This window comes from Erythrobacter sp., assembly GCF_024305245.1.
Lineage (GTDB): Bacteria > Pseudomonadota > Alphaproteobacteria > Sphingomonadales > Sphingomonadaceae > Erythrobacter.
This window is the reverse complement of the sequence record NZ_JAMWYX010000004.1, coordinates 109434-164993: the sequence shown is the minus strand read 5'-3', so window position 1 is coordinate 164993 and position 55560 is coordinate 109434. Positions and strand designations below refer to the sequence as shown.

Annotated in this window: 53 protein-coding genes (2 of these 53 running past the window's edge); 25 read left to right on the top strand and 28 right to left on the bottom strand. The window is 64.5% G+C overall.

The features are described 5' to 3' along the window. Positions 1-716, top strand: the 3' portion of a protein-coding gene (locus Q0L48_RS07575) for a Crp/Fnr family transcriptional regulator (RefSeq protein ID WP_296719187.1). Its footprint begins 22 nt before the window's first position; 716 of the gene's 738 nt are visible here — the last part of the coding sequence; the start codon falls outside the window, past its left edge; it ends in the stop codon at positions 714-716. Between the two features lie 6 nt (positions 717-722). Here Q0L48_RS07575 and ligD read toward each other — a convergent pair whose 3' ends face one another. The 3 genes from ligD to Q0L48_RS07560 are packed head-to-tail and all read right to left on the bottom strand — an operon-like array spanning position 723 to position 4577. Next, the gene (gene ligD / locus Q0L48_RS07570; RefSeq protein WP_296719184.1) at positions 723-3242 is read right to left on the bottom strand and encodes a DNA ligase D; all 2520 of its coding nucleotides are present in this window, start codon (positions 3240-3242) and stop codon (positions 723-725) included. After that, on the bottom strand, positions 3226-3714 hold the full coding sequence (locus Q0L48_RS07565; protein WP_296719181.1) for an MgtC/SapB family protein: 489 nt from the start codon (positions 3712-3714) through the stop codon (positions 3226-3228). Before Q0L48_RS07565 ends, ligD begins: the two co-directional genes overlap by 17 nt. Beyond that, positions 3714-4577 carry a Ku protein gene (locus Q0L48_RS07560; RefSeq protein ID WP_296719179.1) on the bottom strand — a complete coding sequence of 288 codons (864 nt, stop codon included), beginning with the start codon at positions 4575-4577 and terminating at the stop codon, positions 3714-3716. The genes Q0L48_RS07565 and Q0L48_RS07560 overlap by 1 nt, the downstream gene beginning before the upstream one ends. Positions 4578-4770: 193 nt before the next feature. Here Q0L48_RS07560 and Q0L48_RS07555 point away from each other — a divergent pair, with 193 nt between their 5' ends. Both Q0L48_RS07555 and Q0L48_RS07550 read left to right on the top strand, forming a co-directional pair. Beyond that, positions 4771-5277, top strand: a complete 507-nt coding sequence (locus Q0L48_RS07555) for a hemerythrin domain-containing protein (protein WP_296719177.1) — start codon at positions 4771-4773, stop codon at positions 5275-5277. Between the two features lie 12 nt (positions 5278-5289). Further along, the gene (locus tag Q0L48_RS07550) at positions 5290-5835 is read left to right on the top strand and encodes a CinA family protein (RefSeq protein WP_296719173.1); all 546 of its coding nucleotides are present in this window, start codon (positions 5290-5292) and stop codon (positions 5833-5835) included. On the opposite strand, the gene Q0L48_RS07545 is transcribed toward Q0L48_RS07550, so the two are convergent. Then, entirely contained in the window at positions 5832-7268 is a 1437-nt protein-coding gene (locus tag Q0L48_RS07545) for a hypothetical protein (RefSeq protein WP_296719170.1), read from the bottom strand. The two genes, Q0L48_RS07550 and Q0L48_RS07545, sit on opposite strands and share 4 nt — an antisense overlap. After that, positions 7265-9604 carry a UDP-galactopyranose mutase gene (glf, locus tag Q0L48_RS07540; protein ID WP_296719168.1) on the bottom strand — a complete coding sequence of 780 codons (2340 nt, stop codon included), beginning with the start codon at positions 9602-9604 and terminating at the stop codon, positions 7265-7267. The genes Q0L48_RS07545 and glf overlap by 4 nt, the downstream gene beginning before the upstream one ends. A gap of 258 nt (positions 9605-9862) precedes the next feature. Here glf and Q0L48_RS07535 point away from each other — a divergent pair, with 258 nt between their 5' ends. Continuing rightward, positions 9863-10714, top strand: a complete 852-nt coding sequence (locus tag Q0L48_RS07535) for an SDR family oxidoreductase (protein WP_296719166.1) — start codon at positions 9863-9865, stop codon at positions 10712-10714. A gap of 12 nt (positions 10715-10726) precedes the next feature. After that, positions 10727-11863: a mechanosensitive ion channel domain-containing protein gene (locus tag Q0L48_RS07530; RefSeq protein ID WP_296719164.1), complete on the top strand. Its 1137-nt coding sequence runs from the start codon at positions 10727-10729 to the stop codon at positions 11861-11863. A 67-nt stretch (positions 11864-11930) separates the two neighbouring features. On the opposite strand, the gene Q0L48_RS07525 is transcribed toward Q0L48_RS07530, so the two are convergent. Next, entirely contained in the window at positions 11931-12290 is a 360-nt protein-coding gene (locus Q0L48_RS07525) for a PRC-barrel domain-containing protein (RefSeq protein WP_296719161.1), read from the bottom strand. A 120-nt stretch (positions 12291-12410) separates the two neighbouring features. On the opposite strand from Q0L48_RS07525, the gene Q0L48_RS07520 reads away from it, so the two are divergent. Beyond that, on the top strand, positions 12411-12875 hold the full coding sequence (locus tag Q0L48_RS07520; protein WP_296719156.1) for a DUF202 domain-containing protein: 465 nt from the start codon (positions 12411-12413) through the stop codon (positions 12873-12875). 5 nt (positions 12876-12880) lie between these two features. On the opposite strand, the gene Q0L48_RS07515 is transcribed toward Q0L48_RS07520, so the two are convergent. Next, positions 12881-13333 carry a PA2169 family four-helix-bundle protein gene (locus tag Q0L48_RS07515; RefSeq protein WP_296719153.1) on the bottom strand — a complete coding sequence of 151 codons (453 nt, stop codon included), beginning with the start codon at positions 13331-13333 and terminating at the stop codon, positions 12881-12883. 64 nt (positions 13334-13397) lie between these two features. After that, entirely contained in the window at positions 13398-13580 is a 183-nt protein-coding gene (locus Q0L48_RS07510; RefSeq protein WP_296719151.1) for a DUF3008 family protein, read from the bottom strand. A gap of 278 nt (positions 13581-13858) precedes the next feature. Here Q0L48_RS07510 and Q0L48_RS07505 point away from each other — a divergent pair, with 278 nt between their 5' ends. Further along, positions 13859-16054: a TonB-dependent receptor gene (locus Q0L48_RS07505; protein WP_296719148.1), complete on the top strand. Its 2196-nt coding sequence runs from the start codon at positions 13859-13861 to the stop codon at positions 16052-16054. A 70-nt stretch (positions 16055-16124) separates the two neighbouring features. On the opposite strand, the gene Q0L48_RS07500 is transcribed toward Q0L48_RS07505, so the two are convergent. The 4 genes from Q0L48_RS07500 to Q0L48_RS07485 all read right to left on the bottom strand — a co-directional run bounded on the left by Q0L48_RS07500 (position 16125) and on the right by Q0L48_RS07485 (position 19003). After that, the gene (locus Q0L48_RS07500) at positions 16125-16379 is read right to left on the bottom strand and encodes a hypothetical protein (protein ID WP_296719146.1); all 255 of its coding nucleotides are present in this window, start codon (positions 16377-16379) and stop codon (positions 16125-16127) included. A gap of 89 nt (positions 16380-16468) precedes the next feature. Then, positions 16469-17644 (bottom strand): trans-acting enoyl reductase family protein, encoded by a 1176-nt coding sequence (locus tag Q0L48_RS07495; protein WP_296719144.1) that lies wholly within the window; start codon positions 17642-17644, stop codon positions 16469-16471. 108 nt (positions 17645-17752) lie between these two features. Beyond that, entirely contained in the window at positions 17753-18307 is a 555-nt protein-coding gene (gene dcd, locus Q0L48_RS07490) for a dCTP deaminase (RefSeq protein WP_296719142.1), read from the bottom strand. Between the two features lie 300 nt (positions 18308-18607). Next, positions 18608-19003 (bottom strand): helix-turn-helix domain-containing protein, encoded by a 396-nt coding sequence (locus Q0L48_RS07485; protein WP_296719139.1) that lies wholly within the window; start codon positions 19001-19003, stop codon positions 18608-18610. An 83-nt stretch (positions 19004-19086) separates the two neighbouring features. Here Q0L48_RS07485 and Q0L48_RS07480 point away from each other — a divergent pair, with 83 nt between their 5' ends. From Q0L48_RS07480 to Q0L48_RS07455, 6 genes are all read left to right on the top strand, one after another. Next, positions 19087-19713, top strand: a complete 627-nt coding sequence (locus Q0L48_RS07480) for a cation transporter (protein WP_296719138.1) — start codon at positions 19087-19089, stop codon at positions 19711-19713. Next, a complete protein-coding gene (locus tag Q0L48_RS07475; protein WP_296719136.1) occupies positions 19710-20513 on the top strand; it encodes a DUF3703 domain-containing protein in 804 nt (267 codons plus the stop codon). The genes Q0L48_RS07480 and Q0L48_RS07475 overlap by 4 nt, the downstream gene beginning before the upstream one ends. A gap of 542 nt (positions 20514-21055) precedes the next feature. Further along, entirely contained in the window at positions 21056-22309 is a 1254-nt protein-coding gene (locus Q0L48_RS07470) for a TolC family protein (protein ID WP_296719134.1), read from the top strand. A gap of 47 nt (positions 22310-22356) precedes the next feature. Next, a complete protein-coding gene (locus Q0L48_RS07465; protein ID WP_296719132.1) occupies positions 22357-23469 on the top strand; it encodes an efflux RND transporter periplasmic adaptor subunit in 1113 nt (370 codons plus the stop codon). Between the two features lie 70 nt (positions 23470-23539). Next, positions 23540-26794, top strand: a complete 3255-nt coding sequence (locus Q0L48_RS07460; protein ID WP_296719688.1) for a CusA/CzcA family heavy metal efflux RND transporter — start codon at positions 23540-23542, stop codon at positions 26792-26794. A gap of 110 nt (positions 26795-26904) precedes the next feature. Continuing rightward, a complete protein-coding gene (locus tag Q0L48_RS07455; protein WP_296719130.1) occupies positions 26905-27543 on the top strand; it encodes a cation diffusion facilitator family transporter in 639 nt (212 codons plus the stop codon). Between the two features lie 22 nt (positions 27544-27565). On the opposite strand, the gene Q0L48_RS07450 is transcribed toward Q0L48_RS07455, so the two are convergent. Beyond that, positions 27566-27889 carry a YnfA family protein gene (locus Q0L48_RS07450; RefSeq protein WP_296719129.1) on the bottom strand — a complete coding sequence of 108 codons (324 nt, stop codon included), beginning with the start codon at positions 27887-27889 and terminating at the stop codon, positions 27566-27568. A 125-nt stretch (positions 27890-28014) separates the two neighbouring features. Continuing rightward, entirely contained in the window at positions 28015-28302 is a 288-nt protein-coding gene (locus Q0L48_RS07445) for a YciI family protein (RefSeq protein ID WP_296719127.1), read from the bottom strand. A gap of 178 nt (positions 28303-28480) precedes the next feature. Here Q0L48_RS07445 and putA point away from each other — a divergent pair, with 178 nt between their 5' ends. Beyond that, on the top strand, positions 28481-31624 hold the full coding sequence (gene putA / locus Q0L48_RS07440) for a bifunctional proline dehydrogenase/L-glutamate gamma-semialdehyde dehydrogenase PutA (protein ID WP_296719126.1): 3144 nt from the start codon (positions 28481-28483) through the stop codon (positions 31622-31624). Positions 31625-31655: 31 nt separating this feature from the next. Here putA and Q0L48_RS07435 read toward each other — a convergent pair whose 3' ends face one another. From Q0L48_RS07435 to Q0L48_RS07415, 5 genes are all read right to left on the bottom strand, one after another. Then, complete coding sequence (locus tag Q0L48_RS07435) at positions 31656-32924, bottom strand: DUF418 domain-containing protein (RefSeq protein WP_296719125.1); 1269 nt, start codon at positions 32922-32924, stop codon at positions 31656-31658. Further along, positions 32921-33208, bottom strand: coding sequence for a hypothetical protein (locus Q0L48_RS07430; RefSeq protein WP_296719123.1), 288 nt, complete (start codon positions 33206-33208; stop codon positions 32921-32923). Before Q0L48_RS07430 ends, Q0L48_RS07435 begins: the two co-directional genes overlap by 4 nt. 208 nt (positions 33209-33416) lie before the next feature. Further along, complete coding sequence (locus Q0L48_RS07425) at positions 33417-33860, bottom strand: DUF4126 family protein (protein WP_296719122.1); 444 nt, start codon at positions 33858-33860, stop codon at positions 33417-33419. 174 nt (positions 33861-34034) lie between these two features. Further along, positions 34035-34901: an S-methyl-5'-thioadenosine phosphorylase gene (gene mtnP, locus Q0L48_RS07420; RefSeq protein ID WP_296719120.1), complete on the bottom strand. Its 867-nt coding sequence runs from the start codon at positions 34899-34901 to the stop codon at positions 34035-34037. 42 nt (positions 34902-34943) lie between these two features. Continuing rightward, positions 34944-35648 (bottom strand): glutathione S-transferase family protein, encoded by a 705-nt coding sequence (locus tag Q0L48_RS07415; RefSeq protein WP_296719118.1) that lies wholly within the window; start codon positions 35646-35648, stop codon positions 34944-34946. 188 nt (positions 35649-35836) lie between these two features. Here Q0L48_RS07415 and Q0L48_RS07410 point away from each other — a divergent pair, with 188 nt between their 5' ends. The 4 genes from Q0L48_RS07410 to Q0L48_RS07395 are packed head-to-tail and all read left to right on the top strand — an operon-like array spanning position 35837 to position 40726. Continuing rightward, entirely contained in the window at positions 35837-37264 is a 1428-nt protein-coding gene (locus Q0L48_RS07410) for an aldehyde dehydrogenase family protein (protein ID WP_296719114.1), read from the top strand. Positions 37265-37311: 47 nt separating this feature from the next. Then, the gene (locus tag Q0L48_RS07405; protein WP_296719112.1) at positions 37312-38094 is read left to right on the top strand and encodes a M48 family metalloprotease; all 783 of its coding nucleotides are present in this window, start codon (positions 37312-37314) and stop codon (positions 38092-38094) included. Continuing rightward, positions 38091-39437 (top strand): phosphotransferase, encoded by a 1347-nt coding sequence (locus Q0L48_RS07400; protein ID WP_296719110.1) that lies wholly within the window; start codon positions 38091-38093, stop codon positions 39435-39437. The genes Q0L48_RS07405 and Q0L48_RS07400 overlap by 4 nt, the downstream gene beginning before the upstream one ends. A 2-nt stretch (positions 39438-39439) precedes the next feature. After that, positions 39440-40726, top strand: coding sequence for an acyl-CoA dehydrogenase family protein (locus Q0L48_RS07395; RefSeq protein WP_296719108.1), 1287 nt, complete (start codon positions 39440-39442; stop codon positions 40724-40726). 7 nt (positions 40727-40733) lie between these two features. Here Q0L48_RS07395 and Q0L48_RS07390 read toward each other — a convergent pair whose 3' ends face one another. Beyond that, on the bottom strand, positions 40734-42008 hold the full coding sequence (locus Q0L48_RS07390; protein WP_296719685.1) for an APC family permease: 1275 nt from the start codon (positions 42006-42008) through the stop codon (positions 40734-40736). Positions 42009-42202: 194 nt separating this feature from the next. On the opposite strand from Q0L48_RS07390, the gene Q0L48_RS07385 reads away from it, so the two are divergent. After that, positions 42203-45526 carry an amidohydrolase family protein gene (locus Q0L48_RS07385; RefSeq protein WP_296719106.1) on the top strand — a complete coding sequence of 1108 codons (3324 nt, stop codon included), beginning with the start codon at positions 42203-42205 and terminating at the stop codon, positions 45524-45526. 21 nt (positions 45527-45547) lie between these two features. Here the strand turns inward: Q0L48_RS07385 and Q0L48_RS07380 are convergent, their stop codons facing one another. From Q0L48_RS07380 to Q0L48_RS07355, 6 genes are all read right to left on the bottom strand, one after another. Beyond that, positions 45548-46276, bottom strand: coding sequence for a sigma-70 family RNA polymerase sigma factor (locus Q0L48_RS07380; protein ID WP_296719103.1), 729 nt, complete (start codon positions 46274-46276; stop codon positions 45548-45550). Further along, the gene (locus Q0L48_RS07375; protein WP_296719683.1) at positions 46276-48396 is read right to left on the bottom strand and encodes a flagellar biosynthesis protein FlhA; all 2121 of its coding nucleotides are present in this window, start codon (positions 48394-48396) and stop codon (positions 46276-46278) included. The genes Q0L48_RS07380 and Q0L48_RS07375 overlap by 1 nt, the downstream gene beginning before the upstream one ends. Positions 48397-48407: 11 nt before the next feature. Next, complete coding sequence (locus Q0L48_RS07370; protein ID WP_296719101.1) at positions 48408-49394, bottom strand: transglycosylase SLT domain-containing protein; 987 nt, start codon at positions 49392-49394, stop codon at positions 48408-48410. A gap of 117 nt (positions 49395-49511) precedes the next feature. Further along, positions 49512-49865: a flagellar protein FlgN gene (locus Q0L48_RS07365; RefSeq protein ID WP_296719098.1), complete on the bottom strand. Its 354-nt coding sequence runs from the start codon at positions 49863-49865 to the stop codon at positions 49512-49514. A 5-nt stretch (positions 49866-49870) separates the two neighbouring features. Further along, on the bottom strand, positions 49871-50170 hold the full coding sequence (locus Q0L48_RS07360) for a flagellar biosynthesis anti-sigma factor FlgM (protein ID WP_296719096.1): 300 nt from the start codon (positions 50168-50170) through the stop codon (positions 49871-49873). Positions 50171-50248: 78 nt separating this feature from the next. Further along, positions 50249-50788 (bottom strand): flagella basal body P-ring formation protein FlgA, encoded by a 540-nt coding sequence (locus Q0L48_RS07355; protein WP_296719094.1) that lies wholly within the window; start codon positions 50786-50788, stop codon positions 50249-50251. Between the two features lie 173 nt (positions 50789-50961). Here Q0L48_RS07355 and Q0L48_RS07350 point away from each other — a divergent pair, with 173 nt between their 5' ends. Next, a complete protein-coding gene (locus Q0L48_RS07350; protein WP_296719091.1) occupies positions 50962-52062 on the top strand; it encodes a diguanylate cyclase in 1101 nt (366 codons plus the stop codon). Positions 52063-52077: 15 nt separating this feature from the next. Here the strand turns inward: Q0L48_RS07350 and Q0L48_RS07345 are convergent, their stop codons facing one another. Further along, entirely contained in the window at positions 52078-52560 is a 483-nt protein-coding gene (locus tag Q0L48_RS07345; protein WP_296719087.1) for a hypothetical protein, read from the bottom strand. Then, positions 52557-53231 (bottom strand): MotA/TolQ/ExbB proton channel family protein, encoded by a 675-nt coding sequence (locus Q0L48_RS07340; RefSeq protein ID WP_296719085.1) that lies wholly within the window; start codon positions 53229-53231, stop codon positions 52557-52559. Before Q0L48_RS07340 ends, Q0L48_RS07345 begins: the two co-directional genes overlap by 4 nt. Positions 53232-53479: 248 nt before the next feature. On the opposite strand from Q0L48_RS07340, the gene flgB reads away from it, so the two are divergent. The 5 genes in view from flgB to Q0L48_RS07315 are tightly spaced (at most 31 nt apart) and all read left to right on the top strand, a layout consistent with a single transcriptional unit that may run on beyond the window. Beyond that, a complete protein-coding gene (flgB, locus tag Q0L48_RS07335) occupies positions 53480-53833 on the top strand; it encodes a flagellar basal body rod protein FlgB (RefSeq protein WP_296719083.1) in 354 nt (117 codons plus the stop codon). A 20-nt stretch (positions 53834-53853) separates the two neighbouring features. Then, a complete protein-coding gene (gene flgC / locus Q0L48_RS07330; protein ID WP_296719081.1) occupies positions 53854-54246 on the top strand; it encodes a flagellar basal body rod protein FlgC in 393 nt (130 codons plus the stop codon). Continuing rightward, on the top strand, positions 54246-54563 hold the full coding sequence (locus Q0L48_RS07325) for a flagellar hook capping FlgD N-terminal domain-containing protein (protein WP_296719078.1): 318 nt from the start codon (positions 54246-54248) through the stop codon (positions 54561-54563). The genes flgC and Q0L48_RS07325 overlap by 1 nt, the downstream gene beginning before the upstream one ends. Positions 54564-54594: 31 nt before the next feature. Further along, the gene (locus Q0L48_RS07320) at positions 54595-55410 is read left to right on the top strand and encodes a flagellar hook-basal body protein (protein WP_296719076.1); all 816 of its coding nucleotides are present in this window, start codon (positions 54595-54597) and stop codon (positions 55408-55410) included. Between the two features lie 13 nt (positions 55411-55423). Next, positions 55424-55560, top strand: partial view of a flagellar basal body rod protein FlgF gene (locus Q0L48_RS07315; protein WP_296719073.1) — the 5' portion only. It continues 622 nt past the right edge of the window; 137 of the gene's 759 nt are visible here — the first part of the coding sequence; it begins with the start codon at positions 55424-55426; its stop codon lies beyond the right edge, outside the window.

The window sequence follows — 55560 nt, the reverse complement described above, 5'->3', positions numbered from 1 at the left end:
GGATAGAGCCGCTTTTTCGTCTGCTCAGCCGGTACATGCCGCTCACTGCCGAAGATCGCGCGGCACTAACGATGCTGGAAGTCGGGCCGATCTGCACCAAAGAAGCGCGCGCCGACCTGGCGCGCGAGGGGGAAAACCCCAGCGTTATCCGCCTGCTGGTTTCGGGCTGGGCGTGCCGTTACAAGGACCTGCCCGACGGTCGGCGTCAGATCGTTGCCTTCTTCCTGCCCGGCGATTTCTGCGATCTGAGCGTCTATATCCTGAGCGAGCTCGACCATTCGATCGGCGCGCTGACCCCGGTGCGATATTTCGAGCTTCTGCCGCACCAGTTCCAGCAGGTCATCGATGAACGTCCGCACCTGCTGCGGGCATTGCTGTGGCACGAGATGGTGGCATCGGGCATCCAGCGCGAATGGCTGCTGTCGATTGGCCAGCGCACTCCGGTGGAGCGGCTTTCACACCTGTTCGTCGAGCTTTATTCGAGGCTCAAGGCGGTCGGTCAGGCGCAGGATCACTGTTTCGACTTCCCGATCACCCAACATAATCTTGCCGAAGCCAACGGCCTCAGTCTGGTTCACGTCAACCGGACATTGCAGGAAATGCGGCGCATGGAGCTGATCGAACTGGCGGACCGCCAATTGCGCATCCTCGACCTCGAAAAGCTGAAGCGGATCGCGATGTTCAACAATAATTACCTGCACTTCAACCGCGAATAGGCGGGGTTACACCGCCGGTAACGCCTGCGCGGCGAAGCCCCATCCGGCCAGCGCAGCGGCGCGGGCACGCCGGATCAGCGCGGGCGCATCGCCGATCGCGAAGAGCTGGGCATTGTCGGCCTGCTCCAGCTCGTTCCAGGGAATCGGCACCGCCACCGGAGCTCCGCTCCGCGCGCGCGCGGAATAGGGCATGACCGCCGTCGCGCCGCGCTGATTGCGCAACCAGTCGATGAAGATCTTGCCCTTGCGTTTGGCCTTGGACATCGTCGCGGTGAAGCGTTCGGGCTCCGCCAGCGCCAGCGCTTCGGAAAACCGGCGCGCGAAGTCCTTGTGCTCGTCCCACGAATGCCCGGGCGTCAATGGCACCACCACGTGCACGCCCTTCCCGCCCGACAGCATGGCGAAGCTCACCAGCCCGAGATCGGCAAGCTGGGCGCGAATGTCGCTCGCCGCGCGCGAGATGGCGCCGAATTCCAGCCCCTCGTCGGGATCGAGATCGAACACCATACGATCGGGCGCTTCGACCGCATCGGCGCGCGCGCCCCAGCCGTGGAATTCGATCGTGCCCATCTGCACGCATTGCAGGATGCCGCGCGCGTCCTTGATGAACAGGTAATCCTCGTGCCCGCCGTCCTTTTCGCGGATCGGAACGTGGTGCACCCCTTCGCCGAAGCTGCCGCTGTCGTGCTTCTGGAAAAAGCACTTGCGCGCCCGGCCTTGCGGACACCGCACCAGACTGACCGGGCGATTGGCGGCAAACGGCAGCATCAGCGGCGCAATGGCGGCATAGTAATCGGCCAGGTCGCCCTTGGTCTGGCCGCTGTCGGGGAAAATCACGCGGTCGCGGTTGGAAATGGCGACTTTGGCAACCGCGTTGTCAGGGGCGGGTTCGGGCTGTTCGGGCCGCACCTCGCCCGCAGGCTTGTCACTGCGCAGGCCAAGGAAACTGGCATGGCGCACGCGGCCCTCGGTGGTGAATTCGGCGAAGGCGATCTCGGCGACCAGCTTTGGTGTGACCCATGTGACCCCGCGTGCGGCGGTGCGATCGACCTCCACCGGAGCGGTCTTGCGTTCGATCCGCTTCATCTTGGCGGCCAGATCGGCAAGGGTGTCACCGTCGAACCCGGTCCCGACATTGCCCCTGTAAACCAGCGTATCGCTGTCATGCTGGGCCAGTAGCAGCGACGCGAACGGGCGGCCGCGCGACGCAGACGCTTTCCATCCGACGATCACGAATTCCTGCCGCCGCGTGCACTTGACCTTGACCCAGTCACGGCTGCGTCGCGCAGCATAGGGCGCGTCGATCGCCTTGGAGATGATCCCTTCCTGCCCGGCATCGCACATGCCGCGCAGCAGCCGCTCGCCCGCGCCGATGACGTGATCGGCGACATGGATCGGCGGCGCTGCTGCCGCGAGCAACGCCTCGAGCCGTTCCTTGCGCTCGATATTGGGCAGCCCGGCCAAATCCTCACCGCCGATTTCGAGCAGATCAAACGCGTGGAAGGCGAGCACGTCGCCTGCGCCTTGCGATCCGTGCCCGCGTTTCAGCACCTTCTGCAGGCTGGCGAAATCGGGATTGCCCGCCGGATCATGCGCCACGATTTCCCCGTCGATCAGCGCGGACGGCAGATCGAGCGCGGCCAAAGCCTCGACAAGGGGGCCGAACTTGTCCGTCCAATCCTGACCGGATCGGGTATAAACCCGAACCTCGCGGCCCTTGACCGCCACCAGCGCGCGGTACCCATCGAACTTGATTTCGTGCATCCAGCCATTGCCGGCCGGCACGTCGTCGACCAGCGTCGCCAGCTGCGGCTGGCGATACTTGGGGAGCGGTGCGGCACGTGGGCGATGGGGCTTTTTGCTGGCCGTTCCGGAATCCTTGGCCGCCTGCTTCATCCGGGCGGGGACGGTGTCCCGGTTGTCCTGCGGCTTTGCCTTACCCGCCTTCCCCGACGCGATCTCGGCCATCGATCGGCCGGTGAGGATACTGGTCAGCCCCTGCTCCACCAGCGTGTCGCCTGCGCCTGCATGGGCATCGTCGAGCTTGCGCAGCAGCCAGTTCTCGCGCTTTTCGCCCGGCTTGGGCTTCAGCCGGATCAGCAGCCATTCGCCCTTCATCCGCTCGCCATCCAGCGTGAAGTGCAGGTGGCCCTTGTCCAGATCCTTCGCGCTCTTGCCGGGCACCGGTGCCCACGTCCCGCGATCCCACAGCATCACCGTGCCGCCGCCGTACTCGGCCTTGGGAATGGTGCCTTCGAAATCCGCATAGGACATCGGGTGATCCTCGGTCCGCACGGCCAGCCGCTTGATCGCAGGATCGGGACTTGGTCCCTTGGTCACCGCCCAGCTTTTCAGCACGCCGCCGATTTCCAGCCGCAAGTCCCAGTGCAACCGCGTGGCGTCGTGTTTCTGCACGATGAAGCGGTGGCCGGAAGTGCCCGCCTGCGCCTTGCCCGCAGGCTCCGGCGTCTTGGCGAAGTCGCGCTTCGCATTGTAATCGGCGAGTGGATCACGTTTTGCGGGCATCGTCCGCGCTCTTGATGCGATGCTTGTGCGCTTTGCGTTCCAGCAGCCCCAGAACCGACAGCATCAGCAGCCCGACCGGCGCGGCAATTGCCACCAGCGGCCATTGCGCTGCCCCGCAGGCGATCCCGATCACCGCCGTCAGGAACAGGTGCGCGGCGGTGGTGATGTTCTGCACCTCGCCCTTGTTGAACACGATCAGCCCTGCGCCGATAATTCCGATGAACGCCCCTGCCGCTTCATAAAGGCGCAGCGGATCGGCGTTGAGCATGTCCATATTGCCGTACAGACCAATGACGGAGACAGTGATCGTTGCAGCGGCAAGGCAGATCAGGCCGTGTGTCCGCAAACCGGCGGCGTGGCCGCGCAATTCGCGATCCAGCCCCAGCAGCAGGCCCAGCACCGCAGCAAGGCCCAGCCGCAGCACGAGTTCGGCATCGGCCCCGGCAAGGGGAACGGCAGCGTTCAGTTCCATCAGGCGCTCTTGCGGGTGCTGGCCGAAGGCTTCTTCTTCGCAGGCGGCTTCTTGGCGTCCTTGCTGCCGCCCTTCTCCCCGCCGACCGATTTCTTGAGCGCGGCCATCAGGTCGATCACGTTGCCGCCCGTGCCTGCGGGCGCTTCGGCATCATCAATGATCGCCTTGCCAGATTTCGATTTGGCCTTCTTCTCGATCATGGTGCGCAGCGCCTCGACGTAACGATCCTCGAACTCGCCGGCATCGAAGGGCGCTGTGCGCTTGTCGATCAGCGTGGTTGCGAGGTCGAGCAGTTCGGTATCCGGCTTGATATCGTCGATATCCTCGAAGAACGCGCGCCCCTGCCGCACCTCGTCGGCATAGCGCAGAGTTTCGAGCAGCAGGCCCTTGCCGCAGGGCTTGAGCGCGACCAGCTTCTCGCTCCCGCGCACGGATAATTGCCCCAGGCCGACCTTCCCCGCCTTCCGCATCGCGTCGCGCAGCACCACAAATGCTTCTTCGGCAAGCTGATCCTTGGGCGCGACGTAATAGGGCTTTTCGAAATAGAGCGGATCGATCTCGCCCGTATCCACGAACTGCACCAGTTCGAGCGTGCGCTTGCTTTCGATCCTGACCGCCTCGATCTCGCGCTCCTCCAGCAGGACGTAGCTGCCCTTGCTGATTTCATACCCCTTGATGATGTCGTCGCGGTCGACCGGCCCGATGCCGGGCACCACCTTTTCATAGGCGATGCGTTTCCCGCTCGGGCGGTGAATCTGGTTGAAGCGGATCTTCGCACCCGATTGCGTGGCCGAGAAAATCTCGACCGGGATCGAGACCAGCGCCAGTCTAATCTGGCCAGACCAATATGCACGTGCAGCCATTTGCGGTGTTTTCTTTCAACCTCGTCTTGCGGGCCTCGGATTGCGGGCCACAGATTGCGGGGACGCGTGCCCAGCCTGCGGTCTGAAACAGGTCCGGGGCTGCCACACTAACATAGGCGTGTGCCGCCGGGCGCGGGCGGGACGACACAGGGATCATGGTCGTCTGCCGACTCGAACACAGGAAAACCCAATCATGACTGACAAGAACGACAAGCGCGACGCGCTGCAGATGCTGGCCGACGATCACCGAAAGGTGGAATCGCTGTTCGAGAAATATGAAAGCGCGCGCGGCGCATCCGCCCAGCAGAAAATCGTGCACCAGATTTGCGAAGAACTGATCATCCACACGATGGTGGAGGAGCAGGTGTTCTACCCCGCGATCCGCGACGCGGTGGAAGCCGACATGATGAACGAAGCGCAGGTCGAACACGACAGCGCAAAGGCGCTGATCCTGTCTTTGCAGAACGCCGAACCCTCGGACGAATATTACGACGCCAAGGTGAGCGTGCTCAAGGAGCAGGTCGAACACCACGTCTACGAGGAAGAACGCCAGCGCGGCAGCATGTTTTCAGAAGTGCGCAAGGCCGATTTCGATCTCGACGCGCTCGGCGAGAAAATGGCCGAACTGAAAGCGCAGTTGCAGCAGCAGGCCAAGGATGGCGACCTGCCGCGACCCGAGCCGGTCGCGATCCAGGCCTGACATCGGCGTCAAATGGCACAGACGGCAGGACAGGACTGGGCGCAATGCGGCGTGCCGGACATGGCGCAACTGCGGGCTTCGGCGCGCAGCCTGCTGGTTCAGGCTGATCGGGCCGGCATGACCTTGGCGACGGCGGAAAGCTGCACCGGCGGCTTTCTCGCCTCGCTGCTGACCGATATCGAGGGGTTGAGCCATTGTCTCGACCGGGGGTTCGTCACCTATTCCAAGGCCGCCAAACATCAGATGCTGGGCATTGGCCCTGACCTGATCGACCGGTATGGCGCAGTCAGCGAACCGGTGGCCCGCGCGATGGCGGAAAACAGCCTGTCGCGCGCGGGCTGCGATCTCTCTCTGGCGATCACAGGGCTTGCGGGCACGCCGGATCTGGATGAGCCAGAGGGGCCGGGTGTCGTCTATGTCGGCGCTGCCGTCCCCAGCCAATCATGGGTTTACCGGGTCGATTACGGCGAACGGCCCCGTAGCGAGGTGCGCAACCTCGCCGCTTTTGCGGCCCTTGCGATCGGTATCCGGACAGTGGCCGGACGAACCGCCGACTAATCCGCGGCGTCTTCACGCACCAGCGCCAGCGCCACGTCCTGTCCGGCAGCACCGGCCAGCACCACCAGCGTGCCATCCTGCCGGGTGTGAACCTGGCCGCTTTCGCGTTCGCCGGTTACGGTGTTCACATGCGTGACCGTGTAGCTGCCCGGTTCGAGCCCCGAAACTTCCAGCGCCGCAGGCTTGCCGCCTTGCTCGGGCGCCGCCATCAGACTAACCACCGCTTGCGTCTCGTCGCCGCAGCCGCAGGCCAATCCGGTGAAATCATGCGCCTTGAGCCGTGCGCCCAGCGGGCGGCGTTGCAGGCGATGCCAGTCGATCAGCGGCAGGAATTGCGCCAGCACGGTCTGCGCCCGGTGCATTTCGGGCAGCAGCACATGCGGATCGCGATAGGGCCAGCGCATTCCGCCTCCCGCCCCGCCGCTGGCGATATGCGCCCATTGCGTGCGGCGGAAACAATCGGAATCGAAATCATCGGGCAGGCTGATCCGGTGATCCGTGAACGCGTGGATCGGCCCATGTTCGGTATCGAGCAGCGGGCGATCCGGCGGGCACTGCTCCAACGCCTGTGTCATCAATTGTGCGGTCGCCCTGGCCGGGTCGAGCGAGCAGCGCGGATGATCGATCGTGCCGCGGTCGTAAAGATGGACGCTGGCAAAATCGAGCGAGCGATGCCGGAACACGATGTCCGCGAGTTCCGGGCGTTTCTCCAGCACCGGCATATAGACCGACGCCGTCTGCAGGTGCGTGCGCCCGTGCAGCCGCAATTCCTCGGTGCGAAGCGCGTCCGAAACTTCGGTGACGAAGGCGTCCACAGCGGCCATATCACCGCCGGAATAAAAGCTGTCGATCTCGTTCCACAGATCCCAGCCGAAGATCGCCGGGCTGTGACCCCAGCGGCGGGTGGCGAACCGCAGCCGCTCGATAATAGCGGTGCGCGTGCGGGCGCAGGTGAACATCTGTCTGACCGATCGGCACGGCCCGCCCGCCGCCCGCGAGTAAGGATGGCTGCGCCAGCGCCGGGCCATAAAATAGGTATCGAACGGGGTGATCAGGAACCGGATGCCATGCCGCTCCCCCAATGCGATAAGATCGTCCCACAGCTGCACCATCGCCGGGCTGAACCGGCCGCAGCGCGTTTCGAGATGGCGGTGGGAGACCTGGCTATAGTCCAGCATCATCCTGAGGCAGTTGACCCCGCTGGCGGCAAGCATGGCGAAGTACCGTTCGACCGCCGCGGGATCACGCCTGCGGTAAAGCGGGGCAATGTTAGGCCAGGTGACCGCCTCGTTAAGGCCCACCGGAGTCCACACCGCGCCGGACTCGGTTGCGAAATAGGGGGCTCCGCTGGCGCATCGCACCCAGTTCGCGGCGATCGGGGGCGCATCGGAACGGCTGATGACCCGTTCGCGCAGGGCTTCGGCGTGCCTCATTCCGCCGCGACCATTGCGATCAGTTCCTCTTCGGCCTCCCGCCACCCGGCGTCCAGCCGCCGCCATGTCGCCAGTGCCTGTCCGACGATCTGGTCCATGTTGTAATAGCGATAGGTCGCCAGCCTGCCGACGAATGTCACGCCATCGCAGGTCCGGGCGAGCGCGGCATAGCGACGGTACATCTCCTGCGCTTCGGGATTGGGAATCGGGTAATAGGGATCGCCCACGTCGGCCGGATATTCGCGCGTGATGCTGGTGACCGGCGCGTTCTGGCCGGTCAGGTGCTTGTATTCGGTAATCCGGGTGTAGGGCACAGCGGGATCGGGGTAATTGACCACCGCCACCGGCTGCGCCTGTGCAAGCGGCAGGGTTTCATGCTCGAAGCGGAGCGATCGATAGGGCAAGCGGCCCAGCCGATACCCGAAATATTCGTCGACCGGCCCAGTCCAGATCAGATGGTCCCAGGTGATCTCCGCCGGAAGACCGGCAAAGGACTGGCCGGTCATCACGTCGATATCGGGATGCGCCAGCATGGTATCGAACAGCGCGGTGTAACCCAGCGCCGGCATGTACTGGTGGGCATCGGTGAAATAACGATCATCGGTGCTGGTGCGCGCCGGAACCCGCGCCGCCACGCTCTTGTCGAGATCGCGCGGGTCCATGCCCCACTGCTTGCGGGTGTAGCCTTCGAAGAACTTCTCGTAGAGATCCTCGCCCACCTGCGCCACGACCATATCGCGCGACGTGCGGATCTCGCCCGGATCGACCGCGACCGATTTCAGATATTCGGCCGCCTCCTCCTCGGTTGAAAGGTTCAGCCCGTAAAGCTGGTTCAGCGTGGTTCGGTTGATCGGCATCGGCACCAGCTTGCCGTCCACCTGTGCCTGCACGCGATGTTCGTAAGGCCGCCACGCCGTGAAACGCGAGAGGTATTCGAAGATGTCGCGGCTGTTGGTGTGGAAGATGTGCGGGCCGTATTTGTGCACCAGAATGCCCGCCGCATCATGGAAATCATGGGCATTGCCGCCGACATGATCGCGCTTGTCGATTAACAGCACCGACCGGTCGGAACCTGCCGCGATCCGTTCGGCCATGACGGCACCGGCAAAGCCTGCGCCGACCACCAGCACATCGTAATGCCGCCGCTCCCGCTTTGGACCGGCGCCGATGATTTTCGTCACCTGACGCGTGACCAGTGCATTCTGCAGCTTGCGGGCGATGGCGCCGACGATGGTATCCCAGCTCTTGTCCGCCAGACACTGCTCTGCCTGCGAACGCCTGTGAGCGCGCGCCCCGGCCCCGGCAGACAGCAGGTCTTCGCAGGCCGCGACAAAGCCGGGTGCGTCCCCGGCGATACGAATGCTGGCAAGCCCACCGTAAGCGTCGACCACGTCGGTGATCGGTGTGGAGACCACCGGCAGACCGCTGGCCATGTATTCCGGGGTCTTGGTGGGGCTGATGAACTCGGTCGATGCGTTCAGCGCGAACGGCATCAGCGCCGCGTCCCAGTGCGCGGCATAATCGGGCAACTCGTCATATTCCTTGCGGCCGAGCCAGTGGATATTGGCCGGGCGCGGCAGGTCTTCATGGCTGATCTTCACCACCGGGCCGACCATTACGAACGACCAGTCCGGCCGCAGACGGGCCATCTCGCTCAGCAGGTCAAGGTCCATTCGCTCGTCGATCACACCGTAAAAACCGAGCCGCGGTCGCGCCAGTTGCGCCTGATCCTGCGGATCGAGCACGTCCGCCGGGTCCCGGGCGAAATGTGCGATATCGACGCCAGAGGGGAAGCAGTGGATGTTGTGATGGCGTCCGCGCCGCGCCTCGTACAGGCTGCGCCCGCCGCACAGCACCAGATCGGCACGTTTCAGCAGTTCGTTTTCGCGCGTGGCAATATCTTCGGGCGCGAAGGCGAAATTCGCCAGTTCGTCCATGCAGTCATAGACCACCAGATCCGCCGCTGACGAGGCGCTGAACGCCAGCATCATCGGCGTGTAATACCAGAAGATGATCGGACATGTCTGGCGCGCAAGCTCGACATCGAGCAGCTGGCGCAGCGCGTGCTCGCTCGCCTCGGCATCGAGGCCTTCGGGCAGAACCGGCACCACGCGCACCGGCCCGCCGCTCAGCGGGACGCGGTCGAGATACGGAGTGCGGCACGCCGGATCGGCGCGCGGTTCCTCCCAGTACACCACCTCGAACTGTTCGAGCAGCCGGGTCATGATGTGTTGCGGGCGCTGGAACACCAAATTCCAGCGCAGATGCGAAAAGCAGATGATCACCGGGCGCTCTGATGCGGCAGGCGTGGGGTTATGCTGGGGTATGCGGTGCATCGCGTAAGGCTCCGGGGTGCCAGCCACCTGCCGGAATGAGCCGGCGAGTCGTGTCTGGTCGAATCAATCCCTAGCCCGCCGCATTCGCGCGCTGTCTTACATAGGTGAACCTGCAGGTTTTCGCCCGAATTCTCCCGTTTTCCGAACCCATGTTGTTGGGTTGGCGAACGCGCGCCCGCAGTCTTCGCGCGCGGCAAACGACATGCGTTCTGGCGCCCGACGATTCCCCACCCGAAACCGCTCTGAAGGATTCCACCAATGGGAAAGACCGTATCGAAATTGCAGGAAGGCAAGCTGCCAGGCAGCGAGGCCGAGCTCGATCCCAAGCCCGATTGGGAGCCGCGCTATCCCGGATCGGGTCGGCTCGATCGCAAGGTCGCGATTGTCACCGGCGGCGATTCCGGCATCGGCCGCGCTGTCGCCGTGCTGTTCGCGCGTGAAGGCGCGAATGTCGTCATCGCCTATCTCGAAGAGGACGAGGACGCGCAGAAGACCGCCGAACTGGTCGAGGCCGAGGGCGGCAGAGCCGTCACCATCGCGGGCAATATCGGCGAGCGCGACCATTGCCGCGAGATCGTCGACCTGGCGGTCCGCTCGTTCGGCCGGATCGACATCCTCGTGAACAATGCGGGCGAGCAGCACCCCGACAAGGACGTGACGCAGATCTCCGAAAAGCAGCTGCAGCGCACCTTCCAGACCAATGTCTATGGCATGTTCTACATGGTGCAGGCGGCGATGAAGCACCTGAAGGAAGGTGCAGCGATCATCAACTGCACATCAGTGACGATGTACAAGGGCGCGGACGAGCTGCTGGATTATTCCGCCACCAAGGGCGCGATCACGGCCTTTACCCGCAGCCTGTCGGAAAATCTCGTCGGCAAGGGCATCCGGGTCAATGGCGTGGCGCCGGGACCGATCTGGACCCCGCTCAATCCGTTCGGCGGTGCGAGCAAGGAGAAGCTGGAAGGGTTCGGCGAATCCACCCCGATGGGCCGTCCGGGCCAGCCCAACGAGGTCGCGCCCGCGTTCCTGTATCTGGCGTGCGAGGATTCCAGCTACATGAGCGGGCAGATCCTGCATCCCAATGGCGGGATCATAGTCGGCAGCTGAACCGCCGCTGCCATGATGACGCCATCCACGAACTTCCCCGCCATGAACCTGTTGCAGGACGTGGCAGGCCGTATCCGTGTCGACCGGTTTCCTGTGGACCGGGTCGATCTGGTCGATGCGGCTGCGGCGCTGGGAGCCGCTGCGATGCTGGCGCTGGCGGGGCTTGCCGTTCATGCCGCGCTGGTCTTCGTCGTCCGCCGTATCGTCAGGCGCACCCGCACGGCCCGGGATGAGGCGCTGCTACCGCTGCTGTCCCGGCCTCTGCGCTGGATCATCGTGGCGCTGGTCTTGCTGTGGACCGACCATATCGCGATGCGCAGCGAGGAAACCGCAGAGCTGGTGGTGACCATCGCCGGCACGGCGATGCCGCTGCTGTGGGGCTGGCTGGCGATTGCGGCGATCCGGCTTGTCCATCGCTATATCCGGATGCAGGCCGATCTGAGCGCGGTCGACAATCTGGAAGCCCGGCGCAAGCGCACGCGCGCCGACATCCTTGCACGGGTCGCGACGGTGGTTGTGGCGGTGATCGCGGTGGGTCTGATGCTGCTGAAAATTCCCGCCGTGCGCGAAGTCGGCATGGCGCTGGTCGCATCCGCCGGGCTGGCCGGGCTGGCAGTGGGCGTGGCCGCGCAGCCATTGCTCAAAAACCTGGTCGCAGGAATGCAGCTTGCTTTCACCGAGCCGCTGCGAATCGACGACGTGATCGTCTTTCGCGGCGAATGGGCGCGGGTCGAGAGCATCACGCTGACCTATGTCGTGCTGAAGATCTGGGACGATCGCAGGCTGGTGGTGCCGGTCGCCAATCTGATGGAAGAGCCGATCGAGAACTGGACCCGCGAGACCAGTCATCTGCTGGGCACTGTCATGGTCTATGTCGATCATGCCGCCGATGTCGACCGTCTGCGCGAGATCGCGATTGCGGCGGTGGAGCAGCATCCGCTGTGGGATGGGCGCGTGGCCAAAGTGCAGGTGACCGACATGACCGCGCAGGCGCTCGAAGTGCGCGTGTTGATGAGCGGGCGCGACGGCAGCGAATTGTTCGAATTGCGCTGCGATGTGCGGGAGGCCGTCACCGGGTTCATCGCCAGAGAATTGTCCGGCAGCCTCAACCGCAGCCGCGTGGCATTGGAACCGCCGGAGAAAAGCTGAGCATCAACACGCCGGAAACCCGACTGCCCGGACCCTGTGGCCCGGGCAGCCGGTCTCCGGCATCGCGTCAGTAAGTCACGCCATAATGGCTGTAGACCTGCCGGTCATAGGCTTCGTTGTAATCCGGCTCCTGGCTCTGGTAACGCGGCGCGTCGTTGAGCTTGTCCTGATCGAGATCGACCACATAGCCGCTCTGATTGACGTCGTAGTCGAGCATGTCCCACGGGATCGGGTAGTAATCGCTGCCGATCCCGAGAAATCCGCCGAACTGCATGACGGCGTACTTCGCCTGACCCGATCGCTTGTCGACCATGAAGTTGTTGATCGTGCCGAGCCGTTCGCCCGACCGGTCGTAAACTGCGGTTCCCTCGACCTTGTCGGATGCGATGAGCTGTCCGGTTTCGTTGGTGTTGACCGAATTTGCCATGATGAGTTCCTCCATTTGTGAACGCCCTCAGGCTGCGGCTGAGGGCCAGCGGCGGCACTCACATAAATCAGCCTAGCCTATGTTGCGGCGGCCACTCGCCTGAACTGCCTTTGTGGCGCGATGGAGAGAGACAATGGGTCCGAAGATCGCGAAGATCTGGCCGAGGATCGCACCGATCTTGCCGAAGATCGTACCATCCTTGCGCATGAACGCAGCTTCGCCGGTTGGGTGCGCACCGGGATGGCGGCGATCGGGATCGGGCTGGGCTTCAACGCGCTGTTCGGCTCGATCGATCCGGTGTGGGTGCCCAAGGCGATTGCCACTGCGTTCCTGATCGTGGCGGCCTATATCTTCCTGTCGGCGGAGCAGCGCGCGCGGCGGATTCTGGGTCGCCTCGACACGCATGAGGTCAGCACGCTCACACCGGTTCGCATCCGGATATTGTCATGGTTGCTGACGCTGCTTTCGGCGGCGCTCGCAGCGGCGATCTGGCTGCTGATTCCGGAAACGCCCGGCTATTCACCCGGTAGCGGCGCAGAGCGGCAGCAGCAGCTGCAGCAAAGCGAACCTCCTCCGGGCAGGTGAGCGCTCTAGGATATCCGCTGCGATACCAGCGCCAGCATCTTGCCGTATCCGGCGGAGATCCGGCCATGCCCCGCTGCGATCACCTCACGCGTGTCGGGCGATGCGTTGCGATCTGCCAGCGCCTCATCGAAACGGTTGATCAGATACGTCTCTCCGCGCCGGATTTCTTCGAGCAGCGCGTCTTCGTCGCGAGCGGCGACGACCGATTTGAGATTGACGAACATCCGGTGGGCCCCGCCAAGGATACCGCCTGTTTCGCGCGGCTCGCCGCCCAGCACCAGCACCTGATCACGCAGCATCGCCACCACTTGCAGGCGCTCCATCGCCCGCTCGGCAAGCTGGCCCTTGAGTTCGTGATTCGCAGCCTTGTCGGCGGATTCGCGATACCCCTCGACACTGTCCATCGTGGTTTCGATCAGCGAATTGAGCAGCGAGACTTCATGATCTTCGTGGGCCACGGGGTTCCTCCTCGAATCCGCAAAGCCTAAGGCGGTGCTGGTTATGGGCAACATTGGCGGCCGCTCAGTTCTTGCGTTCGGGCAGGGATTTGCGGTCGGTGCTGGCAAGCTCTTCCAGCTCGTCTTCCGACATCGAGCTTTCCATGTCTTTGGAGGCGCCCTTCAGGCTGTTCTTGGGCTGATCGCCGCGCTTGGCGGCGAGAGCGGCTCCGGCGGCCTTTTGCTGGGCTTTCGATTTGGCGGGCATGCAGATTCCTCCAGAGGGACGGGGCGAACCGTCAGGATGTCCGGGCCTGCACAGGTTGGCCTTATCCCAAGACACCAATGTCAGTGATGAGTGGTCGCCGCCTCTGAAGCCGATGACACCGGTCCAATTGCTGCAGGGGCAAGCGGGCGCGAGCCGTTGTCGCATAAATGCCGCACCTGATCGGCTGCGACCGGTCGGACGGCGGTTTTCCGCTTGCATCCGCCGTCGACACTGATAATTGCATGATACGTTATCTCATACAAAGACCGGGAAACTCCATGACCACTCGCAAGACTCGTCTCGCGCCCTCGCACTTCGCCCTCGCCGCCGTGCTGGCCATCTCCATCACCAGCAGCCCTGCCCTCGCTGATGAGGCTGCCGAAGCGCAGGATCAGCCTGCCAGCGGCGAACCGCAGGTCGACGATGATGTCCATAACCGGCAAGGCGAAGGGCCGGGCAACATCATTGTCAGCGCCTCGGGCCTGCGCGAGCTTGACGTTCTTGCCGGCACGACCGTGCTTGAAGCGCGCGACATCCAGCGCGACATGGTGGCCGGACAGATCGGCGACCTGCTGACCAAGATTCCCGGCGTGTCCTCCACCAGCTTCGCGCCCGGCGCGTCGCGCCCGGTGCTGCGCGGCCAGCAAGGTGAGCGCGTGCGCGTGCTGATCGACGGGGTCGGCACCGCGGACGTTTCGAATACCTCGGTCGATCATGCGACCACCATCGATCCGATCACAGTCGAGCGGATCGAGGTGCTGCGCGGCCCCGCCGTGCTGCTGTATGGCAGCCAAGCGATCGGCGGCGCGGTCAACGTGATCGACAAGCGCATTCCCACCCGGATGCCTGACGAGGCGTTCCACCTCGATGCCTTCGGCGGGGTCGACAGCGCCACCAATATGCGCACCGGCGCGGCGTCGCTCGATGTCGGCGTCGGGTCCAACCTCGTGCTGCATGTCGATGGGTCATGGCGCGAGAGCGGCGACATCGACATCGGCGGATTTCAGGTGGCCGACGCGTTGCGCGCCGACTTGCTCGCGGATGCCGCCGAAGAGGAGGAAGAAGGCGAATTCGAGGAAGCCGAAGAACTGCGTGAAGCCGCCAACCAGCGCGGCACCGTGCCCAACACCGGCGCCGAAAGCTGGACTGTCAATGCCGGGTTCGGCCTGATCCTCGGCGAAAGCACCTTCGGCGCATCGCTTGGCTATTACGATTCCAGCTATGGCGTTCCCACTCGACCCGGCGCAGGCCACCACCACGGCGAGGAAGGCGAAGAGGAAGAGGGCGCGGAGGAAGAAGGTGAGGAAATCATCACCATCGGGCTCGAACAGTTCCGGGCCGACTTCAAGGGCGACGTCTATCTAGGCGAAGGCGCGTTCGAACGGCTGAAGCTGCGGGTCGGCTATTCCGATTACACCCACACCGAATTCGAAGGTGCCGAAGTCGGCACGGTGTTCGACAGCGCCAGCATCGAAGCGCGCGCCGAACTGGTGCAGAGCACTCAAGGTGCCCTGCGCGGATCGATCGGCCTGCAATACACCCATCGCGATTTCTTCGCAGAAGGCGCGGAAGCTTACGTGCCGCCGAACCTGACCGAGCAGTTGGCGGTGTTCACGCTGCAGGAATTCGGCACCGGCCCGATCCAGATCGAAGCCGCAGCCCGCGCCGAATTCACCAATGTCGAAGCCCAGACCATCGGGATCGAACGCGATTACGACACCTTCTCGGGCGCGCTCGGCCTGGTTTACGAAGGCTTCGAGGGCATCCGCATCGGCATCAACGGGTCACGCGCCGAGCGTGCGCCGAGCGCCGAGGAGCTGTTCTCCAACGGCCCGCACATCGCCACGCAGGCGTTCGAGATCGGCGATGCCGACCTCGACACCGAAACCGCGTGGGGGCTGGAAGCCTATGCGCGGGGAAGCATCGGCGCGGGTACATTCAGTCTTACTGGGTTCCGTCAGTGGTTCGGCAACTACATCTTCCTCAACGAAACCGGCGAGGAAGAGGATGAACTGCCGGTGTTCCAGTACCTTCAGCAGGATGCCGATTTCGTCGGGATCGAAGCGGATCTGTCCTATCCGATCATCGACACCGGAGCCTTCCGCCTGCTGACGGACCTGCGCGCCTCCTATGTCGAGGCGGAACTGGCCGATGGCACCGCCGTCCCGCGCATTCCGCCGCTGAGCCTGCTCGGCGCACTGGAAGCGCAGACCGATGCGTTCGACCTGCGCGGCGAGGTGCAGTGGTTCGACGATCAGGACCGCGTCACCGCCTTCGAAACCGCGACAGACGGCTTTACTCTGGTCAATGCGCTGGTCGCCTGGCGCCCGCTGGCGAACAATCAGAACGTCACGGTGCAGATCGCCGCCGACAACATCTTCGATGTCAACGGCCGCCGCCATGCCAGCTTCACCAAGGATTTCGTGCCGCTGGTGGGCCGCAACTTCCGCGCCAGCGTGCGGATGAGCTTCTGAAGCACCTTGCTCCGGAGCGGGTCAGAACGAGGGGCAGTCGGGCAACCGGCTGCCCCTTTTTCATGCGCTGCTACCCCAGCGCCACCTGAGCGATAATCAACATTTCGCCCGCAAGGCTGAAGCCGAACAGCGTCAGCACCGCGCTCACCGCCTTGAAGCTCGCCAGTCTGCGTCCCTGCCCCGGCTCGAGCGGGAACGCCTGCCGCAGCAACAGCACCACGTCGCGCGCATGCAGCACTAGCCACGCCGCCGACAGCAGCGAAAGCGCGCTCAGCAGCGGCAGCAGCACCTGAAGCTGGGTGAGGGACAGGGAAAAAACGGGCATGGGACGCCTTTCGTCACGACAATGCCCCTTTCCCTGACCAACGCGCCCGCCCGCCGCGTGTTCCATCGCGCAGCGGGCGGGCGCGCGGCTTACGCTTCGACCGCAAACGTCAGTTCGGCGTGCTCCTCCAGCCGCTTGACCAGTTTTTCGCCGAGGAAGCTGCCCGGCGTGCCGATGCCGCCAAGCTTGTCGCACGAAAGCAACCCGATGCCGGTCTCGCTCAGCATCCGGCAGGTCGAGCCATAGCCCGGATCATACCGGCCCTTGACCCCGAATTGCAGCCGGCCGCCATCGGGCATGTCGGCGACGAACACGACATCGTAGAACCCGTTCTCGCGCTCGTCCTTGGTCGGCCCCTCACCCGGCTTGGGCGGCTTGTTGCCGAACGGGTTCTTCATGAATTCCAGCGCTGCATTGGCCGCCGCCTTGCCCGCATCGCCGGGGCTGGTCAGCATCATCTCGTCATATCGGAAGTCGGTGCCGTAAGGGTGGCCGAGCAGGAAGTTGGTGCGGTGCACGTTCTTGGTATTGATCGGCGCCATCACGAACGGCGCGGACCACTTGCCGAGGTCTTCTTCATGGCTGGGGATCATGCCCGAGGGCTGATCCGGCCCTTCGAAACCGGGGGTGAGCGCAAAGGGGTTGCGCAGCACGTTGATGAGCGACGGGCTTTTCGCCGCCGCCTTCATCGTTGCGCCGAGGCTGGCTGCGGTGCCGCCCGAGAACGTGCCCTGCATCGCCCGCACGCGGCCACGGATGCGCGGGGCCGGCTTGCCGAACCGTTCGACGCAGGCCTTCTGCGTCATCATCACGCCAAGATCGAACGGGATCGAATCGAACCCGCTGGAAAAGCAGATGCGCGCGCCGCTGGCGGCAGCCGCGTTGTGATGTTCGGCAATTTTTTCGGCCATCCATGCAGGCTCCCCGCACAGATCGGCATAATCGGTGCCGGTCTTCACGCAGGCGGCCAGCAGCTTGTCGCCGTAAAGCTGGTACGGGCCGACGGTGGTCAGCACTACCTTGGTGCGCAGGCACATCGCTTCCAGATCGGCGCTGTCATCGGCATCCGCGACCACCAGCGGGGTGGTGGCAGGGGCGGCGATCAGGTCGCGGACTTCCTCAAGCTTGGCGAGGCTGCGGCCCGCCATCGCCCACTTGGGGCCGTCATCGCGGCTGCCGTAATGGTTGGCGAGATACTCGGCGACGAGGCGTCCGGTGTAACCGGTCGCGCCGAAGATGATGATGTCGAATTCGCGGGTGCTCATGTGATCTCTTCTCCGTTCGCCCTGAGCTTGTCGAAGGGCTGCTCTTCTTTGCGACCCTTCAACAGGAAAAGCAGGGCTTCGACAAGCTAAGCCCGAACGGAATAAGGGTCAAAGCTTCGGCAGCGTCACACCGCGCTGGCCCATATATTTGCCCGCGCGGTCCTTGTAACTGACCTCGCAGCGTTCGTTGCCCTTCAGGAACAGGAACTGGCACGCGCCTTCGTTGGCGTAGATTTTCGCTGGCAGCGGCGTGGTGTTAGAAAATTCCAGCGTCACGTGCCCTTCCCAGCCCGGCTCCAGCGGCGTCACGTTCACGATAATCCCGCAGCGCGCATAGGTCGATTTGCCGAGGCAGATCACCAGCACATCTTCGGGCACCCGGAAATATTCGACCGTGCGGGCCAGCGCGAAGGAATTGGGCGGGATCACACAGCATTCGGTCTTGCGATCGACGAAGCTGTTGGCGGCAAAATCCTTGGGATCGACCACCGCGCTATCGACATTGGTGAAGATCTTGAACTCGTCCGCCACGCGCGCATCATAGCCGTAGGAGGACAGGCCGTAGGAAATCACCCCGTCGCGCCGCTGGGCCTCGACGAAAGGTTCGATCATGCCATGCGCCTGCGCCTGGGCGCGGATCCATTTGTCGGAGAGAATCGCCATGAGCCAAGGGATTCCCGATGCCGCGCGCCGGGGCAAGATGCGCCGCCGACATATCCCCCTTCCCGGTTGGCGCAAAAAGCCCGCAGCGACGCGACCTAACAGCGATTGTCACGAGAATTTCTCGGCTGTTGCGGTAAACAGGGGCTGCGACCCGAGGGGCATTGAGCCCCAGACTTCATGCCCCTGCCTCGCGGCAGGGGCCTTTTTTGCGCCAACCGCCCGTCCGCTTCGAGGCGATTTGCGACTAAGCCTGCCGTTCGGCTTTCGACCCCTGAGCTGCCGCTCGCAGATGATGTCCCACTAACAAGCACGCGGCCCGAGCGTCTCGATGATCTTGCAGTCGGCGACTGTTCCGTGACGGCAGGATCCGATCACCCGGTCGAGTTCGCCGCGCAGAGCGCTCAGATCGGCGATTTTGCGGTCAATCTCGGTGAGGTGAACGCGCGCGATACCGTCAACTGCTTCGCAGGATTGGGCCTTGTCATCCGACAGAGCCAGCAGTTCGCGCACCGCTTCGAGCGTAAAACCGAGATCGCGGGCGCGGCGGATGAACGACAGGCGTGCCAAGTGATCATTGCCAAAGGCACGGTAATTCGCGCTTGTCCGAGCGGGCGGAGGCAGCAGCCCGATTTTTTCATAGTAGCGCACGGTCTCGACCTTGGTCGCCGTGGCGCTCGCGAGCTCGCCAATTTTCATTGTCACTCCTTCGGGCTTGACCCTGTAGTTGCTACAGGGCGTAGATAGAGTGCCGACTCGCAGATTGTCGAGAAGGTAAGATGATGGCTGATGATTGCTGCAAGTTCGCGTGCGGAACGACGGCAACGCTGAATGACCCGCGCTGGCGCAGGGCTTTGTGGATCGCGCTCGGCGTCAACGCCGGCATGTTCGCGGTGGAAATGGCAGCAGGGGCCGCTGCTGACAGCCGTGCATTGCAGGCTGATGCACTCGATTTTCTGGGCGATGCTGCCAATTATGCGATCAGTCTGCTGGTCGCCGGCATGGCGCTGGCATGGCGGGCCCGGGCCGCGCTGGCCAAGGGTCTTACCCTCATCGGTCTGGGTGGCTGGGTGATGATCACGGCTGTTCTGGCGGCGCTTGGCGGCGCTGCACCCGAGCCTGAATTAATGGGGATCATCGGTGCGCTCGCGCTCGCAGCCAACACCGGTGTCGCCATCATGCTCTATCGCTTCCGCACCGGAGACGCGAACATGCGTTCGGTCTGGATCTGCTCGCGCAATGACGCGATCGGCAATATCGCCGTGATGGCGGCTGCACTTGGCGTGTTCGGCACCGGGACGGCCTGGCCCGACCTTATTGTTGCAGCGATCCTGGCGCTGCTTGGGATCAGCGGCGGCATTCAGATTGTCCGGCAGGCACGACGTGAGTTGGGGAGCGTTGCGGCATGAAGGTTTCCCGTTCGACACATATCGCGCTCAAGCCGGAAACTGTCTGGGCAGAAGTCCAGACGGCGGGCCTGTTGCAGCATATCGCGTGGCCCCTCGTGCGCTTCGAGCCGGTATCCAGCACGTCGTTCGACAGGTTTCGACCGGGTGGGCGCTACCAGGTAAAGCTCCGCCTTTTTGGCGTCATTCCGTTGGGCACACAGTGGATCGTGACGTCTCTGCACGAAGCTGACGGCACCGAATGGCCGAAACGACTGCGTGACAACGGGCGCAGTGCCCTCATCTCCAAGTGGGATCATTGGATCACCGTCACCCCGGATCCAAACGGGGGAACGCACTACAGCGATGATGTCGATGTCTCAGCCGGATTTCTGACCCCTTTCATCTGGGCCTTTGCGCAGATCTTCTATTGGCACCGGCAGCGGCGCTGGCGGGGGCTTGCCAAGAGCCTCGCGGCGCGGAGGGTGATCGCGGCCGAAATGGCGGCATACCGGTCAGCGGTAGAAGCGGGCGACGATGATCGTGCGTGGCACCATCTAGAGCGGGTGCATATCATGTCGCAGCCGCATTTGGGCCCGCATCTTGCCAGTCATGGTGCAATGCTGCGATTTGCGATCCGGCAACGTGATTGGGGCGAAGCGCTGGGTCAGATTCTCAGAATCATTCTGGCACCACTTGGCGCGCTGACGGGACGGCTGCCGGTTGGCAATACCGGGCGATCGAATGTGAGCGCTTTTGCGCCAATGCCGGTGCCAGATGATCTTCAGCTTGAAATGGATCAGCCTGATCAAGTTAACAGATGATGCCGGATCGTGCTCAGTTACGGTGTGACAATATAACCTAATATATTACCGACATATTTCGGCCTTGCTCCACCCATTTGCCAATGTTACTGGCGCAATCACGGCCATGACGCTTGCACTCCGCCCTGTTGCCCTGCGCCCTCTTGCCATACTTCTGGCGCTGGTGATGCTTGTCCTGGCAACGGTCGCTGATGCCGCAACCTGCGGGACTGAAGCCGGATTTACGGACGGGTCTGGAATTGCAACCACTTCCCTTCAGGTAGAAGCACCTGGCGAGAGTGATCAGGGCGATCCCGATCCCCCTGTCGAGCAGCACGGCGTATGCGCTCACGGTCATTGCCACCACGGCTCCAACGTAGAGGGCGCCGCGATTGGTATCGAGAGCCCGGAGCCTTTGGCCGTGCATTTGTCGGCACGCTTTGACCGCCTGCCTTCGGTTGATCGCGAGATCGTGAGCCCCCCTCCTCGAGTCTGACGCTCCACGCGCGCCGGAATGATTTCCGGTGTCGCTTTTTGAACGTCAGCAGAGGAAGTCATCCAAAATGTCAGCCATATTATGGCGGGGCGCCCTGATTGCAGGGCTTGCCTTCGCCACGTTATCGGAGCCTGCCGCTGCGCAGGAGCCGCAGATCGTGTCACTCGATGAAGCGCTCGACCGCAGCGGGGTCGCAACAGGCTCCGCGTTTTCCGACAGTAATCCGCGCCTTATCGGGCCACGCGCTGACACCGAGGCAGCACAGGCGCTCATCGGTCAGGCCCGCTTGCGGCCGAACCCCGAGGTCTCGTTTGAAGCCGAGGATTTTGCTGGTAGCGGGGCGCTCTCGGGATTGCGCGCGGCCGAATATACCCTTTCGGTCGGCCAGCGGGTTGAACTTGGCGGAAAGCGGGGTGCGCGGATCGACGCGGCCGAGGCCCAAGCCGACCTTGCAACCCTGAGGGCTAACCTCTCGCAGGCGGAGCTCGGGTTTCTAGTGCGCGAACGCTATATCGCAGCCGTTGCGGCGGCATCGCGCCTTGATCTTGCCCGCGATATCGTCGCGCGCAATGAGGAACTGGCGCGCATTGCGAACCTGCTGGTGGAGGTCGGCCGCGAGCCGCCGTTACGAGCCTTGCGGGCGCAAGCCGCACTTGCTGAAGCGCAGGCAGAGTTGCAAGCTGCGCAAGCGGCAAGCCTTGCCGCGCGAACCGGCCTTGCCGCTTTGTGGAGCGAGCAGGCCGCGCCGCCTGTGGTGCCGAGCGAGTTTCCTGCCATTGCACCGCCGGACCAGATAATGGCAACCAGTGCGCCATTGCAGCTGGAATTCGCGCGGGCAAACACAGCCGCCGCTTCCGCAGAAATAGCGCGGGAACGCAGCTTGCGCATCCCAGATCCCACCGTCTCGGCCGGCGTGCGGCGGTTCGAGGAGAGCAACGCCAATGCCTTTATTGTCGGCGTCTCGATTCCGCTTCCGATCAGCAATCGCAATCAGGGCAATATCGCTTCTGCCGAAGCCAATCTGCGCGCAGCAGCTGCCCGCGAAGCTGTTGCGCTCGCGGATTACGAACAGGCCGTTGCCCGCACACGCGCCGCCTATGTTGCTGCTGAGGCGCGCGTTGAAACCCTTTCCGCAACATCCCTGCCACAGGCCGAAGAAGCTCTGAGGCTCGTCCGCATCGGCTACAGCAATGGCCGCTTCCCACTGATCGAAGTGCTGGCCGCCGCCGATGCCCGCGATGCGATCCGCGAAGCGCTGATCACTGCGCAGCAGGACCGGGGGCAGGCCGCCGCCGAACTTATCAGGCTGGCCGCGCAATGAGGAATATTGTCATGAACCGCAGAACGCTGGCGATAGTCGCCGGAATTGTGATCGCCGCCGCAGCGCTGCTGTATTTTCTCTGGCCAGCAAACGAGGCTGTTGTCCAGCAAGACGGTGAGGCGGCCGAAGCCGCCTTGCCGGAAGGGCTTGTCCTGATCGGTGATGAGCAACTGCGCGCTGCCAAGATCAAGGTTGAGTCCGTGCAGTCCGGCGCCGCCGTTGAACTGGTTTTTCCCGCGACGGTTGCGGCCAGCCCGGCTGCGACTGCACGGATCGATGCACGCGCCACCGGTGTGGTGCGCAGCATCAGCAAGACTTTGGGTGACTATGTCAGCCAGGGTGAGACGGTCGCCCGGATCGAAAGCGCCGATGCTGCTGCGCTCGCTTCGCAATTGAGTGCGGCGCGCGCGCGGGTGACGGCGCTATCCTCCGCTTATGACCGCGAGAGACGCTTGTTCGAGGGGAACGTCACGGCCAGGCAGGATCTTGAAGCTGCCAGGGCCGACCTTGATGTCGCCCGGTCCGAACTGTCCCGTGCACAGGCCGCTGTCTCGGCAGCTGGGGTAAGCGGGGATGGCCGCTCACTGGCCGTTACCAGCCCCATATCAGGCCGTGTGACAACTGCGCCCATCGTGCTTGGTTCATATGTCGATGCGGGCGAGGAACTGTTTCAGGTCATCAATCCCGATGGTTTGCAGATCGAGGTCGCCCTGCCATCTGGCGATGCTGTCCGGATCAAGCCCGGCGATGAAGCTGCGCTGCTCGTCGGCGATGGACGGGAAATCGGTGCACGCGTGCGCTCGGTCACGCCTTCGCTCGACCCTGAAAGCCGCAGTGCAACTGCCATTCTCAATCTTCCGGGAAGCGTCTCTGGCCTCCAACCCGGATCTTTCCTGCAGGCCCGCATCCGTCCCTCGGGCGAAGTGGACCGGCGCAGCATCGCTGTTCCTGAAGATGCCGTCCAAGTGGTTGGCGGCAGAGACGTCGTGTTTGTTCGAACCCGACGCGGGTTTCAGGCACGTGAGGTGGAGACAGGCAACCGCTCGGGCGGAATGGTGACGATCCTTTCCGGTCTGAGCGCCGGACAAGCCGTTGCGACTGAAAACGCCTTCCTGCTGAAAGCTGAACTCGAAAAGGGGGAAGCCGAAGATGGGCATTGATCACACCGCAGCTCCCTCGCACGAGGATAGTCCGACCCACGGCAGTGATGATGGCCACGGCGTCATCGGCATGGTTCTCGCCATTGCGGTGCGGTTTCGCTGGGGGATCATCGCTCTGACTATCCTTGCGGCAGTCTATGGCGCGTTCAATCTGGTCCGCCTGCCGATCGATGCGGTTCCTGACATCACCAACACGCAGGTCCAGATCAACACAAGCGCGCCTGCACTTTCACCTTCTCAAGTCGAAACGCAGGTAACGTTCCCCATCGAGACCGGCCTCGCCGGGATCGAGGGGCTCGAAATGACCCGCTCGATTTCGCGCAACGGCTTCAGCCAGGTGACAGCGATCTTCGAGGAAGGGACCGACATCTACTTCGCTCGCAGCCAAGTGAACGAGCGGCTCGCACCGATCGGCGCATCGCTGCCCGAAGGCGCGGAACCTACCATGGGGCCGATTTCGACCGGCCTTGGCGAAGTGCTGATGTATACGATCGAATATGAGCATCCCGGCGGCAAGGGTGCGGCAACAGGCGAGCGAACGGGCTGGCAGTCCGACGGCAGCTTCATTACCGAGCGCGGCGACCGGCTCGACAGCGAGGTTGCCAAGGCCGCCTATCTGCGCACCGTGCAGGACTGGGTCGTGGCTCCGCTCATGCGGTCCATCGATGGCGTTGCCGGGGTCGATTCGATAGGTGGCTTCGAAAAGCAGTATCTGGTGCAGCCTGATCCGGCGCGGCTTACAGGTTATGGTCTTTCGTTCGATTCGCTGATTGAAGCGCTGGAAGCAGCCAATCTTGCGGCCGGAGCCAACTTCGTTGACCGAGCGGGCGAGGCATTGCTGGTGCGCGTCGATGCCCGGCTTGACGGTGTCGAGGCGATCAAGGAGTCTGTGGTGGCGACCCGCGAGGGCGTTCCCATCCGCATCGGCGATGTGGCCGATGTCGCCATCGGCGGCGATCTGCGCACCGGGGCGGCATCGCTCAATGGCGAAGAAGCCGTGGTCGGCACGGTTCTGATGCGCGCAGGCGAGAACAGCCGAACCGTGGCTGCGAACGCAGCTACACGGCTTGGAGAGGTTCGTGCGTCGCTACCTGAAGGCGTAATGGCGAAGATCGTCTACAACCGCTCATCGCTGGTCGATGCCACGATCGCGACCGTGGAGAAAAACCTGCTCGAAGGGGCCTTGCTGGTTATCGCAGTGCTGTTTCTGCTGCTTGGCAATATCCGGGCAGCAATTATCACGGCGCTGGTCATCCCGTTCTCGATGCTGCTCGCAGCGGTAGGGATGAACCGGCTCGGTGTGTCGGGCAATCTGATGAGCCTCGGCGCATTGGACTTTGGGCTGATCGTCGATGGTGCGGTCATCATCGTCGAGAACAGCGTCGCGCGCTTGGCTGCACGGCAGCATCATGAAGGGCGCTTGCTCACCCTCGGGGAACGCCTGACCGAAACCCGCCTTGCGGCACAGGAAATGATCAAACCGACCGTTTACGGCCAGGCGATCATTTTCCTTGTTTTTGCCCCGCTGCTCACCTTCACAGGGGTCGAGGGCAAGACGTTCTCGCCGATGGCGATCACTATGATGCTGGCGCTGGCATCGGCCTTCGTGCTGTCGCTGACCTTTGTCCCGGCGATGATTGCGGTGCTGCTCAACAAGAAGCTGACCGAGAAGGAAGTGAAGCCGATTGTCTGGGCAAAGGAGCGGTATGGTCCGGCCTTGCGCAAGGCGATTGCCCGGCCTTGGCCAGTGATTGGGGCCGGAGCAGGAGCCTTTGCGCTTGCGACTGTGGTGTTCAGCTTCCTCGGCAGCGAGTTCACCCCGCAGCTCGACGAGCGCGACCTGGCGGTGCAATCCCTGCGCATTCCCTCCACCTCGCTTGAACGTTCGCTCGCCATGCAGCGACAGGTCGAGGACCGCATTGAAGAGTTTCCGCAGGTGGAGCTGGTGTTCTCAAGAACAGGCACAGCTGAGGTTGCCAGCGATCCGATGCCGCCCAACATCTCGGATTCCTATGTCATTCTCAAGCCGCGAGAGGAATGGCCCGACCCCAGCTTGTCCAAGGACGCCTTGATCTCGGAAATTGAGGAGGCTCTCAGCGGTCTTGTCGGTAACCTTTACGAGTTCAGCCAGCCGATCGAATTGCGGTTCAACGAACTGATCGCCGGCGTCCGTGGTGATGTGGGGGTCAAGCTTTACGGCGATGACCTTACCGCGCTCACCGAAGCGGCAGGCAAAGTTGCCGGTGTTCTGCGCGAAGTGGAAGGCGCCGCAGACGTAAAGGTGCAGCAGGTCACGGGCTTCCCCACGCTCGACATTGCTTTCGATCGGCCGACCATCGCCCGCTACGGGCTCACCATAGAGGAGGTGGCCCAATCGGTGGCCATCGCTTTGGGCGGTCGGCCCGCGGGCATGGTGTTCGAAGGCGACCGGCGGTTCGATGTCGTTGTGCGCCTCGATGCTGCCACGCGCGACGACTTTGACCAGCTTGGTGCGCTTCCGATCGTGCTTGAAAACGGTGTGTCCATACCTCTGCGGACGCTCGCCGATTTCCGGGTGGTCGATGGTCTGGCAGAAGTGCGCCGTGAACAAGGGCGGCGGCTCGTGATTGTATCGGCCAATGTCCGCGAACGTGATCTGGGCTCCTTCGTCGAGGAAGCGCAGGAGGGCGTCGCGACGCAGGTCGAGATGCCCCCCGCCTCGTTCATCGAATGGGGCGGTCAGTATCAGAACCTGCAAGCGGCGCAGGCGCGGCTCGCTATCGTCGTGCCGGTCTGCTTCGCTTTGGTGCTGCTGCTCCTGTTCATGGCGCTCGGCGGATGGGTTCCGGCTCTGGCGGTGTTCAGCGCCATCCCCATGGCTTTGGCAGGCGGCGTCTTTGCTCTGGCCTTGCGGGGGTTGCCCTTCTCGGTCTCGGCGGCGGTGGGCTTTATCGCTCTTTCTGGCGTGGCGGTGCTCAACGGATTGGTGATGATGACGGCCATCCGACAGCGCCTCGACAAGGGCATGGCACTGGAGGAAGCAATCATTGACGGTGCGCTGGCTCGTATCCGTCCGGTGCTGATGACTGCGCTGGTTGCATCGCTTGGCTTCGTGCCGATGGCGATCGCGACCGGGACGGGCGCAGAAGTGCAACGGCCGCTCGCGACTGTGGTCATCGGCGGCCTGATCACCGCGACGATTCTCACGCTTTTCGTTCTGCCGGCGATCGCCAGACTTGTGCTGGGCGATTCCGACGACAGGCGCAGCTGGAGGCAGAAGTGGCGCGACGGCTTGCGCCGTCACGCTACGCAGGACGAACAGGGGGAGTTTGGCGGCCTTAACTAGGTGAAGTCGGGAGCCAACGCGATGTGGAAAGCTTCTGCACTTGACCATCGCGCTGGCGGCCATCCCGTCTGGTCTGAGCAGAATAGTCGGTGGGCAAAGGAGATAATGAGATGAGCGGCGAAGGCGACCTTCACCTCGACACAGCCGAAAAGCGGCGCACCTTGTGGATCGTCCTGTGGCTTAACGTCGCCATCGCTGTCGGCTTCTTCATCACCGGCATCGCGGGCGATTCCAACGCTCTGCTCGCTAACGGACTGGATAATTCATCGGACGCGGTGGTCTATGCGCTGAGCCTGCTGGCCCTGTCGCGTTCGCGAACCTGGAAGCGCGGCGCGGCACGCTTTTCCGGTATCATGCTGCTCGTTTTTGCAGGCGGCGTCATCGCCGATGCCATCCGGCGGTTTGTTGAAGGATCAGAGCCAGTTGGCATCATGATGATGGCGATGGCAGCGGTGGCGGCTGTCGTGAATCTGATCTGCTTGAGGCTGCTCAACAAGATGAGCGAGAAGGACGTCAATCTTCGCGCGGCGACGACCTTCAGCTTCAACGATTTTATTTCCAACGGCGGCATCATCATTGCCGCCATCATCGTGATGGTGTCCGGCGCAAACTGGCCCGATCTTGTGGTCGGTATCGCTGTCGCCGGAATAGCGCTATATGGCGGTATCGATATCCTGCGGGACGCCCACATGGACGTCCATGATGAGGATGGCACAGAGCATGAGAAGGGTGATCAGTTCAAACTGTGAGCGACGATCGGTCTTCCCTCATTCAAGCTGGGCGCGGTCCCCACAGAATGATCGACGCCCCTAATAAGCAGATGGCCACTCCGATAATGTCCCAACGATCAGGTTTGATCCCCTCAGCCATCCAAAGCCAACCCAGCGCTGAAAGAATATAGATTCCACCGTAAGCCGCATAGGTGCGACCAGCATGCTCAGCCTCGACGAGCGTGAGCAGGAAGGCAAAAAGGCACAGCGACAGAACGCCAGGGATTAGCCAGATCGGTGTGCGATCAAGGCGCAGCCAAGCCCAAAATGCGAAGCAACCCGCGATCTCGGCCAGTGCCGCACCGATGTAGATCAAATAGGTCATCGCGGTGCCTGTCTGACAGGCACGAACGGGTGTGGCAATCATTCGGAATCCATGGCAGGTTTCCACCCAATCCCGGTCATCAACCTCGTCCCAACCACTTCCCGAAAGCGGCCATTAGTCCCGGCCTAGGCCCAGTCGCCCAGCAGCGGGGTGAACTCGTCGACCCGGATCGATTGCCACACGCCGCCGGTGAGATAGGGATCGCCGGCGAGGATGGCGCGCGCGGCCTCCTCATCCTCCGCTTTCACGATCAGCAGCGATCCGATGATCAGCCCGTCACCGCGCTTCAGCGGGCCGACGATCACGAAATGGTCGGCATTGGCGTGAATGAAGTCGAGATGCGCCGGGCGGTGGATCCCGCGCAGGCGGCCGCCGTCTTCGCCATCCCGGCAGTGGAAGCAGAACATCCGCATGGCTGGTGATCCCCTTTTGCTCGGTTGCGACCTTAACAGCCGGTCGCCTGCGTTCAAGCACGCCGCCTGCACTGGGCGGCCGCACCGGAGCAATGTTGCAAACACTGAACTTGAAGCGCAGCCGCTGGGGGTTCAAGGCGCGGCGAATTGCCCCGATTCGTATGAGGTGAACACATATATGGCCGACGCAGCAGCTGCTTTTTCCTTTGCCCCCGTGGATCGCACCGCGCTGCGCCGCGCCTATCGCGCCGAGGAGGAAGCCTGCATCGCCGAGCGGCTGGAACAGGCGGCTCCGGCTGTGCGGGTCCATGCCGATGCCGCCGCTCTGGCAATCCGCCTGATCGAAGGCGCGCGCGAGGAAAAGGCCAGCGGGGTCGATGCCTTCCTGCAGCAATACGGGCTCGACACGGATGAAGGCATCGCGCTGATGTGCCTTGCCGAAGCGCTGCTGCGTGTGCCCGATGCCGCCACCGCCGACGCGCTGATCCGCGACAAGATCGGCACCATCGACTGGGGCGAGCATCTGGGCGAAAGCTCGTCCACCTTCGTCAATGCGGCGACCTTTTCGCTGATGCTGACCGGCGAAGTGCTGGAACAGCCCGAGGCGCACCAGCGCGGGATGGGCAAAGTGCTGAAGCGCACCATGAACCGGCTGGGCGAGCCGGTGATCCGCACCGCGACGATGCAGGCAATGCGGATTTTGGGCGGGCAATTCGTGTTCGGCCGCACGATCGAGGAAGCGCTGAAGCGCGCGGCCCCCGAACGTGCGAAGGGCATCACCCACAGCTTCGACATGCTGGGCGAGGCCGCAATGACCTATCACGATGCCGAAAAGTACCGGCTGGCCTACGAAGCCGCGCTGACCCGGCTGGCGCGCGAGGCTGGCGCAGGCGTGGGCGGATCACCGGGCATTTCGGTCAAGCTGTCGGCGTTGCATCCCAAATACACCTTCTTCCACGCCGATCAGGCGCGCGCGGCGATGGTGCCGGTGGTCAAGGCGCTGGCGATCAGGGCGCGCGATGCCGACATCCACTTCACCATCGACGCCGAAGAAGCCGAGCGGCTGGAACTCAGCCTCGACATCATCGAGGAACTGGTGGCGGATGATGAACTGTTCCGCCGTCCCGACGGCAGCCGCTGGGAAGGGTTCGGGCTTGCGGTGCAGGCCTATCAGAAGCGCGGCGTGCCGCTGTGCGATTGGGCGGGCAAGCTGGCCCGGCGACACGGGCGCAAGCTGTTCGTGCGGCTGGTCAAGGGCGCATATTGGGACAGCGAGATCAAGCTTTCGCAGGTCGGCGGATATGATGATTACCCGGTGTTCACCCGCAAGGTGGCAACCGATGTGTCCTACCTCGCCTGCGCCGCGCGCCTGTTCGAACACGCCGATGTGATCCACCCGGCCTTCGCCACGCACAACGCCTACACCATCGCATCGATCAAAGAACTCAGCGAAGGGCGATCATTCGAATTCCAGCGCCTGCACGGGATGGGCGAGGAAGTGTATGACGCGCTCCACGCGCTCGAAGGCAACCGGCGAACCCCGGTGCGTATCTATGCTCCGGTCGGCGGGCACAAGGAACTGCTCGCCTATCTGGTGCGCCGCCTGCTGGAAAACGGCGCGAACACCAGCTTCGTCAACCGCATGGGCGATGCCGATACCGCGCCCGAGGAGCTGGTCGGCGATCCGGTGGCCGAACTCGCCGCGCTGGCTCCGCGCCGCAATCCGGCGATCCCGCTGCCTGGCGATATCTTTGCAAACCGCCGCAACAGCGCAGGCATCGACCTCAGCGATCCGCTGGTGCGAGAACCGCTGCAAGCGCGGCTGACATCGCTCGAAAACGTCCACTGGCGGGCCGAGCCGACTTTCCCGGCGGCAAATCCGGGCGAAAGCGCCCCGATCACCATGCCGCATGATCTGTCTGTGGTCGTCGGCACCCGCCGCGATGCCACGGCCGAGGAAGTCGATGCCGCCTTCACCCGCGCCGCCGCGATCCAGCCGGGTTGGGATGCACTGGGCGGCGACAAGCGCGCCTTGCTGCTGGAAGAAGCCGCCGACCTGTTCGAAGCGCATACCGACGAATTCCTCAGCCTGTGCCAGCGCGAGGCGGGCAAGACCCTGCTCGATGCGGTGCTGGAGTTGCGCGAAGCGGTCGATTTCCTGCGCTTCTACGCGGTCGAGGCGCGTCGGCAATTCGCTGCACCGATCATGCTTCCGGGGCCGACGGGGGAAGAGAACAGCCTCTCGCTGCACGGCCGCGGCGTGTTCGCCACGATTTCGCCGTGGAACTTCCCGCTGGCAATCTTCACCGGCATGGCCGCCGCCGCGCTGGCGGCGGGCAACAGCGTGATCGCCAAGCCCGCCGAACAGACCCCGCTGATCGCTGCGCTGGCGGTGAGATTGTGCCACGAGGCGGGTATCCCGCCCGAAGCGTTGCAGCTCCTTCCGGGCGCGGGCACTGTCGGCCAGTTGATCACCGCCCACCCCAAGCTCGCAGGCGTCGCCTTCACCGGTTCGACCGAGACCGCGCAGGCGATCAACCGCACGCTGGCGGGCAGAGATGGCCCGATCGCCACGCTGATCGCCGAAACCGGCGGGCAGAACGCGATGATCGTCGACAGTTCGGCCCTGCCCGAACAGGTGGTGCGCGATGTGGTGGGAAGCGCTTTCCAAAGCGCCGGGCAACGCTGTTCGGCGCTGCGGGTGCTGTATCTGCAGGATGACATTGCCGATCAGATGCTCGAAATGATCCGCGGCGGGTTCGAGGCGCTGCATATCGGCGATCCGGCGCATCTCGCCACCGACGTCGGCCCGGTGATCGATCCCGATGCGCAGGCGCGGCTGGAACGCCACGTAGCGCGCTGCCTGACAAGCGAGCGCAAGGTCACGCGCCTGCCGCTGCCACCGGGGGTGGCAAAGGGCTGCTTCGTCGCGCCGACCATCGTCGAGCTCGGCTCGATCCGCGATCTGCAACGCGAACATTTCGGCCCGGTGCTGCACGTCGCGCGCTTCCGGGCGAGCGAATTGGGGCAGGTGGTCGAGGATATCAACGCCACCGGCTTCGGCCTAACGCTCGGCCTGCACAGCCGCATCGCGGAAACGCGGCGGTTCGTGAAGGCGCGCGCGCGGGTCGGCAATTTCTACGTCAACCGTAACCAGATCGGTGCGGTGGTGGAAAGCCAGCCGTTCGGCGGCGAGGGCCTGTCGGGCACCGGCCCGAAAGCGGGTGGGCCGCACTATCTGCTGCGCTTTGCCACCGAACGGGTGATGACGATCGACACCACGGCAGCGGGCGGCAACGCCAGTCTGCTGGCGGCGGGGTGAGATCAGCCAAGCGCTTGCACGGTGAGCGCCGTCACGCCGGCATCGCCCGCGTGACGGCGCGCCGCATCGGCGGGCGCGCGCCGTAAGTCAGCGCCCGCCAGACCCATTCGAGCGGACCATAGGCAAAGACGCGCAGCCACCAGTGGCTGACGACGATTTGCGCTGCGAAAAAGCCAAGTCCGCAAACGGTCAGCGCGAGCGGGCCGATCTTGCCCAGCATGTCGAGCGCGGGGGTGAAGCCGTAAAGCAGCAGGCCGATGGCGATCCCTTGCGCAATGTAATTGGTCAGCGCCATCCGGCCGACCGGCGCAAAGATGCGGACCAGCCCCGATGCACCCGAATGATAGACAAGCACGATCAGGCAGACATAGCCGACAGCGAGTAGCGGGACGCTGGCGAAATGCAGCGCGGTCTTCATCCCGGCGAGCGGTGCGAGTGCTGCAAACGTCTCCAGCGAAAGCGCTGTGGCCACAAATTCACCCGCAAGACCGAGCGGCAGGCATACCGCCAGCCAGAAGCGGTATTGCGGCAGCAGCTCGCCCGAGCGCTGCAGCCAGCCGCGACGCGCGACGTAAGCGCCGATCATGAACCGCCCCAGCGCATAGGCGAGCCAGCCGACGATCAGCCCGCCCGACAGCCATTCGACGAAGGTCAGTTGCTGGAACAGCCCGAATTGATCGGCGTAACTTGTCGCCGATTGGCGTTCGAGAATGGCCGCATCGGCATAGGCCATCTCAAGTGCAGGGCCCATCGTGCCGAGCCGTTCGAGCACAAGGTCCAGAACCGGCCGACCGGCAAAAGCGAACACCAGTCCGCCAATCAGCAGCAGCCGGTCGCTGGCGTTGCGTAGCGCGAACAGCGCGAAGCCTGCGATGGCATAGACGTGCAGGATGTCCCACGGCCAGAAGAAGGCGCAGTTGATGATGCCTATCGCCAGCAGCACCGCAAGGCGGCGCAGATAGAGCGTCCCGAAGCTGCCGCTTGTGCCGGTTGCCGCCCCCGTCACCGCCGCCCGGCCCATCATCCGCTGCATCTGCACCCAGAAGCCTGCGCCGAACAGGAAGGCGAACAGCGTATTGGCCTTGTCATAGAACAGCCACGTGGCGAGAAATTCGGTCCATCGGTCGGCGCGCGTCGCTGTCAACGCCGCCCATTGCACCTCGGTCGTCAGAAATGGCGGCGCGGGCCAGGTGTTGAGATGAACCATCAGCACGCCCAGCAGCGCAAAGCCGCGCAGCACGTCGAGCACGCCGACGCGCTCCTGCGACGTTATGGGGGCGGCACCTGTCGCAGAAATCATGGCTGGCTGCATTCGCCCTCGAAATGATCCGGCGTAGAGAACAGCCGTTTCAGCAGTCGGCCTTCACCAAAACCGCATCGGGATGGAGCGGAACCGCGCGAATGATCTCCGCCTGCTTGCAACTCTGCTTCGATGGTCGGGAGCGCGGAAACCGCCGATGCAACCTGCGCGGTGACCAGCCTGCCGTCTGCGGCATCCGCAGCGGCAACGACGAATATGCCTGCGATTGCCAGCCACAATCCAGCGGCCGCGATTGCCATTCCGGGTTTGATCGAACCACGCATCTCCGCCTCCTGATCTCACCGGACACGGCTTTCCCGACGGCGGCAGCGCGGTTTCCCTGCCCAGCCCGGAAGGTCTGAATTATCGGTGGATTTCCTGAAGCAATACTGCGCCGCAAAGCGGGTGAGCGTCAACGCCGCCAGCGTCAATAAATCGTCAAAAATGCAGCCAGACGCGCGCCCGGCAATGCCGGAGAGCCGCTTTTTCCGGTCAGGCCCGCACCACTGCCACGGCTGACCCAAGCACCGCTGCGTCCTCGACAAAGCCGGTGGCGGCCTGGCTTTGCCGCTCCATCGCCTTCATCCGCGCGCGCCATCCGACATAGGACGCGATCAGCGCGGTCGTGCCGCCGACTGCCGCAGCCGTCCAGCGTTGGTGCCGCGGCGCAAGGGCGGCGCCTGCAATTGCCGAGGTGGCGAACCGTGCCACCAGACCCGCCGGCATCACCCGGTCGGGCGCGGATTGAAGCTTGTCGCCCGCCATTTCGCCCACGGCGAGCGCGACCGCACCGGCGACCACTGCGGGATGGCTTAATATGCGCGGCGCTCCGTTATCGCGGGGAAGCTCTCCGCGCGCCGCCGCTACCGCGACAACGGCGAGCGGGGTCAATGCTCGCTGGCCTCCGACAAGACCCATCAGGATCGATTTCAACACGCGCTTTCCTCCGTGGTGGTTCTTCCGTGGTGGCCTGCATCCGAGCAAGTCGCGCAGCGGATGATTGATCCGCCCGGCAGGCTCGCCGGTTGCTGGCGTGCGGCGGCCCGTGCGGAGGTCACGGCTGCCCGGCGGAAGAGGCATCACGGCGCGCGCCGGAATGCGGTTGCGGTTTTACCCGAGCAACCGCCGGGCGACCGCATCGAGGTTCGCCAGCACAGCCGGATCATGCTCGTCGGGCGAAGTGATCACCGCATCGTCCAGCGCGTTGTCGATCGGCGAGGGATCGCGCGTCTTGGGCAGGGCTTCGATGAAGTTTTTCACCATTGTCCTGGCAAGCGCGCCGTTGGCCTGCATCTGCCCGATCACCTCGGCGACATCCACCGCCTCGCCCTCGCGCCAACAATCATAGTCGGTGACCATGCCGACCAGCGCATAAGGCAGCTCAGCTTCGCGGGCGAGTTTCGCTTCGGGCATCGCGGTCATGCCGATCACATCCGCGCCCCACTGGCGGTACATCCGGCTTTCGGCGCGGGTGGAAAATTGCGGGCCTTCCATGGCGAGATAGGTCGCGCCGACCGCGACCTTGCCCTTCGCCTTGGCGACCGCTTTGGCTGCCATTTCCGACAGGCGCGGGCACACCGGATCGGCCATCGAGACATGCGTGACAAACCCGTTGGTGAAGAACGTGCTGGGGCGATGCACCGTGCGATCGATGAATTGTTCGACCACGGCAAACCGTCCCGGCTCCAGTTCCTCGCGCAAGCTGCCGACTGCGCTGATCGCGAGAATATCGGTGCATCCCGCGCGCTTCAGCGCATCGATATTGGCGCGCGAATTGAGCTGCGTCGGCGTAATCGGATGCCCGCGTCCGTGGCGAGGCAGAAAGCGCACCTTCACCCCGGCGAACGTGCCGCACAGAATTTCGTCGGAGGGATCACCCCACGGCGTGTCGATCGCGATCCATTGCGCATCCTCGATGCCGTCTATCGCATAGAGACCCGATCCGCCGATGATCCCGATGCACCATTCACTGGCCATGTGCGCTGCTCTTGCCCCTTGATTGCTGTGCCGGTGGTGGGATTAGGTCAGGTCGAAGCGGGTCGGCAAGGCCTTGCGGATGATTGTATCCGCCGCCGCGTAAGGTTCCGCAATCGCAGGAAGCGCCTGCATCGCGGCAAAATGTGCTTCGAGCGCGGGCCATTGCCCCAGCGGCGTTTCCGCCACCAGCGACACCTGCATCAGCACGCAGGCGACCGAGATATCGGCAATCGACACGCTATCGCCGGCGAAGAATTCGCGCCCGCCCAGCCGCGCCTCCAGCACATCGAAGATCGGCGGCAGCTGATTGGCCCAGGTATCGCGCGCCTTGTCGAGATCGGGCTCCTGCCCCTTGCTCACTGCGAAGAAGATCGGGCGGAAGATGCCCAGACCCCCGGCCATCGCCAGCGAGGTGTCGGCATATTCCTCGATGAACAGCGCCTCGCCCAGCGCCATCGGGTCTGCGGGATAAAGCGCGGGTTCGGGATGCTTGCGTTCGACCATCGCGCAAATGGCCGAGCTGTCGGCGATGGTGCCCGCCACACCTTCCTCTGCCACCGAACGGTCGCGCAGCACCGGAATGCGCTTCATGGGCGAGATATCGCGGAACCATTGCGGCGGGTCGAACACGTTCACCGCCTCGGTCTCGTAGGGGACGCCCTTGGCGATGCACACGCCTGCCACCTTGCGGGCAAAAGGCGAAACAGGGCTGCCGTAGATGACCAGATCGGGGCGGGAATCACTCATGCATGCTCTCCGTGTAGGCGTGTTCGGTTGCTTCCATAAGCGCCCGCCCCGAATGCGCAATCGTCAGGCGGAGCGAACAGCCCCGCCGCCGACACCACCACCACAGCCAGCGATTGCGTTTTGCTTTGCAACGCGCCAGTTTACGCAGGCGAGGGACGACTCCCCCATTCGACGAGAGAGGAACCATCATGGCCACGCAGTATAAAAATCTTATCAACGGCGAAATGATCACCACCGACCGCTGGCTCGACGTGGTCAACCCGGCGACCGAACAGGTCATCGGCCAGGTTCCGGCTTGCGGCCAGGACGAGCTCGACAAGGCAGTCGCCGCCGCGCGCGCCGCGTTCAAGAGCTGGAAGAACACGCCGATCGAGGAACGCCGCGCCGCGATCATGGCGATTTCGGGCGCGATCAAGGCCAATGCCGACGAACTCTATCGCCTGCTGACCAGCGAACAGGGCAAGCCGCACGATCAGGCCAAGGGCGAAATCTACGGCGCGGCGGGCATGAGCGCGGCGCAATCGACCCTCAGCCTCGATGACGAAGTGACCGAGGACAGCGACACCCGCCTGTCGCGCACCCGCCGCGTGCCGGTGGGCGTGGTCGCCGGGATCGTGCCGTGGAACTTCCCGGTGATGATGGCGATCCAGAAGATCGTGCCCGCCATGCTGTCGGGCTGCACCATCATCCTCAAGCCTTCGCCCTTCACTCCGCTGACCACACTGCGGATCGCCGAACTGATCGCCGACAAGGTGCCTGCAGGCGTGGTCAACATCATCACCGGCGAGGACGACCTTGGCCCGATGATGACTTCGCACCCCGATATCGACAAGATCACCTTCACCGGATCGACCGCGACCGGCAAGAAGATCATGGAGGGCGCCAGCGCCGACCTGAAGCGCATCACGCTCGAACTCGGCGGCAACGACGCCTCGATCGTGCTGCCCGATGCCGATCCCAAGAAGGTTGCCGAACAGCTGTTCTGGTCGAGCTTTTCCAACGCCGGGCAGATCTGCGTCGCGGCCAAGCGCGTCTATATCCACGAGGATATCTATGACGAACTGTCCGCCGCGATCGTCGAATTCGCCAAGACCGTAACCGTCGGCGACGGCGCACAGCAGGGCACAGGAGTCGGCCCGATCCAGAACAAGAAGCAGTTCGACCGCGTGGTCGAATTGATCGAGGATGCCAAGGACAACGGCTACAAGTTCCTGCTCGGCGGCAATGTCGATCCGAGCGGCACCGGCTACTTCGTGCCGCTGACCATCCTCGACAACCCGCCCGAAGACGCGCGGATCGTGGCCGAGGAACAATTCGGCCCGGTGATGCCGCTGATGAAGTTCTCCAGCGAGCAGGAAGTGATCGCCCGCGCCAATGCCAGCGATTACGGGCTGGCGGGCGCGGTGTGGACCGGCAACCCGGAAAAGGGCGTCGAAATCGCCGAACAGCTCGAAACCGGGACGGTGTGGGTCAACGAATTCCTCCACCTGTCGCCCTTCGCGCCGTTCGGCGGGCACAAGCAGTCGGGCTTCGGCGCCGAATACGGCAAGGAAGGCCTGAAGGAGTTCACCTATGCGCAGGTAATCACCGTCAAGAAGGACAACGTCCCCGCTTGATAATCGGGCGGTTGGCGAGCATCGTACGGCCAGAGGGAGGATGACTTATGCTTAAGGGAATCAAGCTTCTGGCCGCGCTTTCACCGGTGCTCGCCGCCGCTGGACTGGCCGGTGCGACAATGCTCGCACCGGCGGCTCCGGCCCATTCGCAGAGCATGGGCGACGTCATGGGGGCAGCCAGGAAAGTGGCGCAGGCCGCAACCGTATCGGACGAACAGATGGTCGCCTATTTCGGGCAGATGTCCGACGAGATGGACCGCCGGAACCCGCTCGCTCCGGCGAAAGATCCGTATGCCGTCCGCCTCGCCAAGCTGACGCAGGGACTGGACAGCTATGATGGGCTGAACCTCGATATCAAGGCATACCTCGCCGATGACGTGAACGCCTTTGCGATGGGCGATGGCACGGTGCGGGTCTATTCCGGGCTGATGGACGCCATGAACGACGATGAAGTGCGCTGCGTGATCGGCCACGAAATCGGCCATGTGAAGCTGGAACACGGGCAAAAGCGGATGCGCCGCGCGCTGCAACAGGATGCGGCACTCAGCGTTGCCGGAACCGCCAGCGGCGGGGTGCGCCAAGTCGCCAATTCGGAACTGGGCGGGCTGCTGCAGAACGTGATGTATGCGCAGCATTCGCAAAAGGCGGAAACGGCGTCGGATGACTACGCGCTCACCTTCATGGCGGCGCGAGGCTACAATCTGCAGGGTTGCCCTTCCGCGATGGACAAGCTGGCGGCGTTGAATGGCGGCGGTGGCGGGATTGCACTGCTGCAGACCCACCCCAACCCCGCCGCGCGCGCCAAGCGGATGCGCAAGCAGATCAAGTGATCGATACAGATATACTGCAGGCGGGTTTGGCGCGGGTGTGTACCCGCGCCGGGCTTGGCGCGATGTCGGAAGAGCCGCAGCGGCTCACCGGCGGGGCGGTGATGGAAAGCTGGCGCTTTGTGTCCGGGGACGCGGCTTTCGTGCTGCGCCGCGCGCCGAGTATCGCTTTCATGGAAGGGCGGCCTTACGGGCATGCTACCGAGGCCGCGCTGATCGAGGCGGCGCGCGCCAAGGGTGTGACCGCGCCGGAGGTCGTGGCGGTGCTGGAAGAAGCGGACGGCCTCGGTTCGGGCTTCATCATGGGCGCGCTGCCGGGGACCGCTGATCCCAAGGTCATTCTGGCGTGCGGCGATCCGGCGGGGTTGCTGCGAGAGGCGGCGCGGGACTTGGCGCGGATTCATCGCCTGCGTCAGGCCGATGTGCCCGCAGGCGTACCGGTGATGGATTACCGCGCCGCGATTGCCGACCTCAAGGCGCAGTTCATCGAAGCGGGCGGGGATCGCCCGATCATTGCTCTGGGGCTGAAGTGGCTGGAGGACAATTGTCCCACGCCAGTCGAGCCTGTCCTCAATCACGGCGATTACCGCATGGGCAACCTGCTGGTCGAAGGCTCGCGCCTGACCGGCGTGCTCGACTGGGAACTCGCCCATTTCGGCGACCCCCACGAAGACCTCGCCTTCGGCTGCATGGCGGTGTGGCGCTTCGCCCGCTACGACCGGCCGGCGTTGGGGCTGGGGAGCATCGCGGACTACCTCGCCGCCTATGAGGCCGAGGCGGGGGGAACAATAGACCCGGCGCGCTTCCGCTTCTGGACGATCTTTCGCACCGTGTGGTGGGCGCTCGGTTGCCTCAAGATGGCGGCGCAATGGCGCTCGGGCGCGGACCGGATGCTCGAACGCGTAGTGATCTCAAGGCGTACGAGCGAGCAGGAACTCGATCTGCTGCTGCTGCTGGAGGAGGATGCTCCGGAGGCGGAGCGGGAACCAGCATGCTTCGATTTCGAAGTGGAGAAAGAAGCTGGCGAGGCGACCAATGGTGAGCTTGCTGAAGCCGTCATCGAGTGGCTGGAAACGATCAAGCCGCTGATGTCCGGACATGACCGTTTCCAGCACGCGGTCGCTCGAAATGCCCTCAAGATGATTGTGCGGGACGAATCGCTCTGGCCTCGGGCGTGTGATCGTGAGCGAGCACGGGACATTCTCTCCGGAAAAGAATCCCTCGCAACGCCAAACTTGCTCTGGGATTTGCAGCAAGATGCAATCGAGAAATTAAGCGCAGACGTCCCTGGTTATCCCTCGCTGGCTGTGGCGCGGGAGCGATGGGTGATGAAGGAGAAGGAATAACCATGGACTTCGCCATCCCCGCCGAACTGCAAGCCTATCTCGATGAACTCAATGCCTTCATCGCCGCCGAGATCAAGCCGCTCGAGCAGCAGGACGACAATATCCGCTTCTTCGACCACCGCCGCGAATATGCGCGGACGGACTTCGAAGCGGGCGGGCTGCCCCGGCACGAGTGGGAAGAACTCCTTAAAGAGGCCACCCGCCGCGCCGACAAGGCGGGCCATTGGCGCTTCTCTGCGCCCAAGCGTTACGGCGGCAAGGATGGCAGCAACCTCTGGATGGCGGTGATCCGCGAGCATTTCGCGCGCCAAGGGCTGGGCCTTCACAATGACTTGCAGAACGAGCACTCCATCGTCGGCAATTTCCCCTTCGTCGCCATGTTCGACCAGTGGGGGACCGAGGAGCAGAAGCAGGAATTCATCACCGGCGGGTTCGAGCGCACCCGCCGCGTCGCCTTCGGCCTGACCGAACCCGACCACGGATCGGACGCCACGCACATGGAGACGGTCGCCGTCCGAGAAACCCGCGATGGCATCGACGGCTGGCTCATCAACGGCGAGAAGATGTGGATCACCGGCATGCACGTCGCCACCCACTGCGCGATGTTCGCGCGCACCAGCGGCAAGGCGGGCGATGCCAGCGGTATCACCTGCTTCCTCGTCCCCAACCCCACCGAGGGCCTGAAAATCGAGGAGTGGATGTGGACCTTCAACATGCCCACCGATCACCCGCGCCTCAGCGTCACCAATGTCTGGGTGCCGGACGAAGCTGTACTGGGCATCGAAGGGCGCGGCCTCGCGCTGGCGCAGAGCTTCGTTCATCAGAACCGCATCCGGCAGGCGGCGTCGAGCTGCGGCGCGGCGCTCTATTGCATCGACGAGAGCGTGAAATATGCGCGGGAACGCAAGCCCTTCGGCGAGGAACTCGCCCGCAATCAGGCGATCCAGTTTCCGCTGGTGGAGCTCGCCACGCAGTCGGAAATGCTGCGGCTGCTGATCTTCAAGACCGCGTGGGAAATGGACAATATGCCCCACGAACAGATCGAGCGCACCATCAGCGACAAGGTCTCGATGTGCAATTACTGGGCGAACCGGCTGGTGTGCGAGGCGGCGGACCGGGCGATGCAGGTCCACGGCGGCATCGGCTATTCGCGCCACAAGCCGTTCGAACACATCTACCGCCACCACCGCCGCTACCGAATCACCGAAGGCAGCGAGGAAATCCAGATGCGCAAGGTGGGGGCGTATCTGTTCGGCTATCTCGGGCCAAAGCGGGGCCAGTTTTCCTGAAATTCGGTTAGTCGAAGACGGGATCGGGAACCCGCGCCTCCTGGCGGCGCGCGACGAAATAGAGCCCGGTTCCCACGATCAGCAGCACGATCATCAGCCCGAACGCGCTGGCCGGCGCCTGGATCATGGTGAACACGGTAAACCCGCCCGACACCGCCATCACCGGCCACCAGTAGAGCGCGAGGCGGCCATTGTGCCGCTCGTCCGTGCGGCGCATCAGGACGACGAAACTGGCGATCACCAGCAGGCTTGTCACCGTCGATGCCAGCGCTGTGACCTGCGCCAGAAAGACGAAGGCTCCGCTCGACAGCATGACGGCTGTGGTAGCGGCGAACAGTAGCACCGCACGGTCGGGCGCCTGGAACCGGGGCGATATATGGGCGAATGTCGCGGGCAACAGACCGCGATCGGCCATGCCAAAGACGATCCGCGGCCCGCCGATGAAAAAGTTCAGTGCACTGGTTGCGATCGAGAAGACCGCTGCCACGCTGACGATCAATACGCCTGTGTCGCCCATCACGGCTCCGGCGGCGGCAGCCAGCGGGGTTGCATCCCCATTGCTCTGGGGGGCTCCAGCCGCGATGAAAGCCCATTGCACCATCATGTAGAAAACGGTGATCAGCGCCAGCGAACCCAGCATCGTTAGCGGCAGATCGCGCCGTGGTCGCTTCAGTTCGCCGGCCGACAACGCCCCAAGCTCCGCACCCGAAAATGCGAAATAGACCAGCAGCGCAATGCTTTCGAACTGGCCGAAACGCGGCAGCACGAACTCGGTCGCAATCCCCCCCGAAGCGTAGGCCACCCCGCAAAGCAACAGAATCGGCGTAAGCTTGAGCACGGTTCCTACCGCCAGCGAACCGATGCTGTTGCGCATCCCCGATAGAACGATCCCGGTCAGCGCCGCGAGCAGGAACGCCAGCGCCAGCGCCCGGGCACCGGGTTCGGCCAGCACCGGAAAGATAACCGCCATGTAAGCAACGAGCACATACAGGGTCGCAGCACGGCCAGCACTTATGCCGAGCACTGCCCAGAACCCGATCAGAAAGCCGACAAACGGACCGAATGCGGCTTGTATCCAGAGCTGCGGCCCGCCCGATGAGCGGAACATGTTGCACAGCCGGGCGACGATCAGCGTGCCGCAGGAGTAAAACAGGCCGAAGATCAGGAACATCCACGGCGCGAAATTGCCGACTTCGGCATAGAGCAGCGCGGGCAAGGCAAAGATCCCTGCCCCGATCATGCCGTTGATGCTCATGAGCGTTGCGCCTACGGGTCCGACCACCCGCGGCGGCGTGCGTGCTTCGGTCAAACGCGATCCCCCCTTGTCGCGACGGTGCACCGCACCGAATTTCGGCAATAGCCTGCGAGGGGGTTAGCATGGACCAGCAATGGGGCCTAATCGACAAATGACATATGTGACCGCTGGCAATATCCTTGCGCGCCGCTAGTCTCCCCCTCAACAGAGGAGACATTTTCATGCGCCATATCGCCGCCGCCCTGCTCGCCGGGGCCGCCTGCATTGCAGCACCGATCTCAGCCCAATCGAAGGGCAAAGACGCCAAAGCCGAGACAAGCTGGAGCGTCGAAGCGCCCAAGGGTGCGACAATCACGCAGGTTTCGATCAAGACCGACGAAGGCACGTGGATGGATGTCGACGTCGCGCCAAACGGGCAGACGCTCGCCTTCACGCTGCTCGGCGATATCTACACCATGCCGATTACCGGCGGCACGCCCAAGCGCATTACCGAAGGCCTTGCGTGGGACGTGCACCCGCGTTTCTCGCCCGATGGCACCCGCATCGCGTTCACTTCCGATCGCGGCGGCGGGGACAACATCTGGGTTATGAACATCGACGGCGGTGACGCGCGGCAGGTGACCAAGGAAGATTTCCGCCTGCTCAATCAGCCAACTTGGTCGCCCGACGGGCGATTCATTGCCGCCAAGAAGCATTTCACCACCGGCCGTTCGCTCGGCACAGGCGAAATCTGGCTGTATCACGTCAGCGGCGGCGGCGGGGTGCAGGTGGTCGAGCGCGCCAACGAGAAGCTGCAGAAGGAACTGGGCGAGCCGGTGTTCGCCCCCGATGGCAGCGCAATCTACTACACCCGCAACACCACGGGCGGAAACATCTTCGAATACGCGCAGGATTCCAACGCGGGCATCTTCGCGATCGAACGCCACGATCTGGCGACCGGCGAAGTCACCACCGCAGTCGGCGGCTATGGCGGCGCGGTTCGCCCGGCACCCTCGCCCGACGGCACCGAGATCGCCTTCGTCCGGCGCGACAAGGATCAGAGCCAGTTGTGGGTGAAAGACCTCTCCAGCGGGCGCGAGCGGATGATCTACGGTGCGCTTGATCTGGATGTGCAGGAAACCTGGGCGGTCACCGGGGTCTATCCCAATATCGACTGGTTGCCCGATAGCAGCGGGATCGTGTTCTGGGCGGGCGGGAAGCTCAACCGCGTGAATCGCGACGGCAGCGGCCATGCGGTGATCCCGTTCGCGATCAACGACACCCGGGGCGTGGCCGATGCGCCGCATCCGGTGATCGAAGTGTCACCCGATCGCTTCGCCACTTCGATGCCGCGCTTCGCCACGCTTTCGCCCGATGGTTCGCGGGTGGTGTTCGAAACCCTCGGACGGCTGCATTCCAAGTCGGCCAGGGGCAAGGACGCCCCCGCTCCTCTGACCGGCGATCCGGCAGATGCAGTGGAAGCCTTCCCCGCGTTCAGCCGTGATGGCGGCAGCCTCGCCTACGTGCGCTGGAACGACAAGACATTGGGCGAGATCGTGCTCGCCGATGCCAATGGGCAGAACCGCCGGGTGCTGACCGGCCCGGGCCATTTCGGCAACATTGCCTTTTCGCCAGATGGCAGCATGATCGCCTTCGAAAAGCGCGAAGGCGGATACCTGACCGCGCCCGAATATTCGGAAAACCCCGGTGTTTACGTGATGCCTACAAGCGGCTCCGGCGAGCCGCGTCTTGTCAGCCGTGACGGCGGCAGCCCGCAATGGGGCGCGGATAGCGACCGGCTGTTCATGCTGACCGGCGATGGTGACAAGCTGGCGCTCGTCTCCACCGACCTCAACGGCGAAGCCAGCCGCGTCCACGCGCGCGGCGAACTCGCCAATGATTTCCGCATCGCGCCTGATGGCCGAACCATCGCCTTTCGCCAGAATTACGAAGTGTTCGCGATGCCGCTGGTGCCGGGCGGCAAGCCGGTCGACGTCAGCGAAAAGGGCGGTGCGCTGCCGGTCACCAAGGTCAGCAGCGGCGGCGCGGATTACCTCGGCTGGGCGAACGGGGGCGAAACCCTGTTCTGGTCGATCGGGCCGAGCCTGCAAAGCGCACAGGTCAGCGACTTCTTTGCTGCTGCACCCAAGGCCGATGACGACAAGGCGAAAGGCTATGCCCCGCCCACCGGCGGCATTGCGCTGGGCGTGACGGTGGAGAAAGCCGCGCCGAGCGGCACCACGGTAATCACCGGGGCGCGAGTGCTGACGATGGCGGCGGGCCTTGCCGCGGATGATGCCGGGGTGATCGAAAACGGCATGATCGTGATCGAAGGTGACCGCATCACCGGCGTCCACGATGCCACGACCGTGAAGATGGCCTTCCCCGAAGGCACGCGCTTCATCGACGCCAGCGGCAAGACCATCATGCCCGGCCTCGTCGATGCGCACGCGCATGGGCCTTACGGGGTCGGCGATCTGATTCCGCAGCAGAACTGGACGTTGCTGCAGGATCTGGCGCTGGGCGTGACCACGGTTCACAATCCGTCGAGCCAGGCCAGCACGGTGTTCGCCGCCGCCGAACGCCAGCGCGCAGGGCTGACGCTGGCCCCGCGCATCTTCTCGACCGGAGAGATCATCTACGGGGCCAAGGCGCCCGGCGTGTATGCGCGGATCGATACCTATGACGATGCGCTGGCGCATGTGCGCCGGATCAAGGCGCAGGGCGGTGTCTCGGTGAAGAACTACAACCAGCCCCGCCGCGAACAGCGGCAGATGGTTGCGCGCGCGGCCGCAGCCGAAAACATGCTGGTGGTGGCCGAGGGCGGATCGCTGTTCGGGATGGACATGAACCTTGTCGCCGATGGCAATTCCACAATCGAACACAATGTCCCGATCGATGTGTTTTACGAAGACGTGCTGCAATTCTTCGGTCAGTCGAACAGCAATTACACCCCCACGCTGGTGGTGACCTATGGCGGGCTGGCGGGCGATCCTTACTGGCGGCAGGCAATGGACGTGTTCGATCACCCGCTGATGATCCACACCCCGCCCCGCGCGCTGCTGGCCGCCAATGCCCGGCGGGTGAAAGCGCCGGAGTGGGCCTTCGTCGATGACAATTCCGCACGCGAGGCGAAGAAGCTGAGCGAGCGCGGCGTGAAGGTCAGCATCGGTGCGCACGGCCAGCAATCCGGGATCGGCGCGCATTGGGAATTGTGGAGCTTCGCGCGCGGCGGGATGAGCCCGGTCGAGGCGCTGAAGACGGGCACCATCGCTGCGGCACAATCGCTGGGCATGGCGAAGGATATCGGCAGCCTCGAAGTCGGCAAGCTGGCCGACCTCGTGATCCTGTCCGACGATCCCAGCGTCGATATCGCCAATTCGGACAATATCGAACAGGTGATGCTCGGCGGGCGGTTGTACGATGCGGCAACGCTCAACGAAGTCGGCACCGGCACCGCGACCCGCCAGCCCTATTGGTGGAACGCCAATGGCGGCAAGGGTGCGGGCGGATCCGAAGCTGCGACCCACGCAGGCCAAGGTCACGCCGATGGCGATGCGGGCTAGTTCGGTCTGGGAGGGGGCGGCTTAACCCGCCCCCTCCTCCATCAGCGCCTTCAGGTCTTTCAATGCCTTGGCGCGCAACTGGTGGACGCGCGGCACGCTGACATCGAGCACGGCGGCGATTTCGGTGAGGTTCATCTCCTCGACGAAGAACAGCTGAAGCACCAGCTTCAGCCGGTCAGGCAGCGCGATCATCGCGCGCAGCAGCCGTTCGCGGTCCTCCGCCGCGCACAGCGCCTCGAACGGGTCGGGATCGTCGCTGGCAAAGGCGGTGCTGGTCTCGTCATATTCCTCGGCAATCGAGGTCAGCGTCACGCCTGCGCTTTCCAGCGAGAGCAGTTCGGCATCGTCCACGTCCAGCATTCGTGCCAGTTCGGCCCGGCTCGGCTCCCGCCCCAGCGTGCCGCGCAGGCTGGAGAGCGCGCGTTCGAACGCGGCGCGTTTGCGGCGGGCGGTGCGGGTATCATGGGCGGCGCGGCGCACCTCGTCCAGCATTGCCCCGCGCACCCGGATCTTGGCATAGGCGGCAAACCCGTCCTCGGTCGGCCCGGCGTGGCGCTGGGCGCATTCGGTCAGCGCCACCATCCCGGCCTGCACCAGATCCTCGATCTCCAGCCCGCTGCGTCCGTTGCCGTTGATGTGCCACGCCGCGCGGCGCACCAGCGGCAGGAAACGGCGGACGCGGTCTTCGACCTCGGCGCGGGACGGCGCATAGGAGGTGGCGGCGGCAAAGCCGGTATGGTCATGTTTCATCAGGCAGGCTCCGTCGCATCAGGCGCAGCAAGCGCGGGCGTTTCGGGCGGGTTCGGCTCGCCGATCACGCCGATCACCGCGATTGGCTGGGTCGGGGGCAGTTCGGCAATCGACAGGACAAGGCAGCGCGGGCTGCGCTGCTTCAGCAATGCGGCCAGTGCGCGGCGGGCCGGCGGCTGGACGATCAGCGCAATCGCCGCCTTCTCGGCATCGGCAAGGCGGTTCACCTCGCGCACGATCATGCCGCCGCATTCCGGCTCGATCAGCGGCTGGCCGGTGGCAGGATCCACCATCCCGCCCAGGATCGCGCTCTCCAGCCCGGCATCCAGCGTCGCCACCTTCAACGGCTCGCCCGGCGCGGCGATTCGGGCGATCAGCCGCGCGCCCAGATCGGCGCGGACGATATCCACCACCGCATCGAAATCGGTGGTCTTCTGCAAGGCGAGCGCCAGCGACGTGAACAGCGGCTGCGGGTGCGCAAGGGCGATCCCGTCGGCTACCAGCACGCGCAGGATGCGGGTTAGCGCGGGCAGGGTCAGTGGATCGGGTGTGACAGCCTCGACCAGCGCGGGCGCGCGGGCCTTGAGGCCATCGACCCATTCGCGCACCTCGTCCGGGCCGAGCAGCTGGTGCGCTTCGGTCAGCAGCGCCTGATTGGCGTGGGTGGCGATGACAGTGGCGGGATCGACCACCAGGAACCCCTCGGCCACGGCATGATCGCGCGCGGAGGGGGCAATCCACAGCGCCGGGCAATCGAAGCTGGGATCGCGGGTCGCCTCGCCGGTCAGCCCGAGTTCCGCATAGGGGCCGGGACGGACCTCGCCCGCGTCGATGGCGAGCAGTTTGCCCGGCCTGACATTGCCGCGCGCGATGCTCACCCCGCCCAGCAGCACGGTATAATCCTGCGCCGCCAGATCGAGCGAATCGCGAATCCGGAACTGCGGCAATACGAAGCCCAGATCGCGCGACAATTGCTTGCGGATGCCGGTAATGCGGGTGATCAGGGGCGCGCCCTGTGCCTCATCGACCAGCCCGACCAGGCCGTATCCCAGCTCCACCGTCACCAGCGTCTGATCCGACACGTCGGCCAACGCGATATGATCTGCGGCAGGCTCGGCAGCGGGTGCGGGCGGCGGCGGCGGTGCGGCGGCGCGGCGTTTCAGCTGCCACCAGATTGCCGTCGCTATGGCCGCACCGGGGAAGAAAATCATCTGCGGCATGTCTGGTACCAGCCCGATCGCGCCGAGGATCAGCGCCACAGGCAACCAGCCGCGCGGATCGGCGAACTGGCCGCCGATCTGCCCGGCAAGGTCGCGGGTGTCGGAAACGCGGGTGACAATCGCGGCTGCCGCAATCGACAGCAGCAGCGATGGCACCTGCGCGACCAGCGCATCGCCCACTGCCAGCGTGACATAGACCTCGCCCGCCTCGCTCGCCGAAAGACCGTGGCTGATCATGCCGAGCGCGAACCCGGCGAAGATATTCACCCCAAGGATCAGCAGCGCGGCAATCGCGTCGCCCTTCACGAATTTGGAGGCGCCATCCATCGACCCGTAGAAATCGGCTTCAACCGTCACTTCGCGGCGACGCTCGCGCGCCTCGTCGGCGGTGACGAGCCCGGCGGCGATGTCGGCGTCGATCGCCATCTGCTTGCCCGGCAGCGCATCGAGCACGAACCGCGCGGACACTTCCGACACCCGGCCCGCACCCTTGGTGATGACGATCATGTTGATGATCATCAGGATTGCGAACACGAACAGCCCGACCGCGAAATTGCCGCCGACCAGAAACGCGCCGAAGCTTTCGATTACCTCGCCCGCCGCCGCGCCGCCTTCGTGCCCGCTCATCAACACGATCCGGGTCGAGGCTACGTTCAAGGCCAGCCGCAGCAGGGTCGCGAACAACAGCACGCTGGGGAAGCTGGAGAAATCGAGCGGTTTGCGGGCGTTCAGCGCCACCATCAGCACCGCAATCGAAATGGCGATATTGAGGACGAAGAAGATATCCAGCAGCAGCGCCGGGATCGGCAGCACCATCAGCGCCAGCAGCGCGAAGATGCCAGCCGGCAACACCATAGCCGCGGGCATGGCCAGCACGCGCTGAAGCGGGGTGGCAATCATGGCAGGCCCGCTCACAGCCCGAACGCCTTCAGCTGGTCATAGGCGCGGCGCACCTGAACAGGCGCGGCGCTGGCATCATTGCCGAAGGCCGCGCCCAGCACCTGCGACATTGCCATGCGCGGCGGCAACGCGGCCAGTTGCGGCGCGGCGGCGATACGCGGCGGAGCGCCGAAGCCGGACATCGCGCTGCCCGTCACCGGAAAAGGCGTGGCTGCAAACGGTGCGGCAGGCGCACGATCTGCGCGGGCAATGCGCACGCCCGGTGCGCTGCCCGCCCGGTCGAGCGCACGTTCGAGCTTGCTCCCCAGCACGTCCATCACCCCGGCCAGGCTGCGGGGGCTGCCATCGGGGCTGTAGAAAATCGCGCGATTGGCGGCGGCAGGTTTGGCGAACAGCGCGGGCGCGCTCTGGCCCGGATCGGCCCGCATCTCCGACAGGAACCGCCCCGCTCCGCCTGCGCCGAGGAAATGCGCGAGGTACAATTCGGCATGATCGGGTTCGCGGCCGAGAATCGGTGTGAGGTGCGCGCGGTTATCCTCCGCCAGCCCGGCTGCCATCAGCGCGGCGACTTGCGGATCCTTGCGCAAGCCGAGAATCGCATCGCGCTGCGCCGGATCGGCGACAAAGGCACTGCCCGAGGCGGTGACGCCGATACTATCGGCCACATCGCCGAGGCCGAACCGGCTGCCGTGCTTTTTCACGGTGCCAAGCCAGGTGCTGTCGATGAACTGGTAAAGCCCCGTCGCGCTCGATGAGCGGGCGCGGGCATTTGGGTCGAGCGCGGATTCAACCTCGGCCTGGGCCAGCAGGTAGCCGAAATCGACGCTGGTCTGCTCCGCAGCGCGGGCAATCGCGGCTTCGACCGGGGCGCCCGTTCGCGGCGCGGCAACCGGCTGCGCGGGGCCGCTGCGGCGGGCCGCCTCATGGGTGCGGGCCGCAGCCTCGAACCCGGCCCGGATCGGCCCGGTAGGCATGTAAGCAGGGGAAGACGTGGACACGCAAACTCCGCCGGATCGGGAACGCCGCAAGGGGCGGCGTTTTCAGACGGGTTTCAGCAAAAGGTGTGCCAAACTGGGTTTCGGCGCGCATCCGGCACGAACGGAAAACGGGAACGTCTAACCCCGCAGCGATGCATAGGCCGGGCGCGGCATGCGGCGCGGCCCGCCCATCGCCTCGATCCGGGCAGCGACATTGGCGGCCAGGAGGTTGCGCACCCGGCGGTTGACGTCGTTCAGATGGCGGGCAGTCTCTGCAAGGGCGCGGGACTCGTCGTCGAGCGCGCCCGGACCGATGGCGGCCAGCGCGTCGCACAGCGTCTCCTTCTCGCGGGTCGATCCGATCAGTCCATCGGCATCGAGTGCGGCAAGCGCCTGCCGCTCTGCCTCGAGCACGGCAATCATTTGCCGCAAGTTGCCGGCCAGTGTTGGGGGGTTGGGCTCGGGCTGGGGCTGTTCAAGCGCTTCGGCCATCGGGATCACGCTTTCACCGGCAGTGCGAAGCTGACCTGCGCGGCGATCATCGCATCGACAATCTGCGCCGGCACCAGCGGGTAGGAGCCATCCTTCAACGCAGCGCGGATCTGCTGCACGCGCTCGGCATCGACGGGCGGGCTGGCGGCATCCACCGTGCCACCGATTTCGACGCTGACGCCGCTCGCCGGGGCGTTGGCGGGGCGGGGTGCGCCGGTACGGGTCTCGATCTGCGCGCGGTCGCTGGTCGACAGCGCGCGCGTTGCGGCGATCCCTTGCAATTTGCTCAGTTCGACAGAAGGCATGGCGATAATCCTTGGTAGGGCTGCTGAACCGGAGAACGGCTGTGCGGGGCCTGCTTTAAGGGAGGTTTAAAGATTTCTTCAGCTTGCCGGGATGACCGCCAAGCCGGGGCGCTCGATCCGGGCACGCAGGGCTTCGGCCTTGCGTGCGGTGCGCACGAAGATCCATTCGCCCACCGCGCCGCTTTCCATCGCCTCGCCCTGCTGCTGCACGGAAAAGCCGCGCCCGCGCACCTGTATCGTCAGCGCATCGCCGCGCTTGATCGCTGGCGGGGCAGGGCGGTTCGAAGCGGCACTGCCGTCCGCGCCGTCGACCGCGACGAACACGCGCCAGACGTCCGGACCGGGGCATTCGACCCGCACCGAATTGCGCGCATTGCCATGCCACGAGACCGCCAACGGCCCGGCACAGGCGGCGAGTTGCAAGCGCGGGTCGGCCGGTGCGCGCGCGCCGCCGGGGGTGCCGGGTGCCGCGCCGGTGAATTCTGCCACCGCGCGGTCGATCGATGCCGGCTGCGTGCGCGTCTGCGCTTCGGCCGGGGGATCGCACAGCGGCAGCAGCATCGCTGCCGCCAGCGGGGCGAGCCGCCAGCCATCGGGCCAGGGATTGGTGATTTCCATGCGTGTGCTCCTGTCATGCGGACGGAATATCCGCCCGAGGTTCAGCAAAGGTCGTGCCAAGTGCGACCGGAACCGGCCTACGGGTCTTACCGGAGGCGGGGCTGGTCACGGCTTAAGCATGATCGGGGTAAGTCCCTGCGAAATTGTCCGATTCCAGACGCCGGGGCTTTACCATGACCTTCGCAACCCGTTTCCTTACCCGTTCCTACCGTCCGCACGATCCGGCCGCCGCCGATGCGGCAACGGATACGCCACCGGCCAGCCGCGCCGAGGAAGCCCGCCGCGCGCTGTTGGCGCGGATCGGCGAATTCGTGGAAACCCATGATCTGGCCGTCACCGCCAGCAATCTCTCCACCATCTGCGGCGGCCTGTCGGGTTCGCATCCCGAACTGGCGCAGGCCTTCACCGCGCGCGAGATCGCGGGCGAGCCGATCGACCAGCGCTGGCTCGATACGCTGGCGCGGCTCGATCCCGAGGGGCATTCGCGCATCGCCGGGCTGGAAGCACTCATGGACAAGCTCGAATATTCGCTGATGCGCTTCGCTCAGACCGCGCGTTCGGCGCGCAGCGAGACCAGCGATCATCGCGGCGCGCTGGGCGCGAAGATCGAGGCGATGGCCGACATCGATCTCGCCCCGGCGGCAGCGGGCGAGCTGGCGCAGGTGATCGACCTGTCGCGGGCGATGCTGGCGCGGATCGAACAGGCCGAAGCCTCGATGGCGCGCAGTCAGGAAGAAACCGATCGCCTGCGGGAAAACCTCGCCAAGGCACGGATGGAGGCCGATGTCGATCACCTCACCGGGCTGCCCAACCGCCGCGCCTTCGAACGCCGGCTGGTGTCCGCCTCGCTCGAAGCGCGGGCCAAGGGCGAGGCGTTGAGCCTGGCGTTCTGCGATGTCGACCACTTCAAGCTGGTCAATGATCGCCACGGCCACGAGGCGGGCGACCGGGTGCTGTGCGCGCTGGCGGGGACGCTCAACGAACACGCCGGGTCTGCCTGCTTCGTCGGACGCCACGGCGGTGAGGAATTCGTCCTGCTGTTCTACGGCATGGACAAGAACGCAGCGCGCGCGAAGCTCGATGCGATCCGCCGCGCGCAGGCCGCACGCCTGCTGATGAACCGCGACACCGGTCAGCCGTTCGGGCGCGTGACCTTTTCGGGCGGGGTGGCCGAAGTGACCGAGGATACCGACACCCGCAGCGCACTCGCGCGGGCCGATGCAGCGCTGTACCGCGCCAAGCAGGAAGGCCGCAACCGGGTGATGGTGGGCTGAGGCACAGCCGCTTCGTTATCGCACCGACGCTGCCTGCACCTGATCATAGGCAAGGCTGGCATAGAGATCGGCCTCGCCGCCAGCGGTGATGATGGTGCGCACCGCCACGCCGCTGCCCGCCGCGCTCGCAGCCAATCCGCGCGCCGCATCCCATGCCGCCGATGCCCGCCGCGGTGCATCCGCATTCTCCGCGTCGTAGCGCGCGAAGATCGTCAGCGTGGCGCGCGGATCATGCGGCTGTGCAGCAAGCCATTCGCTCAATGTCGGCCCGCCTGCCACGGGGCGATAAAGCGCCTGCGCCGCAGCAATTTCAGCTGTGACGGAGGCCGCCCGCGCCTGCTCCCCGCGTACGGCGCGAACAGCGGCTTTCCGCCCGGCCTCGGCCTCTGCAGCGGGCAGCGCGGTCAGAATCAGCAGGAACAGGATCAGCGCAAGGTCGGCCAGGATCAGCTGCCAGCCATGACCGCTGCTTTTGATGGAAACAGTGCCCGCGCTCATGCCACACCCCGCAAATGCGTGCGCCCGTCATGCGGGTGCACGGCAGGAGCGGCGATCTGTTCGACGAACCAGTCGGCCAGCGCCTCGCGCTGTTCCTCTCGCGCAAACCCGCGCCGCTCGATCGCGCCGGCCAGCGGATAGCAGGCAAGGTGAGCCAGCAGCGCGCCGTAGAGAGTGGAAAGTACCGAGGTCGCGACCGCAGCCAGCGTCACGCCGATCGCATTCGCGCCGCTGGGCGGGGCCAGCTGGGTGAAGGCGTAGAGCGTGCCGATCAGCCCGAATACCGGGGCCAGTTCGCCCGCCCATGCGAACACCTGCGCCGCCGCCACCCGCCGCGCCTCGTCGAGCGCGCGTTCGGATCGGCGAATGCGGTGCAACGCCTCCAGCGAGCCGTGGCGCAGATAGGTTTCGAGCATCAGCCCCAGCGCCCGGTCGGGCGGCAGTGCCGGATCGGCGCGGCGTGGACCATCGCGCCTGATCGCCGTGACCGCCAGTGCCAGCGCCTTGCGATTGGCCTCGGCATCGAAGCCGGGCTTCGCCAGCGCCCCCGCCTCTCGCAAAGCCGCGCCGAAATCGCGCCAGCCGCAGCGTGCGGCGCAGGCCAGCACAGTGCCTGCCACCACGATGGTGAAGGCGCCCGGATCGATGAGGGCGCTGAATCTGTCTGGCATCGGTTTCCCTCGCTGGCCCCACGCAAATCAGTGCGGTCGCAAGGGCAGAACGTCAGCGGCGCTGCCGGATTAAGAACTAGGTATTTGCGGCAGGGCCTTGCCGGAGAAGCGGCAAGGACTTGCCACATGGCCGCGTTTGCCTCCGCCCGCGCCCCCTTTCGGCAAACTGGCACGCTTCGTGCTGATACGAAGCCGCACTGGCAGGCCGCCGCTTTTCAGATGGTCTGCACGACACGGGAGGAACCCGCATGAACGAAAGATTGTTCGGCATTCACGGCGCGGCGCTGACCCTGCGGTCAGAACGCATGGGCGTGATCGCCTCCAACATCGCCAATGCCGCGACGCCTGGATACAAGGCGCGCGACATCGATTTCGGTGCCGCGCTCGATGCCCGGCTCGCCAATCAGCGCGGCAACAATCTCGCCGATCCGCAGGCCGGCATGGTGTGGCGCACGCCGACCATGCCGACGCTGGATGGCAACACGGTCGAACTGAACCACGAACAGGTCGCCTTTGCCGAAAACGCGGTCGCCTATTCGGCGACGCTCAGCTTTGTGCAAGGCAAGGTCAGCACCATCACCCGCGCGCTGAAGGGTGAATGACGATGCCCGAACGCGCTCCCATGACACTGTTCTCCATGACCACCCGCGCGATGAGCGCGCAGATGGTGCGGATGAATGCGGCGACATCGAACCTCGCCAATGCCGGGTCGGTCTCAACCACCGAGGAAGGTGCCTACCGCCCGATCCGCGCGGTGTTTTCGGTCGAACTCGATCGCGCCTCGGGCCTTGCCGGGGTCACCTCCAGCGGGCTGGTACGCTCTGAAACTGCGGCCACCAAACGCCACGATCCCTCCCACCCGCTCGCCGATGCCGATGGCTACGTGTTCGAAGCCCCGGTCGATGAAACCGCCGAGATGGTCGAGATCATGGAGAGCGCGCGCCAGTACCAGAACCTGGTGCAGGCGCTGCAGACCGCCAAGCAACTGATGCTCGAAACCCTGAGGAGCCAGTAATGACCACCACCAATGCCATCACCCCTGCCGCGCAGAGCACGCTCGACCGGCTCAACACCCCTTCGCGGCTGACCGGCGGCGGTCTCGGCTCGCTAGACGGCGGCGATTTCCTGCGGCTGCTGACGACGCAGCTGACCTTTCAGGACCCGCTCGAACCGGCCGATAACGAAGCGATGCTGGCGCAGATGGCGCAGTTTTCCTCGCTTGCGGCGACCACCGAAAGCGGGGCCACGCTGGATGATATCTCCGCCAAGCTCGACCGGCTGATCGCCGCGCAGGAGGCTGCCTTGCAGCCTGCCACCACCCCGCAAACCTGACCTCGCCCCAAACCGAAAGGATCACCCCGACATGTCGTTCTTCACCTCCCTCAGCGGTCTGCGCAATGCCGAGACCGATCTGCGCGTTATCGCCCACAACATCGCCAATGCCGAAACCGTCGGCTTCAAGAAAAGCTCGGCGCAGTTTGCCGATCTGGTCGCCAGCGGTTCGGCCACCGATCCGCGCCGCACCGCCGGGATCGGCGCAACCGTGTCCGCGATCACGCAGGATTTCGCGCTCGGCCCGCTCGAACAGACCGGCCGCAGCCTTGATATCGCGATCGACGGCGACGGCTTTTTCGCGCTGGAAAACCCGTTCTCGGGCGATCTCAGCTTCAGCCGCAACGGCAATTTCCAGCTGCTCGCCACCGGCGACTTGCAGGACACGCTCGGCAACCGGCTGCAGGCCTTTCCGGTCGATGCTGCCGGGGTTGCGACATCGACTGTGCCGGCCCCGGTGATTGTGCCGCTGACCAACGGCGCAGGCTCGGCGCTGGCCAATGTCACCATCAACAATCGCGGGATCGTGAATGCGGCCTATGCCGATGGCACCGCAACCCCGATCGGGCAGGTCGCGCTCGCCACCTTTGCCGCGCCGGGCGGCCTGCGCGCGATCGGCCAGACCAAGTGGCAGGCATCGGGCGATTCCGGCCCGCCGAACTTCGGCAACCCGGGCATCGGCGCGAACGGCGATCTGATCAGCGGCGCGCTGGAGCGTTCGAACGTCGATCTGGCCGAGGAAATGGTCTCGCTGCTCACAGCTCAACGCAATTTCCAGGCCAATGCCCGCGCGATCGATACCGCCACGCAGATCTCCACCACCGTCATCAACCTGCGGCAGCAGTAAGGGCGGCTGACCCATGGACCGGATGATCTACACCGCGATGACCGCGATGAACGCGGCGATGGACCGGCAGCGGGTGGTGGCGAACAACCTCGCCAACGCCAGCACGCCGGGCTTTCGTCAGGAAATCTTCGCGGTCACGCCCGCCACGCT

What these genes read in the sequence shown, in the direction of transcription:
- Q0L48_RS07340 (WP_296719085.1), bottom strand. Translation starts at nt 53,231, where the DNA reads ATGCCAGACAGATTCAGCGCCCTCATCGATCCGGGCGCCTTCACCATC.
- flgC (WP_296719081.1), top strand. Translation starts at nt 53,854, where the DNA reads ATGACACTGTTCTCCATGACCACCCGCGCGATGAGCGCGCAGATGGTG.
- Q0L48_RS07360 (WP_296719096.1), bottom strand. Translation starts at nt 50,170, where the DNA reads ATGCCTTCTGTCGAACTGAGCAAATTGCAAGGGATCGCCGCAACGCGC.
- Q0L48_RS07430 (WP_296719123.1), bottom strand. Translation starts at nt 33,208, where the DNA reads ATGCGTGGTTCGATCAAACCCGGAATGGCAATCGCGGCCGCTGGATTG.
- Q0L48_RS07435 (WP_296719125.1), bottom strand. Translation starts at nt 32,924, where the DNA reads ATGATTTCTGCGACAGGTGCCGCCCCCATAACGTCGCAGGAGCGCGTC.
- Q0L48_RS07320 (WP_296719076.1), top strand. Translation starts at nt 54,595, where the DNA reads ATGTCGTTCTTCACCTCCCTCAGCGGTCTGCGCAATGCCGAGACCGAT.
- flgB (WP_296719083.1), top strand. Translation starts at nt 53,480, where the DNA reads ATGAACGAAAGATTGTTCGGCATTCACGGCGCGGCGCTGACCCTGCGG.
- Q0L48_RS07545 (WP_296719170.1), bottom strand. Translation starts at nt 7,268, where the DNA reads ATGAGGCACGCCGAAGCCCTGCGCGAACGGGTCATCAGCCGTTCCGAT.
- ligD (WP_296719184.1), bottom strand. Translation starts at nt 3,242, where the DNA reads ATGCCCGCAAAACGTGATCCACTCGCCGATTACAATGCGAAGCGCGAC.
- Q0L48_RS07350 (WP_296719091.1), top strand. Translation starts at nt 50,962, where the DNA reads ATGACCTTCGCAACCCGTTTCCTTACCCGTTCCTACCGTCCGCACGAT.
- Q0L48_RS07385 (WP_296719106.1), top strand. Translation starts at nt 42,203, where the DNA reads ATGCGCCATATCGCCGCCGCCCTGCTCGCCGGGGCCGCCTGCATTGCA.
- Q0L48_RS07410 (WP_296719114.1), top strand. Translation starts at nt 35,837, where the DNA reads ATGGCCACGCAGTATAAAAATCTTATCAACGGCGAAATGATCACCACC.
- Q0L48_RS07505 (WP_296719148.1), top strand. Translation starts at nt 13,859, where the DNA reads ATGACCACTCGCAAGACTCGTCTCGCGCCCTCGCACTTCGCCCTCGCC.
- Q0L48_RS07480 (WP_296719138.1), top strand. Translation starts at nt 19,087, where the DNA reads ATGGCTGATGATTGCTGCAAGTTCGCGTGCGGAACGACGGCAACGCTG.
- Q0L48_RS07555 (WP_296719177.1), top strand. Translation starts at nt 4,771, where the DNA reads ATGACTGACAAGAACGACAAGCGCGACGCGCTGCAGATGCTGGCCGAC.
- Q0L48_RS07520 (WP_296719156.1), top strand. Translation starts at nt 12,411, where the DNA reads ATGGAGAGAGACAATGGGTCCGAAGATCGCGAAGATCTGGCCGAGGAT.
- Q0L48_RS07470 (WP_296719134.1), top strand. Translation starts at nt 21,056, where the DNA reads ATGTCAGCCATATTATGGCGGGGCGCCCTGATTGCAGGGCTTGCCTTC.
- Q0L48_RS07460 (WP_296719688.1), top strand. Translation starts at nt 23,540, where the DNA reads ATGGTTCTCGCCATTGCGGTGCGGTTTCGCTGGGGGATCATCGCTCTG.
- Q0L48_RS07325 (WP_296719078.1), top strand. Translation starts at nt 54,246, where the DNA reads ATGACCACCACCAATGCCATCACCCCTGCCGCGCAGAGCACGCTCGAC.
- Q0L48_RS07565 (WP_296719181.1), bottom strand. Translation starts at nt 3,714, where the DNA reads ATGGAACTGAACGCTGCCGTTCCCCTTGCCGGGGCCGATGCCGAACTC.
- Q0L48_RS07485 (WP_296719139.1), bottom strand. Translation starts at nt 19,003, where the DNA reads ATGAAAATTGGCGAGCTCGCGAGCGCCACGGCGACCAAGGTCGAGACC.
- Q0L48_RS07380 (WP_296719103.1), bottom strand. Translation starts at nt 46,276, where the DNA reads ATGAAACATGACCATACCGGCTTTGCCGCCGCCACCTCCTATGCGCCG.
- Q0L48_RS07375 (WP_296719683.1), bottom strand. Translation starts at nt 48,396, where the DNA reads ATGATTGCCACCCCGCTTCAGCGCGTGCTGGCCATGCCCGCGGCTATG.
- Q0L48_RS07415 (WP_296719118.1), bottom strand. Translation starts at nt 35,648, where the DNA reads ATGAGTGATTCCCGCCCCGATCTGGTCATCTACGGCAGCCCTGTTTCG.
- Q0L48_RS07560 (WP_296719179.1), bottom strand. Translation starts at nt 4,577, where the DNA reads ATGGCTGCACGTGCATATTGGTCTGGCCAGATTAGACTGGCGCTGGTC.
- Q0L48_RS07345 (WP_296719087.1), bottom strand. Translation starts at nt 52,560, where the DNA reads ATGAGCGCGGGCACTGTTTCCATCAAAAGCAGCGGTCATGGCTGGCAG.
- Q0L48_RS07445 (WP_296719127.1), bottom strand. Translation starts at nt 28,302, where the DNA reads ATGCGGATGTTCTGCTTCCACTGCCGGGATGGCGAAGACGGCGGCCGC.
- Q0L48_RS07525 (WP_296719161.1), bottom strand. Translation starts at nt 12,290, where the DNA reads ATGGCAAATTCGGTCAACACCAACGAAACCGGACAGCTCATCGCATCC.
- Q0L48_RS07495 (WP_296719144.1), bottom strand. Translation starts at nt 17,644, where the DNA reads ATGAGCACCCGCGAATTCGACATCATCATCTTCGGCGCGACCGGTTAC.
- putA (WP_296719126.1), top strand. Translation starts at nt 28,481, where the DNA reads ATGGCCGACGCAGCAGCTGCTTTTTCCTTTGCCCCCGTGGATCGCACC.
- Q0L48_RS07365 (WP_296719098.1), bottom strand. Translation starts at nt 49,865, where the DNA reads ATGGCCGAAGCGCTTGAACAGCCCCAGCCCGAGCCCAACCCCCCAACA.
- Q0L48_RS07510 (WP_296719151.1), bottom strand. Translation starts at nt 13,580, where the DNA reads ATGCCCGCCAAATCGAAAGCCCAGCAAAAGGCCGCCGGAGCCGCTCTC.
- Q0L48_RS07405 (WP_296719112.1), top strand. Translation starts at nt 37,312, where the DNA reads ATGCTTAAGGGAATCAAGCTTCTGGCCGCGCTTTCACCGGTGCTCGCC.
- Q0L48_RS07450 (WP_296719129.1), bottom strand. Translation starts at nt 27,889, where the DNA reads ATGACCTATTTGATCTACATCGGTGCGGCACTGGCCGAGATCGCGGGT.
- Q0L48_RS07535 (WP_296719166.1), top strand. Translation starts at nt 9,863, where the DNA reads ATGGGAAAGACCGTATCGAAATTGCAGGAAGGCAAGCTGCCAGGCAGC.
- dcd (WP_296719142.1), bottom strand. Translation starts at nt 18,307, where the DNA reads ATGGCGATTCTCTCCGACAAATGGATCCGCGCCCAGGCGCAGGCGCAT.
- Q0L48_RS07530 (WP_296719164.1), top strand. Translation starts at nt 10,727, where the DNA reads ATGATGACGCCATCCACGAACTTCCCCGCCATGAACCTGTTGCAGGAC.
- glf (WP_296719168.1), bottom strand. Translation starts at nt 9,604, where the DNA reads ATGCACCGCATACCCCAGCATAACCCCACGCCTGCCGCATCAGAGCGC.
- Q0L48_RS07355 (WP_296719094.1), bottom strand. Translation starts at nt 50,788, where the DNA reads ATGGAAATCACCAATCCCTGGCCCGATGGCTGGCGGCTCGCCCCGCTG.
- Q0L48_RS07550 (WP_296719173.1), top strand. Translation starts at nt 5,290, where the DNA reads ATGGCACAGACGGCAGGACAGGACTGGGCGCAATGCGGCGTGCCGGAC.
- Q0L48_RS07455 (WP_296719130.1), top strand. Translation starts at nt 26,905, where the DNA reads ATGAGCGGCGAAGGCGACCTTCACCTCGACACAGCCGAAAAGCGGCGC.
- Q0L48_RS07500 (WP_296719146.1), bottom strand. Translation starts at nt 16,379, where the DNA reads ATGCCCGTTTTTTCCCTGTCCCTCACCCAGCTTCAGGTGCTGCTGCCG.
- Q0L48_RS07475 (WP_296719136.1), top strand. Translation starts at nt 19,710, where the DNA reads ATGAAGGTTTCCCGTTCGACACATATCGCGCTCAAGCCGGAAACTGTC.
- mtnP (WP_296719120.1), bottom strand. Translation starts at nt 34,901, where the DNA reads ATGGCCAGTGAATGGTGCATCGGGATCATCGGCGGATCGGGTCTCTAT.
- Q0L48_RS07395 (WP_296719108.1), top strand. Translation starts at nt 39,440, where the DNA reads ATGGACTTCGCCATCCCCGCCGAACTGCAAGCCTATCTCGATGAACTC.